Annotated in this window: 54 protein-coding genes; 23 read left to right on the top strand and 31 right to left on the bottom strand. The window is 65.7% G+C overall.

Features of this window, described 5'->3' with window-relative positions:
• Positions 1–906 (bottom strand): M20/M25/M40 family metallo-hydrolase (locus AC1DF4_RS18460; RefSeq protein WP_476914233.1); only part of this gene is annotated, 906 nt, incomplete at its 3' end.
• A gap of 332 nt (positions 907–1238) precedes the next feature.
• On the opposite strand from AC1DF4_RS18460, the gene AC1DF4_RS18455 reads away from it, so the two are divergent.
• Entirely contained in the window at positions 1239–2426 is a 1188-nt protein-coding gene (locus tag AC1DF4_RS18455; RefSeq protein WP_476914232.1) for a TerC family protein, read from the top strand.
• Here the strand turns inward: AC1DF4_RS18455 and AC1DF4_RS18450 are convergent.
• From AC1DF4_RS18450 to AC1DF4_RS18430, 5 genes are all read right to left on the bottom strand, one after another.
• On the bottom strand, positions 2423–3067 hold the full coding sequence (locus AC1DF4_RS18450) for a dTMP kinase (RefSeq protein ID WP_476914231.1): 645 nt from the start codon (positions 3065–3067) through the stop codon (positions 2423–2425). The genes AC1DF4_RS18455 and AC1DF4_RS18450 overlap by 4 nt on opposite strands.
• 73 nt (positions 3068–3140) lie before the next feature.
• The gene (locus AC1DF4_RS18445) at positions 3141–3665 is read right to left on the bottom strand and encodes a hypothetical protein (protein WP_476914230.1); all 525 of its coding nucleotides are present in this window, start codon (positions 3663–3665) and stop codon (positions 3141–3143) included.
• A 29-nt stretch (positions 3666–3694) separates the two neighbouring features.
• Positions 3695–4021, bottom strand: coding sequence for a GYD domain-containing protein (locus AC1DF4_RS18440; protein WP_476914229.1), 327 nt, complete (start codon positions 4019–4021; stop codon positions 3695–3697).
• A gap of 113 nt (positions 4022–4134) precedes the next feature.
• The gene (locus AC1DF4_RS18435) at positions 4135–4614 is read right to left on the bottom strand and encodes an NUDIX hydrolase (protein ID WP_476914228.1); all 480 of its coding nucleotides are present in this window, start codon (positions 4612–4614) and stop codon (positions 4135–4137) included.
• Positions 4611–5246 (bottom strand): hypothetical protein, encoded by a 636-nt coding sequence (locus AC1DF4_RS18430; RefSeq protein ID WP_476914227.1) that lies wholly within the window; start codon positions 5244–5246, stop codon positions 4611–4613. Before AC1DF4_RS18430 ends, AC1DF4_RS18435 begins: the two co-directional genes overlap by 4 nt.
• Before the next feature lie 241 nt (positions 5247–5487).
• Here AC1DF4_RS18430 and AC1DF4_RS18425 point away from each other — a divergent pair, with 241 nt between their 5' ends.
• Complete coding sequence (locus AC1DF4_RS18425) at positions 5488–6708, top strand: alanine racemase (protein ID WP_476914226.1); 1221 nt, start codon at positions 5488–5490, stop codon at positions 6706–6708.
• Here the strand turns inward: AC1DF4_RS18425 and AC1DF4_RS18420 are convergent.
• Both AC1DF4_RS18420 and AC1DF4_RS18415 read right to left on the bottom strand, forming a co-directional pair.
• Positions 6689–7585, bottom strand: coding sequence for an MBL fold metallo-hydrolase (locus AC1DF4_RS18420; protein WP_476914225.1), 897 nt, complete (start codon positions 7583–7585; stop codon positions 6689–6691). The two genes, AC1DF4_RS18425 and AC1DF4_RS18420, sit on opposite strands and share 20 nt — an antisense overlap.
• The gene (locus AC1DF4_RS18415) at positions 7582–7992 is read right to left on the bottom strand and encodes a winged helix-turn-helix transcriptional regulator (protein WP_476914224.1); all 411 of its coding nucleotides are present in this window, start codon (positions 7990–7992) and stop codon (positions 7582–7584) included. The genes AC1DF4_RS18420 and AC1DF4_RS18415 overlap by 4 nt, the downstream gene beginning before the upstream one ends.
• A 103-nt stretch (positions 7993–8095) precedes the next feature.
• On the opposite strand from AC1DF4_RS18415, the gene AC1DF4_RS18410 reads away from it, so the two are divergent.
• The gene (locus AC1DF4_RS18410) at positions 8096–8956 is read left to right on the top strand and encodes an SDR family oxidoreductase (RefSeq protein WP_476914223.1); all 861 of its coding nucleotides are present in this window, start codon (positions 8096–8098) and stop codon (positions 8954–8956) included.
• Here the strand turns inward: AC1DF4_RS18410 and AC1DF4_RS18405 are convergent.
• The 8 genes from AC1DF4_RS18405 to AC1DF4_RS18370 form a co-directional block, all read right to left on the bottom strand.
• Complete coding sequence (locus tag AC1DF4_RS18405; protein ID WP_476914222.1) at positions 8943–10295, bottom strand: MFS transporter; 1353 nt, start codon at positions 10293–10295, stop codon at positions 8943–8945. The two genes, AC1DF4_RS18410 and AC1DF4_RS18405, sit on opposite strands and share 14 nt — an antisense overlap.
• A gap of 11 nt (positions 10296–10306) precedes the next feature.
• Complete coding sequence (locus AC1DF4_RS18400; protein WP_476914221.1) at positions 10307–11020, bottom strand: FadR/GntR family transcriptional regulator; 714 nt, start codon at positions 11018–11020, stop codon at positions 10307–10309.
• Between the two features lie 10 nt (positions 11021–11030).
• Positions 11031–12158 (bottom strand): L-talarate/galactarate dehydratase, encoded by a 1128-nt coding sequence (locus tag AC1DF4_RS18395; RefSeq protein ID WP_476914220.1) that lies wholly within the window; start codon positions 12156–12158, stop codon positions 11031–11033.
• A 100-nt stretch (positions 12159–12258) separates the two neighbouring features.
• Positions 12259–13179 (bottom strand): AEC family transporter, encoded by a 921-nt coding sequence (locus AC1DF4_RS18390; RefSeq protein ID WP_476914219.1) that lies wholly within the window; start codon positions 13177–13179, stop codon positions 12259–12261.
• A 116-nt stretch (positions 13180–13295) separates the two neighbouring features.
• Positions 13296–14624, bottom strand: coding sequence for an enolase C-terminal domain-like protein (locus AC1DF4_RS18385; RefSeq protein ID WP_476914218.1), 1329 nt, complete (start codon positions 14622–14624; stop codon positions 13296–13298).
• Positions 14621–16231, bottom strand: coding sequence for an aldehyde dehydrogenase (NADP(+)) (locus AC1DF4_RS18380; RefSeq protein WP_476914217.1), 1611 nt, complete (start codon positions 16229–16231; stop codon positions 14621–14623). Before AC1DF4_RS18380 ends, AC1DF4_RS18385 begins: the two co-directional genes overlap by 4 nt.
• Before the next feature lie 9 nt (positions 16232–16240).
• On the bottom strand, positions 16241–17155 hold the full coding sequence (kdgD, locus tag AC1DF4_RS18375; RefSeq protein ID WP_476914216.1) for a 5-dehydro-4-deoxyglucarate dehydratase: 915 nt from the start codon (positions 17153–17155) through the stop codon (positions 16241–16243).
• 131 nt (positions 17156–17286) lie between these two features.
• Positions 17287–18171, bottom strand: coding sequence for a LysR family transcriptional regulator (locus tag AC1DF4_RS18370; RefSeq protein ID WP_476914215.1), 885 nt, complete (start codon positions 18169–18171; stop codon positions 17287–17289).
• 142 nt (positions 18172–18313) lie between these two features.
• Here AC1DF4_RS18370 and AC1DF4_RS18365 point away from each other — a divergent pair, with 142 nt between their 5' ends.
• From AC1DF4_RS18365 to AC1DF4_RS18330, 8 genes are all read left to right on the top strand, one after another.
• The gene (locus tag AC1DF4_RS18365) at positions 18314–19315 is read left to right on the top strand and encodes a tripartite tricarboxylate transporter substrate binding protein (protein ID WP_476914214.1); all 1002 of its coding nucleotides are present in this window, start codon (positions 18314–18316) and stop codon (positions 19313–19315) included.
• Positions 19316–19320: 5 nt separating this feature from the next.
• Positions 19321–19935, top strand: coding sequence for a tripartite tricarboxylate transporter TctB family protein (locus AC1DF4_RS18360; RefSeq protein ID WP_476914213.1), 615 nt, complete (start codon positions 19321–19323; stop codon positions 19933–19935).
• 10 nt (positions 19936–19945) lie between these two features.
• Positions 19946–21478, top strand: coding sequence for a tripartite tricarboxylate transporter permease (locus AC1DF4_RS18355; RefSeq protein ID WP_476914212.1), 1533 nt, complete (start codon positions 19946–19948; stop codon positions 21476–21478).
• The gene (locus AC1DF4_RS18350; protein WP_476914211.1) at positions 21475–21879 is read left to right on the top strand and encodes a universal stress protein; all 405 of its coding nucleotides are present in this window, start codon (positions 21475–21477) and stop codon (positions 21877–21879) included. Before AC1DF4_RS18355 ends, AC1DF4_RS18350 begins: the two co-directional genes overlap by 4 nt.
• Positions 21880–22367: 488 nt before the next feature.
• A complete protein-coding gene (locus AC1DF4_RS18345; protein ID WP_476914210.1) occupies positions 22368–23501 on the top strand; it encodes a hypothetical protein in 1134 nt (377 codons plus the stop codon).
• Between the two features lie 23 nt (positions 23502–23524).
• Positions 23525–25246, top strand: a complete 1722-nt coding sequence (locus AC1DF4_RS18340) for a SulP family inorganic anion transporter (RefSeq protein ID WP_476914209.1) — start codon at positions 23525–23527, stop codon at positions 25244–25246.
• Between the two features lie 100 nt (positions 25247–25346).
• The gene (locus tag AC1DF4_RS18335; RefSeq protein WP_476914208.1) at positions 25347–26942 is read left to right on the top strand and encodes an MFS transporter; all 1596 of its coding nucleotides are present in this window, start codon (positions 25347–25349) and stop codon (positions 26940–26942) included.
• Between the two features lie 170 nt (positions 26943–27112).
• Positions 27113–27499, top strand: a complete 387-nt coding sequence (locus tag AC1DF4_RS18330; protein WP_476914207.1) for an SHOCT domain-containing protein — start codon at positions 27113–27115, stop codon at positions 27497–27499.
• A gap of 66 nt (positions 27500–27565) precedes the next feature.
• Here AC1DF4_RS18330 and AC1DF4_RS18325 read toward each other — a convergent pair whose 3' ends face one another.
• The 5 genes from AC1DF4_RS18325 to AC1DF4_RS18305 all read right to left on the bottom strand — a co-directional run bounded on the left by AC1DF4_RS18325 (position 27566) and on the right by AC1DF4_RS18305 (position 30550).
• Complete coding sequence (locus AC1DF4_RS18325) at positions 27566–28231, bottom strand: GAP family protein (RefSeq protein WP_476914206.1); 666 nt, start codon at positions 28229–28231, stop codon at positions 27566–27568.
• Between the two features lie 39 nt (positions 28232–28270).
• Positions 28271–29425: an AI-2E family transporter gene (locus AC1DF4_RS18320; protein WP_476914205.1), complete on the bottom strand. Its 1155-nt coding sequence runs from the start codon at positions 29423–29425 to the stop codon at positions 28271–28273.
• Between the two features lie 51 nt (positions 29426–29476).
• The gene (locus AC1DF4_RS18315) at positions 29477–29599 is read right to left on the bottom strand and encodes a hypothetical protein (protein WP_476914204.1); all 123 of its coding nucleotides are present in this window, start codon (positions 29597–29599) and stop codon (positions 29477–29479) included.
• Between the two features lie 30 nt (positions 29600–29629).
• Entirely contained in the window at positions 29630–30016 is a 387-nt protein-coding gene (locus AC1DF4_RS18310) for an SHOCT domain-containing protein (RefSeq protein WP_476914203.1), read from the bottom strand.
• Positions 30017–30109: 93 nt separating this feature from the next.
• A complete protein-coding gene (locus AC1DF4_RS18305) occupies positions 30110–30550 on the bottom strand; it encodes a hypothetical protein (RefSeq protein ID WP_476914202.1) in 441 nt (146 codons plus the stop codon).
• 318 nt (positions 30551–30868) lie between these two features.
• Here AC1DF4_RS18305 and AC1DF4_RS18300 point away from each other — a divergent pair, with 318 nt between their 5' ends.
• The 3 genes from AC1DF4_RS18300 (at position 30869) to AC1DF4_RS18290 (ending at position 32853) form a co-directional block, all read left to right on the top strand.
• Positions 30869–31246, top strand: a complete 378-nt coding sequence (locus AC1DF4_RS18300) for a PLDc N-terminal domain-containing protein (protein ID WP_476914201.1) — start codon at positions 30869–30871, stop codon at positions 31244–31246.
• A 99-nt stretch (positions 31247–31345) separates the two neighbouring features.
• On the top strand, positions 31346–32176 hold the full coding sequence (locus tag AC1DF4_RS18295) for a class II glutamine amidotransferase (protein WP_441403942.1): 831 nt from the start codon (positions 31346–31348) through the stop codon (positions 32174–32176).
• Positions 32177–32373: 197 nt separating this feature from the next.
• The gene (locus tag AC1DF4_RS18290) at positions 32374–32853 is read left to right on the top strand and encodes a DUF6325 family protein (RefSeq protein WP_476914200.1); all 480 of its coding nucleotides are present in this window, start codon (positions 32374–32376) and stop codon (positions 32851–32853) included.
• 252 nt (positions 32854–33105) lie between these two features.
• Here the strand turns inward: AC1DF4_RS18290 and AC1DF4_RS18285 are convergent, their stop codons facing one another.
• From AC1DF4_RS18285 to AC1DF4_RS18270, 4 genes are all read right to left on the bottom strand, one after another.
• Positions 33106–34533 carry a hypothetical protein gene (locus AC1DF4_RS18285; RefSeq protein ID WP_476914199.1) on the bottom strand — a complete coding sequence of 476 codons (1428 nt, stop codon included), beginning with the start codon at positions 34531–34533 and terminating at the stop codon, positions 33106–33108.
• A gap of 111 nt (positions 34534–34644) precedes the next feature.
• Positions 34645–34866 (bottom strand): SHOCT domain-containing protein, encoded by a 222-nt coding sequence (locus tag AC1DF4_RS18280; protein ID WP_476914198.1) that lies wholly within the window; start codon positions 34864–34866, stop codon positions 34645–34647.
• Between the two features lie 29 nt (positions 34867–34895).
• Positions 34896–35324 (bottom strand): DUF6325 family protein, encoded by a 429-nt coding sequence (locus AC1DF4_RS18275; protein ID WP_441403946.1) that lies wholly within the window; start codon positions 35322–35324, stop codon positions 34896–34898.
• Between the two features lie 344 nt (positions 35325–35668).
• Complete coding sequence (locus AC1DF4_RS18270; RefSeq protein WP_476914197.1) at positions 35669–36154, bottom strand: potassium channel family protein; 486 nt, start codon at positions 36152–36154, stop codon at positions 35669–35671.
• 325 nt (positions 36155–36479) lie between these two features.
• Here AC1DF4_RS18270 and AC1DF4_RS18265 point away from each other — a divergent pair, with 325 nt between their 5' ends.
• The 4 genes from AC1DF4_RS18265 to ribA all read left to right on the top strand — a co-directional run bounded on the left by AC1DF4_RS18265 (position 36480) and on the right by ribA (position 43131).
• On the top strand, positions 36480–39008 hold the full coding sequence (locus tag AC1DF4_RS18265; RefSeq protein WP_476914196.1) for a helix-turn-helix transcriptional regulator: 2529 nt from the start codon (positions 36480–36482) through the stop codon (positions 39006–39008).
• A 136-nt stretch (positions 39009–39144) separates the two neighbouring features.
• On the top strand, positions 39145–39531 hold the full coding sequence (locus AC1DF4_RS18260) for an SHOCT domain-containing protein (RefSeq protein WP_476914195.1): 387 nt from the start codon (positions 39145–39147) through the stop codon (positions 39529–39531).
• A 31-nt stretch (positions 39532–39562) separates the two neighbouring features.
• Positions 39563–41029 (top strand): cardiolipin synthase, encoded by a 1467-nt coding sequence (cls, locus tag AC1DF4_RS18255; protein WP_441403950.1) that lies wholly within the window; start codon positions 39563–39565, stop codon positions 41027–41029.
• Positions 41030–41214: 185 nt separating this feature from the next.
• On the top strand, positions 41215–43131 hold the full coding sequence (gene ribA / locus AC1DF4_RS18250; protein WP_476914194.1) for a GTP cyclohydrolase II RibA: 1917 nt from the start codon (positions 41215–41217) through the stop codon (positions 43129–43131).
• 6 nt (positions 43132–43137) lie between these two features.
• Here ribA and AC1DF4_RS18245 read toward each other — a convergent pair whose 3' ends face one another.
• Genes AC1DF4_RS18245 through AC1DF4_RS18230 form a run of 4 tightly spaced genes read right to left on the bottom strand, consistent with a single transcriptional unit; the run spans position 43138 to position 45302 of the window.
• On the bottom strand, positions 43138–43833 hold the full coding sequence (locus AC1DF4_RS18245) for a DsbA family protein (protein ID WP_476914193.1): 696 nt from the start codon (positions 43831–43833) through the stop codon (positions 43138–43140).
• Positions 43833–44585: a cation diffusion facilitator family transporter gene (locus AC1DF4_RS18240; protein ID WP_476914192.1), complete on the bottom strand. Its 753-nt coding sequence runs from the start codon at positions 44583–44585 to the stop codon at positions 43833–43835. Before AC1DF4_RS18240 ends, AC1DF4_RS18245 begins: the two co-directional genes overlap by 1 nt.
• Entirely contained in the window at positions 44582–44908 is a 327-nt protein-coding gene (locus tag AC1DF4_RS18235) for an ArsR/SmtB family transcription factor (protein ID WP_476914191.1), read from the bottom strand. The genes AC1DF4_RS18240 and AC1DF4_RS18235 overlap by 4 nt, the downstream gene beginning before the upstream one ends.
• Positions 44909–44963: 55 nt before the next feature.
• A complete protein-coding gene (locus AC1DF4_RS18230; protein WP_476914190.1) occupies positions 44964–45302 on the bottom strand; it encodes a YnfA family protein in 339 nt (112 codons plus the stop codon).
• 418 nt (positions 45303–45720) lie between these two features.
• Here AC1DF4_RS18230 and AC1DF4_RS18225 point away from each other — a divergent pair, with 418 nt between their 5' ends.
• Entirely contained in the window at positions 45721–46023 is a 303-nt protein-coding gene (locus AC1DF4_RS18225; RefSeq protein ID WP_476914189.1) for a DUF4193 domain-containing protein, read from the top strand.
• A 56-nt stretch (positions 46024–46079) separates the two neighbouring features.
• Positions 46080–47096, top strand: coding sequence for a hypothetical protein (locus AC1DF4_RS18220; RefSeq protein WP_476914188.1), 1017 nt, complete (start codon positions 46080–46082; stop codon positions 47094–47096).
• 85 nt (positions 47097–47181) lie between these two features.
• Here AC1DF4_RS18220 and AC1DF4_RS18215 read toward each other — a convergent pair whose 3' ends face one another.
• Positions 47182–48159 carry a dienelactone hydrolase family protein gene (locus AC1DF4_RS18215; RefSeq protein WP_476914187.1) on the bottom strand — a complete coding sequence of 326 codons (978 nt, stop codon included), beginning with the start codon at positions 48157–48159 and terminating at the stop codon, positions 47182–47184.
• A 42-nt stretch (positions 48160–48201) separates the two neighbouring features.
• On the bottom strand, positions 48202–48969 hold the full coding sequence (locus AC1DF4_RS18210; protein WP_476914186.1) for a TetR/AcrR family transcriptional regulator: 768 nt from the start codon (positions 48967–48969) through the stop codon (positions 48202–48204).
• Between the two features lie 106 nt (positions 48970–49075).
• On the opposite strand from AC1DF4_RS18210, the gene AC1DF4_RS18205 reads away from it, so the two are divergent.
• The 3 genes from AC1DF4_RS18205 to AC1DF4_RS18195 all read left to right on the top strand — a co-directional run.
• Positions 49076–49786 carry a DUF2306 domain-containing protein gene (locus tag AC1DF4_RS18205; protein WP_476914185.1) on the top strand — a complete coding sequence of 237 codons (711 nt, stop codon included), beginning with the start codon at positions 49076–49078 and terminating at the stop codon, positions 49784–49786.
• 117 nt (positions 49787–49903) lie between these two features.
• A complete protein-coding gene (locus AC1DF4_RS18200) occupies positions 49904–50917 on the top strand; it encodes an isopenicillin N synthase family dioxygenase (RefSeq protein WP_476914184.1) in 1014 nt (337 codons plus the stop codon).
• Positions 50918–51227: 310 nt separating this feature from the next.
• Positions 51228–52014 (top strand): DUF222 domain-containing protein (locus tag AC1DF4_RS18195; RefSeq protein WP_476914183.1); only part of this gene is annotated, 787 nt, incomplete at its 3' end.

Raw genomic sequence — 52014 nt, 5'->3', positions numbered from 1 at the left:
CCCGCCGCCGGGAATGCCTGCCCTGAGGAACGGGTCGTAATCGGAGTCGCCGTCCTCAAAGGGCGTTGTTTCCGCCGGCAGCGAGTTCTCCTTGAAGTAGCGCTCGAAGACGGCTTCAATCCCGTCGGAGCCCTTCGGCCCGGCATGCCTGAAGTCGGACCCGTCGCCGTCGTGGAAGGACCGTACACCGTTCGGCGAGGCCGCCATATCCACGTTCAGGTAGGCCGCGGTCTGCTCCTTCCCGGCCTTGCTCAACTCGTTGACGTAGTGCCGTGAACCGTCGAGGTCATTCTCCTCGGCGCCCCAGAACGCGAACACCACCCGGTTCACCGGAGTGATCCCTTTCTCCTTCATCCATTTTGCCGTCTCGAGGATGGCCGCGACGCCGCTGCCATTGTCGTTGATCCCGGGGCCATCTTCCACGGAGTCCAAGTGCCCGCCCACCACGACGGTGTGATCGGCACTGCCGCCGGTCTCGGCCAGGATGTTGAAAGTCTCCACCTGCTTCTTGCGGTCACCGCGGTACGTGAACGTCTGCCGGACCGGGGTGTACCCGGCGGCGCGTAGCTGCTCCTCAACGTACCGGCCGGATGCCTCATACCCGGACGTGCCCGACGCGCGGTTCCCGCCGTTGTCATCGGCGATCCGCTGCAGCGCCTCAAGATGGCCCATCATGCCCCGGCCCTTGAATTCCTCGAGTATCGTCCGGGCATCCACCCCGGCCACAGGCTCCAGCCGCGGAGCCTGGGCGCTGGGGCTCGTGGATCGGGGGGCCGCGGAACTCCCCGGCGCGGTGGTCACTACGTCGGGCGGAGAGCCGACTGCGTTCTCGGAAGTGCAGGCCGTCGCCGACAGCAGCAACACGGCCAGGATCGAAGGAAGTACATGCCTGCGCAGAGTCAACATGCTGGGAAACCCGTCGTTGGTCGGTTTCAGGCCGAAAGGTCAGTACGCTCGCCACTGATGCTGAGCAAGTCCGCGGCCGCCATTGAGTCCGCGGATTGCACTATCAGTTCCGTCCATTCTCGCCGACCCGGCTGTATCTTCAATAGCGCTTGGCTGTGAAAGTGCTGTGCGAATCGGGTGCCGCCCAACACGCGGCGGACTGTTCGCCGGCAGCGGACGGGTTCCCGGCGGCATCCCGTGCGCCTCCACCAGCACTTAGATTCCAACTACCATCTGTAGTACCGGACAGCGCTGGACCCAGGGGCCAGTCCCTTTACGGAAGTTGAGCAGACATGACAGTTTCACCCCTCATCTGGGCAATCACCATTGTAGTCATCCTGGCCCTGTTGGCCTTCGACTACTTCTTCCACATCCGCAAAGCCCACGTGCCCACGCTGAAGGAGGCGGCCGTGTGGTCCAGCCTCTACGTGGGCCTGGCCGTGGTCTTCGGCATCGTGGTGTGGAGTTTCGGCGGTGCCGCGATGGGGTCGGAGTACTTCGCGGGCTACATCACGGAGAAGGCGCTCTCCGTGGACAACCTCTTTGTCTTCCTGATAATCATCGCGAGCTTCCGTGTACCCCGGGAAGACCAGCAAAAGGTACTGCTGTTCGGCATCGTCTTCTCGCTGATCGCCCGCACCGGTTTCATCTTCCTGGGGGCCGCGCTGATCAACTCCTTCGCCTGGGTGTTCTACATTTTCGGCTTGATCCTGCTGATCACCGCGGGCAACCTGCTCCGGCCGGATGCCCACGGCGACGAACATGCCGACAACTTCATCATCAGAATTGCCAGGAAGCTCTTCCACACCACGGAGCACTACGACGGGGACAAGCTCTTCACCATCCACGACGGCAAGCGGGCGCTCACGCCGATGCTGCTGGTGATGGTGGCGATCGGCGGGACCGACATTCTCTTCGCCCTCGACTCCATCCCGGCCATTTTCGGACTGACCCAGAACGTGTACATCGTCTTCACCGCCACCGCGTTCTCGCTCATGGGCCTGCGGCAGCTCTACTTCCTGATCGACGGGCTCCTGGACCGACTCATCTACCTTGCGTACGGCCTGGCGGCCATCCTTGCCTTCATCGGCGTCAAGCTGGTGCTCCACGCCCTGCACGAGAACAACCTGCCGTTCATTAACGACGGCGAGCCGGTTCCCGTCGTCGAGATCAGCACCGGCCTGTCCCTCAGCGTCATCATCGGAGTGCTTGTGATCACCGTCGTGGCGTCGCTGTTGAGCAAGGCCGGCAAGGCGCAGACGTCGATCAACAACGCGCGGCGGCACGCCGTCAACTACCTCGACCTCGAATACACCGCTGACACAGCCGAACGCGAACGCATCTACCGGATGCTGACCGCGGAGGAAGCCCAGATCATGACCATGGACCTGAAGTACCGGGACAAGGCCAAGGACATCGACAAAATCCGGGAGCTGGTCGCGGAAGCGCACCGCCAGCACGAGGAGTATCTGGCCCGCTAAGCACCGGGCCCAGCGCCGGAGGACGCGGGCCCGGCCGGCGCGGGGCCGGCCGGGCAGCATTCCTGCCGCTGTCCGCCAGCGTCGGAGATGGCGGCCTGCACCCGGGAGAGGACCTCGCCGGGCGACCCGCCCGCAGGGATGTGGGTGAACCCGGAAAATTCGGGCAGGGATCGATACGCTTCGCGCAGCGTTACCAGGTCCTCAAGCCGTTCCGAATCGGTGCCCCGCACGAGGATCCTCGCGTGTGCCTCGCGGGGTTCAACGTCCAGGTAGATGACCAGGTCTGGCGCAGGGAGCGCCCGGATGAGCCAGGGAAGGAAGCGTCCCCGCGGAAGTCGGTGCATCCCGCGGAGCGCAAGCTGGCAGTGAAGATGCCGGTCCATGACCACCAGACCGTGGAATTTCCGGGCGCGGCGGTGGGAATTCAGGACATTGAAGGTGCGTACGGCAGTTTCAATGACATCCGCGCCCCGTGCGGGCAGTTGCACGCCGAGCCTGGCGCCGAGCAGGGACATCCTGCGGCGGCCGGCGTAGTTGCGGAGGAGCCGGGCGTCGGTCCCCGCCCGGCGGGCGGCCGCGACGGTGGCCTCGGCCGCCGTCGTCTTTCCCGAGCCGTCAATTCCCGTGAGTACGATCAGCAAAAAAGCTGGCTCCTTTAGGTGTTGTGTGGTGGGGGCTACCTGACCCAACGAATGAAGGCGCCGGTTGATCCCCTCAGAGGTTGTGGGCCAGCAGCTCGAGACCGATGACCAAAAGGCTCAACACTACTTCGGCGCACACAATTACGGCTTTGTGGCGGAACGGCAGCTCAAGCCGGCGGATCGCCAGGTAACCGATGACAAAGAGCGTGACAACGAGAACCACGATGGCCCATTGAAGGGCTACGGCCGTGGACCAAAGGCCGAGGCCGGCCGCCGTGAGGAGCAGGAGCGGAGTCACCAGGACGGTGAGTGACTCCGTGCAGACGGCGACCATGTGCCGCATCTCCGGGCCGCTGGGAAGCTTCGCGTGGACCGTCAGGTGGCTCAGCAGGTCGGCGACGAAGATGCCCAGCAGGGAACCGACGACGACGATCGTCAGGGTAGCGGCCGCCGCGGCGGGTGTCGTCTCGTCTGCGTGGCTCCGCAGAGCCAGCACCACGGCCAGGCTGGTGAAGGTGATGTAGACGCGCTCCTTGAGGCTTGCCGCGCGTTGGCTGGCGGTGGGCTCCGGGCGCCCGGTCGGTTCGATCGTATCCATCGGAGGCCTCCTTGTGGCGGGGCGGGCCGTCAGGCGCCGGGAGCCCTGTACCCGACGTCCCCGGCCATGCGCAGGGCTTCGAGGGTTTCGTCGACGCTCAACAGCACCGTTGTCTCCAGCGAGCTCAGAGCGCCGCCACCGGTGATTGCCAGCGCCACCGCGGCCATGGAGACGTTGTTGGGGGCCTCCCAGAGGTTGTAGCCGTCGTGGCTGCCGAAGGCGTACCAGAAGCCGTGGAGTTTTCCTCCCACTGATTCGATGTAGGCCCGGGCGGCCTTCCCGCGGTCCTCCGGGTTGCTGATCATCCTGGCCCAGGTCTCAGGGGTGTAGCTGAACTTCGACAGGTAGAGCGGCATCGTCTTTCCCTTCGTTCGCTTCCGGGAGTGCGGATTACCCAAGGATGGCAGTCAGCCGCCGGGCCAGCAATGCCCGGACGGCCCACCCGGGAGCCCGGCGGGAACAGCGCCGGTCACTGGGCGGCGCCGGCCAAGTAGTCCATGAGGGCGTCGAGGATCGGCAGTTGGCCCCTGACCAGCTTGGTGCGGGCCTCGGGCTCTCCGGCCCACTTGGCGCCGTCCACCTCGGGGTAGTTCCGGACAACGCCGGATCCCTTCGGCCATTCCAGGGCAAAGGTATTGCTCACGATTTGCGCGGGAGCATAGAAGCCGGCCTCTGCAGTGAAGACCGTGATGACCTTCCCCGAGGGTTGCCGGAAGGCGCCCAGCGCGAAATAGTCGACCGGCGGGGCGGGGGTCCCCATTTCTTCGGCGAACTCGCGCTGCGCGGCGGACAGCGGGTCCTCGTCGTCGAGGTATTCGCCCTTCGGAATCGACCACGCGCGGGCATCCTTGTGCGCCCAAAACGGCCCGCCCATATGGGCTATCCACACCTCCACGTCCGTTCCCGTGCCCCGGCGGTAGAGCAGGATGCCTGCGCTCCGGATCGTCATGGCGGGCCACCTGCCCCGGGCGTCCCGGGGGCCTGGTCCGGTCCTTCTCCGGCGCCGGCGGCCGGGAGGAACTGGCGGTTCCTGATCCGTGACGCACCGAACTGGAGAGCCAGCGGCTCAATCTCCCACGGCCCGTGTTCCCGTGTCTTGGGCCGGCCCACGGCAACGTGCGGTGTCCAGCGCGGATACCGGAAACCGAGGGCCCGCGAGCCGAGGATGAAGTCGTCCACATTGTCCACCAGCAGCTCGTCCAACAGCTCGTGCAGCGCCGTCACCAGGGAGACCTGGTAGTCCCGCACATGCTGCGGCACATCCACTTCCAGGCCGCTCACGCGCCCGCCGCCGAGCAGGACCAGCCTCACGGAGCTCGCGGTGAAACCCCCCAGCGCCGGCAGCCCCTCCAGCCAGGCAACCGTCGCGTTGGCCGCCTCAGCGGCAGTCGTGATGCCCTTGGTCCAGTCTGCGATGTCCTGGGCGAAGTCTGCCAGGACGCCGACGTGCAGCAGGGTCAGGTGGAGGCCCTGTCGCCTGCGCAGCGCATCGACGCGGCTGCCCAGTTCCTCGTAGTCGGAGGGTCCGGAGCCGATCGCGAGCACCGGCACCTCCACCGTGATCCGCGGAGCAGACTGCATCAGGTCTCCCTCCCGTCCATGCCGGACGTTGATTCGCGTGCCACTTTCCGACGGTGCCACTAACCGACGGTGCCATTATCCACCCGGGCCACTATTCACCCGCCGCGGAATCCGGCCTCCGGGCGGTGTGCCCGCCGGTTCGACGCGGAAAGGCGCATGACACAATCAACGCAACACCCGCATCGGACTCCCGCTGCCGCAACCCTGGCCGGCGGACCTGTCCCGTCACCAAAGGAGCCTCGTGAGCAGCCCGATCCAGCACCAGAACGGACCTGACAGGGACGCGGCGGCAGGGAGCCTCACGGCCCCGGCATACCCGCAGCTGAGGCTCAATATCGATGCCCTCACCAACAACATCCGGGTGATGGCGTCCTGGTGCCGGCAGCGGGGCGTGGACCTTGCCCCGCACGTCAAGACAACGATGTCCGCACCGATCATCGCGCGCCAGGTGGCGTCCGGCGCCGTCGGCGTCACCGTGGCCACCGTGGACCAGGCCGGTTCTGCACTGGACTGGGGACACCGGCACGTCCTTATCGCCAATGAGGTGGTCGATCGGCACGGCCTGATGCGCCTCCGCTTATGGCTGGAACAAGATTCCGGACGGGATATCCGCTGCTTCGTCGATTCGGCTGCCGGCGTTGACGCGGCGGCCCGGGTTTTCGCTGGAGCTGCCGTCAGCCTTGAGGTGCTGGTCGACGTCGGAACACCGGGCGGCCGCACCGGAGCCCGGAGCCTGGCCGACGCCCTTCGCCTGGCCGAGCTGGTCCATGGCACGCCCGGCCTCCGGCTCGCCGGCGTTGCCGGGTACGAGGGCGTGGTGCCCAACACCAGGGCGGAGTCCACGATCGAAGGGGTCGACCGGCACTGCCGGCTGGTGCGGGACGTGTTCGTGGCAGCCGCACGATACTTTGAGACAGCCGCCCCGATCTACTCCATGGGCGGGTCCGCGTTCCCGGACCGCGTGGTGGAACACCTTCCCGATGACCGCCTGGTGCCCGGGACCCGGAGGATCCTCCGGTCCGGCTGCTACGTCACCCACGATCACGGCACCTATGCGGCGGTCAGTCCGGTACCGGGCCTGGTTCCCGCGCTGTCGGTCCGGGCCGTCATCCTGTCCGTCCCGGAGGAGGGAATGGCCGTCGTCGGTGCCGGTAAGCGGGACCTGCCCTACGACGCCGGACTGCCGCTCTTCCTGTCAGCCCGCACCGCGGACGGCGCCCCCAAGGCTGGGGCAGCCGCCGTCGTGCGCAATCTTTTCGACCATCACGCAGTCCTCACCGGGGTGAGCGGGCTGGACGTCACGGATGTGGTCGACTTCGGGATCTCCCACCCCTGCTCGGCCTTCGACCGCTGGCCCGAATACGTCGTCACCGACGGCAACGGGCGAACCATCGATGTGTGGCACACAGACTTCCACCGTTCGTCCCTGGCCCCGGGGGGCGCTACCGGCCAAAGGCCCTGAACAGGAGGAGCCTGACGGCATGGACCGCGGACTCCCGCCGGCAGGGCCCGTTCCAGATGATGAAGTTGGCGAACCGGTGCGCCCCGGGGCGGCCGGCGACCCTGGCGGCCGCATCCCGAACCGACTCCAGGTCCCCGGCCGTCAGCGGGAGCGGCGCTTCACCGGGGTGCCAGGTCGATCCCAGCGGAAAGTCCCTGAACGGCCGGGCCGGCATTTCGATGTGGGCGCCGAGCACCACACGGACCGGGTGCGAGGCGCTGAAATCGCAGAGCCTGCGCAACGAATCCTGGAACGCCGGAAAGTCCTGCACATAGAGCCGGCCAGGGTACACCGTGTCGCCGGTGAGCAGCATGCCTGTGGCCTCGTCGTAGATGGCGACGGCGGAAGGATGGTGCCCCGGCGTCGCGATCACGTCAATAGCCCGGCCGCCAAGGTCCATTCGGGCCGTGCCCTGGGGCCAGTTGTCGATTCCGAAGAACGCCGCTACCTCGCCGGCTGAGTGTCCCACGACCCGGGTGCGGGGCCGGCCGGTGAACTGCCCGTCCGCGGCGACGTGGTCCCCGTGGGCGTGCGAGTGGGCGACGACGAGTTCGTAACTGTCCTTGGGGTGGCCGCGCAGCCAGTCCTCAATGAGCGTGTCGACTGTGGCCCGGAGCGGAAATTCGGTGGCGTCCGCCGTCGCGCCGGTATCCAGGAGGAATGCGCGGTCCTCGCCGAAGAGCAGGTAGAGAAAAGGTGCCTCGAAATTGCTCGCGAAGCTCTGCCGGAGCAGCACCGTGTGGGGCGCGGCCATGTGCACCTGGATCGGCGGCGCCGCACTGCTTCCGCGGGACCGCGTCCCCGCGTACCAGCGCGCGTCGAGATCGAGGCCGGTCACGGCGCTGGTTTTCCGTTCACGGCGCCCGCGGAGCCGTGGCCGTTGACGATTTCGCCCGCGTGATCGGCGATCCAGGTGACCAGCGGGAGCAGTACGGCAACAAGCCCGCGGCCCCGGTCGGTGAGGCTGTAGTCGACCCTGGGCGGGATGACAGCCTGGGCCTCGCGGCGGACGAAGCCGTCCCCCTCCAGCGTCTTGAGCGTTTGGGCGAGCATCTTCTCGCTGATGCCCTCGGCCCGGCGGCGCAATTCACTCCAGCGCTGCGGGCCGTTCCACAGCGCGACCAGGATCAGCACGCCCCATTTGCTGGAGACGTGATCGAGGACCGTCCGGCTGGGACAGCCGGCGGGAAAGATCCCGTCCGCGCCCTCGATGGCGGATAGGCCCGGCTCAATACTTACTTCCATACCAGTACCTTACTTTAAGGTGCGTACTCTCTTCCGGGAAGCTTTGCCGATCCGGTGCCGTTGCTATGGATGTCAGCCATTCCCCCTGGTGAAAAGGACCATCATGACCATTGTTATCACCGGCGCCACCGGACAGCTCGGACGCCTTGTTGTTGAAGCCCTCCTCGATCAGAACGTTCCGGCGGGGCACATCGTTGCCGCAGGCCGGGATATTTCCAAAGTCGCGGACCTCGCCGACCGGGGCGTCCAGGTCCGGAAGGTCGACTACAGCGACCCGGAGTCGCTGCGCCAGGCATTTGCGGGCGCCGAAAAGGTGCTGCTGATCTCCGGCAGCGAGGTCGGCCGGCGGCTGGAGCAGCACCGGAACGCCATCGCGGCCGCCAAGGATTCCGGCGTTGGGCTGATCGCCTACACCAGCATCGCCAATGCCGGCAGCACCGGCCTGCAGCTGGCGGCCGAGCATGAGGCCACCGAGTTGGCCCTGGAAGAGTCCGGCCTGCCGTACACATTGCTCCGCAACGGCTGGTACCTGGAGAACTACACCGATCAGCTGGGCAGCTACGTCCAGCACGGAGCCGTGCTCGGCAGCGCCGGTGAGGGACGCGTCAGTGCCGCCACCCGCGCCGACTACGCCCGCGCCGCCGCGTCGGTTCTGCTCCTCGAAGGCCAGGCCGGAACGGTGTACGAGCTCGGCGGCGACGTGCCGTTCACCCTGCGCGAGCTGGCTGAGGAAGTCAGCTCCGCCGCCGGGCAACCGGTGACATACCAGGACCTGCCGGTAGAGCAATACACGGAGGTGCTGGTTGAGGTAGGGCTGCCGGAGGCGTACGCGGCCATCCTCGCGGACAGCGACCGTGGCATCGCCCGCGGCGAGCTGCTGGTGACCAGCGGTGACCTGAGCCGGCTCATCGGCCGGCCCACAACGTCCCTGCGGGAGGCCGTGCGGGCTGCTACGGGACGGTGACGGCTTCCTGAGGAATTCGCCCGGCCCCGCGCCGGGCCCTCGGGCCCCGTTCGGTCCGGCGTTCCTTTACGAAACAGACGAGTCCGGCGGCAAGGGTGGACGCCGCGGCGAGGGCGAAGAGCCCGGGCACCACGCTTCCCGTCTGTTCCTTGATGATGCCGAAACCGAAGGGGGCCACGAAGCCGCCCAGGTTTCCCAGCGAGTTGATGATGGCGATGGCCGGCGCGAGGACCAGCGGATGCAGGCCCGACTGGGGGATGGTCCAAAACAGGGGAGTCGCACTCTTGAAGCCCATCGCTGCGACGGACAGGAAGACCAGCGCGAGGGCCGGGGAGGCGACTGCGGCAGCGAGCGTTCCGGCCGCGGCGACCAGCAGGGCAGCCGCCAGCAGGGGCCGCCGGGATTTCGCACTGTCCTGCCACCTGGCCGCAAAATACATGGCAACTATGGCGCAGACCCATGGAATGGCGGACAGGAATCCCACACTGAGGTCCGTGGTTCCCGGGATCCGCCTGATGATGCTGGGGAGCCAGAAGGTGTTGGCGTAGACAGAGAGCTGGATGGCGAAGTAGATGCCGCACAGCAGCAGGATTTGCGGATTCAGGAGCATCTTCCAGCGGTTCAGCCGTCCTTCCCCCACGCTGGTGTGCCGGGCGTCCTCCTCCGCGATGGCAGCGCCCAGGGCGGACTTTTCACCGTCACTGAGCCACTTGGCGTCCTGGACTTTTGCGTCGAGCAGGAAGAACACAACGGCCCCGACCACCACGGAGAGTAAACCCTCGAACCCGAACAGCCACTGCCAGCCACGCAGGCCCAAGACGTTGTGGAGACTGAGCAGCAGCCCGGCGATCGGCCCCGAGATGGCCGCGGCGACGGAGGACCCGGCGATGAAGATTGCCGTGGCCTTGCCGCGCTGGCCGGCCGGGACCCAGCGGGCGAAATAGAAGATGACTGCGGGGAAGAAGCCCGCCTCGGCGGCGCCGAGGAGGAACCGGAGTGCATAGAACATCGCCTCGTCCTGCACGAATGCCATCAGGAACGCGACGATGCCCCAGCTGACCATGATCCGGGACAGCCAGATCTTCGCACCGTACTTTTCCATCATGACGTTGCTGGGCAGCTCAAAGATGGCATAGGCGATGAAAAACAGTCCGGCGCCCAGGCCGTAGGCTGCGGCGCCGATGCCGACGTCGGCTTCCAGCTGTGCCTGGGCGTAACCGATGTTGGACCGGTTGAGCTGGTTGCAGACGAGCATGACCAGCAGAATGGGCAGCACGCGCTTAAAGAACTTCTTCGTGGCGGTTGCCACGTCCGTGACGGCGGTGTCGACAGACTGCATGCGGAATGTCCTTAGCTTTCGTCCCGGTGCCCGGAAGCGGGCGTGCGGAGCCGGCGTCGGGAGTTTGCCAGGTGGGTCCGCATGGCGGCCGACGACGACGGTCCGTCGCCTTCCGCGATGGCGGCGTAGATGGACCCGTGTTCCAGCACCACCTGCTCGAAGTGCTCCCGGACATGGTGTTCCCCGCCGGTGATGAGGCGGGTCCGGGGCATCGCGATCATCGTCTGACCCAGCGAGGCCAGGCAGTCGGAAAAGAACGGGTTGCCGGTGGCCGCCGCGATGGCGCGGTGGAATTCGTAGTCCGATTTCATGGCGTGCGCCGGGTGGGCGCCGCTGGCGGTGAACTCTTCCAGCGCCCCCCGGACCGCCTGAAGCTGCCGTTCCGAGCGGTTCCGGGCCGCCAGGGCGGCGGCCTCGGACTCGACGCCGATGCGGAATTCAAGCAGCTTTTCGCGGTCTTCCAGGCTGGCCACCGGCCGGCTCCCGGGTACCGGCCGCGCGTCCGACGGGGGAGGGGTCAGCGCGAAACTGCCCCGCCCCCGTTCGGTTTCGACGAGTCCTTCCGCCTGCAGGCGGGTGAGCGCGGAACGGACCACCGTCCGGCTGACGCCGAACTCGCCGATCAGGGTGTTTTCGCTGGGCAGCTTGTCGCCCGGCTGGATCACGCCGTCGACAATGCGCATGCGAAGATCGGCGGCGAGGTCCGCGGTCAGGTTCCGGCTCATGGGTTCAAGGTTACTTGCCGAATTCCACTGACTCGGTCGTCCAGGCCCGCGCCTGGTCGCTGAGCGTAATGCCCAGGCCGGGGCGGTCCGGGACCAGCATGCGGCCGTTCTTGGTTTCCAGGCGTTCGTTGAAGAGCGGGTCCAGCCAGTCGAAGTGCTCCACCCACGGTTCGCGCGGGTAGGCCGCGGCGAGGTGGAGGTGGATTTCCATCGCAAAGTGCGGGGCCAGGCCGAGTCCGCGTTCGTCCGCCAGTGCGGCGAGGCGGAGGAACTGCGTGATGCCGCCGACGCGCGGCGCGTCGGGCTGGATGATGTCGCAGCCGTTGGCAGTGATGAGGCCCTTGTGTTCGGCGACAGAGGCCAGCATTTCACCGGTGGCGATGGGGGTGTCGAGGATCTGGGCGAGGTGCGCGTGGCCTTCAAAGTCGTAGGCGTCGAGGGGCTCTTCGATCCAGACGAGGTTGAATTCCTCCAGCTGGCGGCCCATCCGCAAGGCGGTGGCGCGGTCCCACTGCTGGTTGGCGTCCACCATGAGCGGGACGTCCCAGCCGATGTGTTCACGGATGCCGGCAACCCGGCGGAGGTCCTCGGCCGTGTCCGGCAGGCCCACCTTGATCTTGATGCCGCCGATTCCCTCGTCCAGGAGGACGCTGGCGCGGGCCCTGACCTCATCGAGGGAGGCGTTCAGGAAGCCGCCCGATGTGTTGTAGGTCTGCACGGAGTCCCGGTAGGAGCCGAGGAACTTGGCCAGCGGCAGTCCGGCGCGCTTGGACTTGAGGTCGTAGAGGGCAATGTCAATGGCGGCGAGTGCCTGGGTGGCGACGCCGGAGCGGCCCACGGAGGCGCCCGCCCAGAGGAGTTTGGTGTACAGCTTGCCGATGTCGTTCGGGTCCTCCCCGATGATGCCTTCGGCGACTTCCCGGGCGTGGGCATACTGGGCCGGGCCGCCGGCGCGCTTGGAGTAGCTGAAGCCGATGCCGCTGTGGCCCTGCTCGGTGGTGATTTCGGCGAAGAGGAAGACCACTTCGGTCATGGGCTTCTGGCGCCCGGTGAACACCTTCGCGTCGCTGATGGGAACGGCGAGCGGCAGCCTCGCGGTGGACAGCTTTACGTGGCGGATCAGATCAACGCTGGTCATGGATTCTCCCTGGAAAATGATTGCCGGGCTACGACGCCCGGGCACCTACTGAGGATACAAGTTACCGGCTTGTATAACAAGTAGTTTCTTGGCGGGGCAGTCAGCCCAGCAGCCACGCGACGGCCAGCAGTGCGCCGGCGCTCAGGACGGTGGTGCAAAGGATCACGTCCCGGGCCATCGTGACGCCCCGGCCGTAGGGGGAGGCGAAGAGGAACACGTTCTGGGCGGTCGGCAAGGCCGCCATGATGACGCTGGCGAGCAGGTGCTGGCCCTCCAGACCAAACACGAAGCGGCCCAGCGCCCACACGATGAGCGGCATCCCGGCAATCTTCAGGGCGGTGGCGACCAGCGTCTCAGTCCGGTCGTCCCCTTTCTGCAGCGGCGCCCTGCCGGCAAGGGAGAGGCCAAAGGCGAGCAAGACCATGGGGACAGCCCCGCCGGCCAGCATGTCGATGGGTTTCTGAAGGAGCTCTGGAGCGCTCCAGCCGGTCAGGGCCACGGCGGCGCCCAGCCCGGAGGCGATGATCATCGGATTCGCGACCGGCTGGATCAGCAGCTTTTTCCACGAGATGCTGGCTCCTCCGGCCAGTCCCAGGACGGTGAGGTAGAACGGGGCCATAACCAGGATCTGCACCAGCAGCACCGGGGCCACGTGCTGCGCCGTCCCCACGGCGTAGAGCGACACGGGGATGCCGATGTTGTTGGCGTTTGCGTAGCTGCTGGCCATGGCGCCGACGGCGGTTTCGGCGACGGGCCGCCGGAAGAACAGGAAACTGAGCAGGCAATAGAGAAGCCCCACTGCCGCTGCGGAAAGCAGCGCCAGCGGGGCGTCCGTACCGAGCGCGGCGCGGATGTCGCTGCCGGCCACCACGGTGAACAGCAGCGCCGGGTTGGTGACGTAGAAGGCCGTGCGGGTGAGGGCGCCCTGGACCTCGGGTCCCAGGACCCGCAGCCGGGCGGCGAAATAGCCGACGGCGATGACGGCGGAGACGATCAGGATTCCGGAGACAACGCCGCCCAAAATAGGCCCTTCAAAGGTAGCTGTGGCCGGGACCCGGCCCGGGTGGGATTCCGCACGGCCCTCTCCCATGAATGAAGGAGGGCGGGCCGTGCGGAAGGATGGGGAATGGACGCTGCTTACCGGACGAGGCAGGGCCGCTTCGGGTCGAAGGCCCAGCCGTCGACGTAGTACTGCATGCCGATGCTGTCGTCCCGGGCATCGAGCCCATGTTCGAGGTACAGCTGGTGTGCCTTGGCAAGGGCGTCGCGGTCCAGTTCGATGCCAAGCCCCGGGGCAACCGGAACGTCGATGGCGCCGTCGCGGATCTGCAGCGGCTGCTTGGTCAGCCCCTGGCCGTCCTGCCAGATCCAGTGCGTGTCCAGCGCCGTGATTTCGCCCGGAGCGGCAGCTCCGGTGTGCGTGAACATGGCGAGGGAGATATCGAAGTGGTTGTTCGAGTGCGAGCCCCAGGTCAGGCCGAATTCGTGGCACATCTGCGCCACGCGGACGGAGCCGTGCATGGTCCAGAAATGCGGGTCTGCCAACGGAATGTCGACGGCGTTGCTCCGGATCGCATGGGACATTTCCCGCCAGTCGGTCGCGATCATGTTGGTCGCGGTCCTGAGCCCGGTGGCGCGGCGGAACTCCGCCATCACCTCGCGGCCGGAGAACCGGCCCTCGGCGCCGCAGGGGTCCTCGGCGTAGGCCACAACACCCTGCATCCGCTTGCCCAGCCGGATGGCCTCCTCCAGGAGCCAGCCGCCGTTGGGGTCGAGGGTGATCCGGGCCTCCGGGAAGCGCTTCGCCAGGGCCGTGACGACGTCCACTTCGGCGTCGCCGGAGAGTACGCCGCCCTTGAGCTTGAAGTCGCTGAAGCCATAACGCGCCTGCGCGGCTTCGGCCAGGGCCACAACGGCGTCGGGGGTCATGGCCTCCTGGCGGCGCAGCGTTTCCCACCGGTCCGACGGCGCCGCCTCCACGAGGTACGGAAGGTCCGTCCGCTGGTGGTCGCCGACGAAGAAGAGGTATCCGAGCATCGGCACCGAACTCCGCTGCTGCCCGTCGCCCAGAAGTTCCGCCACGGGGACGCCGAGGAACTGGCCGTGAAGGTCCAGCAGCGCTGATTCGACGGCGGTGACGGCGTGGACGGTGGTGCGCAGGTCGAAGGTCTGAAGGCCCCGGCCGCCGGCGTCGCGGTCCGCGAACCCGGCCGAAATCCCGCGCAGCAGCGAACGGTACCGTGCCACGGGCTGCCCGTTGATCAGCTTGCCGGCTTCCTCGATGGTGCTGCGGATCTTTTCCCCGCCCGGTACCTCGCCGAGGCCGGTGCGGCCGTCCGAGTCCGTCACGATCACGATGTTGCGGGTAAAGAACGGGCCGTGCGCGCCGCTGAGGTTCATCAGCATGCTGTCGTGGCCCGCGACCGGGACCACCTCGACATGGGCAATGGTGGGCTGCGTGGTCACGCGTTGACCTCTGCTTTCTCTGTTGCTGCGGCATCTTCGACGACGCCGTCGATCCTGCGGTTCAGCTGCCACGGATTGTCGTCCTGGAGCGCCACCGGGAGCAGTTCCTGCGGCAGGTTCTGGTACGCGACGGGCCGCAGGAAGCGGTTGATGGCCAGGGTGCCGACGGAGGTGGTGCGGGTGTCCGACGTGGCGGGGAACGGGCCGCCGTGGACCATGGCATGCCCGACCTCGACGCCGGTGGGCCAGCCGTTGACGATGATGCGCCCGACCTTTTGTTCCAGTGCCGGGATGAGCGGTGCCGCCGCCCGGTAGTCCTCTTCGGTCAGCTGCAGGGACGCGGTGAGCTGGCCCTCCATGCTGCGGACCGCGTCGATCAGCTCGTCGGCGGTGGAATACCGGATGATGAGGCTCGCTGCACCGAAGATTTCCGCATGGAGCACGTGGTTGCTGGTGAAGTCGGCGATTCCGGTGCCGAAAATCGTGGGTGCCGGCGCGTTGTCGCTGGCACCGGCGGAACCCTGCCCGACGACGCTGACGTTCTCGGCAGAGCCGAGTGCCTCGGTGCCCGCGTTCCAGGATCCGGCGATGCCCGCGGTCAGCATGGTCTGGCCCTCGCAGGCCGAAACGGCATGCTCGACGGCGGTGACGAACCGGTCTCCCGCACCGCCGGCGGGGGCGAAGAGGAGGCCGGGGGAGGTGCAGAGCTGCCCGGAGCTTCCGGTGACGGCGGTGACGTACTGGGAAGCCAGCGCATCGGCGTCGCCCGTGAGCGCCCCGGGGAACACGAACACCGGGTTGAGCGAGGACATCTCTGCGTAAACGGGAATCGGTTCCGGGCGTGCGGCGGCGGTGCGCATCAGGGCGATGCCGGCGGACTGCGAGCCGGTGAAACCCACTGCTTTGATCGCAGGATCCGCCACGAGCGCCTGGCCAATGCTGCTGCCGGGGCCGTAGACCAGCGAGAACACGCCGGGGTGGAGGCCGAAGTCCCGTACTGCCTTGGCGATGGCCTGCCCGACGAGCTCTCCGGTGCCCGGATGGGCGTTGTGCGCCTTGAACACCACGGGGCAGCCGGCGGCAAGCGCGGAGGCGGTGTCTCCGCCCGCCGTCGAGAAGGCGAGCGGGAAGTTGCTGGCGCCGAAGACAGCGACGGGTCCCAGCGGGATCTGGCGCTGGCGGATATCGGCACGGGGCAAGGGAGCGCGGTCCGGCAGCGCCGGGTCGATCCGGACGCCGCGGAAATCTCCGTGCCGCACGACGTTCGCGAAAAGCCGCAACTGGCCGGTGGTGCGCGCACGCTCGCCCTGTAGCCGGGCGGCGGGCAGGCCGGTCTCCTGGCCTGCCCGGATGATCAGCTCGTCGCCGATTGCCTCGATGTTGTTGGCGATGGCTTCCAGGAACCCGGCGTGGGTCTCGGGATCGAGTGTGCTGAAGGATTCAAAGGCGGCCGCGGCGGCGGAGGTCGCCGTCGTGAGTTGCTCCTCCGTAAGCAGCGTGTACTCCGGTTCGAGGCGCTCGTTGCTCGCGGGGTTGACGCCGAAGGTGGTCTTGCCGTCGCCGGGGACGGGACGGCCGGCGATCAGGGAGTGTCCGGTAAGGGTCACGGGTTCCTCCTAGGAGATTTTTGCGATGAGGGCAGTGAGGTCCGCAAGATCCTGCGGGGCGAGGTTCTGCAGCGGGGGCCGGACGTCGCCGGCGGAGCGGCCAATCGCGTCGAGCCCACCCTTGACGATGGAGACGGAGTAGCCCTTGACCCGGTCCCGGATGTCCAGGTACGGGATGACGAAGTCGTTGAGCTTCTTGTTCACCGCGACCCGGTCGTTGTTGCGGACGTCCTGGTAGAAGTCCAGGGCGAACTGCGGGACGAAGTTGTACATCGCGCTGGAGTACGTGCTCATGCCCAGCTGCAGGAGCGGGAGGGCGAACGTTTCCGCCGTGGGGAGGCCGCCGAGGTAGAAGAGGCGGTCGCCGAGCTTGGCGTAGACGCGGGCGTCGTGTTCCAGGTCGCCCACGCCGTCTTTGAACCCGATGAGGTTCTCGTGCCGGTCCGCCAGGGTGGCCACAGTGGTGTCCTTGTAGATGGCGTTGGCCCGGTTGTAGATGATGACACCCAGCGACGTGGCGCTGCAGATGGCGCTGACGTGCTCGATCAGGCCGCCCTGGTCCGCTTCGGTCAGGTAGGGCGGCAGGAGCAGGATGCCTTCCGCGCCTGCTGCCTCGGCGGCCCGGGCATTTTCGATGGCCTGGGCCGTGGATCCTCCGGCGGAGGCGAGGACGGGTACCCGCGCGCCGACCTCGTCGACGGCGGCGCGGACCACGCGCTCGGATTCGGCCGGCGTCAGGGAGAAGCCCTCGCCGGTACCGCCCGCTGCGAACAATCCCGCCACGGGGAAACTCGCCTGCCAGGCCAGGTGCTTGCGGTAGTTCTCCTCGTCGAACTGCAACTGCGCATCGAACGACGTGACGGGGAAAGAGAGCAGGCCCTCCTTGAGAGCGTTGGCCAGTTCCTGGGGTGTGTATTTTGCCACGATATGGTCCTCCGGGTGGGCGCCGTGATTGGCGTAAGGGGTGTGATTCCCCTTCAGCGTAGGCCCGGCTTTCATGCCTGTCTAAGTTCATTTTTGTATGCGGTGATACCCTGAGTGCATCATGGCGGGCATCACTCCATGGCGTACTCAAGCTCGGCCAAGAGCCGGCCCAGCGCAGGGTTCTCCACCTTGCGGTTCCAGATGGCATGCAGTTCCACGGGTTCGCCCCTGCTGCCCGTCAGTGGCAGGAACTCGACACCCTGGATTCCCAGTGCCGTTGCCGAGTGCGGCACGAAGGCGACACCGCGCTTGGCGGCGACCAGTGAAACCATGGTCAGGATCTGGCTTACGGTATGGACCACATTGCCGTGCTGGATAGGAAAAGTCCGGATCACGAGGTCGTAGAAGTAGCGCGCCTGCTGCGGCGAGTGCATGATGAGCGGCTCGTTCATCAGTTCGTCGTTCTCGATCGACCGGCCCAGGGCTGCCAGCCGGTGGCCGGCCGGGACGGCGAGCACCATTGACTCGCGGTACAGGAGGTGTGAATCAAACACCTCGCTGTTGAAGGGTGGCCGCGCCAGGCCGAGATCCAGCTCTCCGGTCTGCAGGGCCTGGACCTGCTCGCCGGACACCAGTTCCTGGAGGTCGATGTCTACGTCGGGCAGCCTCGTTGAAATTTCCTCCAACAGCGGGCCCAGGATGCTGAGGCCGCTGGCGGCAGTGAAGCCGATCCGCAGCAGGCCCGAACGTCCCGAGGCGATCCGGCGGGCGGTGACCGGGGCGCGTTCGGCGAGCGCCACGAGGCGCCTGGCCTCATCGAGGAAGGCCACGCCGGCATGTGTCAGCTGAACCTTCCGGTTGTCGCGTTCGAGGAGTTCCGCGCCGACGCTCCGCTCCAGCTTCTGGATCTGGCGGCTCAGGGGAGGCTGGGTCATGTTCAGGCGCTCCGCCGCGCGGCCGAAGTGGAGTTCTTCCGCGACGGCAATGAAACCGGCCAGCTGGTCAAAGGTAAACATGATGCCTTCCTGGTATCACCCGATGCATATTTGGGCTTAGACATGCATCATAGTGCCTCCCTACACTCGATTCAGCGAACCGGCAGTGATCCGGTTCACATGCTTCCGGGGCCGTCGCCCCGCATGTCAACGAGGAGTTCCAATGATGCACTTCCCCACGCGCCGCACCGTTATCGGTGCGGCATCCGCCGTCGCGCTGCTGGCCCTGACCGCCTGCGGCAACGTCGCCGCCGGCAGCACCAGTTCCGCCAAGTTTCCCAGCGGCCCGGTCAACCTCACCGTGGGCCAGGCAGCCGGCGGGAGCACGGACCTGATTGCCCGCGCCATCTCCGAAGGGGCCGGCAAGACGCTCGGCGCCCCGATGCCCGTGGTCAACAAGCCAGGCGCCAACGGCGCCCTTGCCACCAAGGAAGTGGCGGGCAAGCCGGCCGACGGCCAGAACCTGGTGCTGGTCACGGCCTCCCTCATCACCATCACTCCGCTGGCAGTCACGCCGGACGAGGCCGTCAACATCGATGACCTGGACATCATCGCCGGCCTGTCCCAGGACGACTACGTGCTCGTGGCCAGCAAGGCATCGGGACTCAACACCATCAAGGACCTGACCGGCGCCGGCCGCAACATCACGTTCGGCACCACCGGCGTCGGCACCGGCAGCCAGCTCGCGCAGAAGGTGCTCTTCAAGCAGGCCAACGTACAGGGAACGGACGTCCCTTTCGACAGTGGAAAGCCCGCCCTGACGGCGGTCCTCGGTAACCAGGTCGAAGTGTCCACCATCCAGCTCGGTGAAGCCATGCCGCAGATCCAGGCCGGCAAGGTGACCCCGCTGCTCGTCTTCTCCGAAGAGCGGAACTCCTTCCTCCCGGACGTCCCCACCGCCAAGGAATCAGGCTACGACGTTCCCGTGGCGCAGTACCGCGCCGTCGCTGCCCCGAAGGGCACACCCCAGGACGTGAAGGACAAACTGCTCGCAGCAATCCAGGAGACCCTCAAGACGGAGTCCTACAAGGAATTCAACAAGAAGAACATGCTGACGCCGAAGGAAATCTCCGGCGCGGAGGTCGTAACCCAGTGGAAGGACTACGCAGCGAAATACAAGTCCCTGGTTGAGAAGTACGACATCAGCCTCAGCGGAACCAAGTGATTCGAGTGAAGACGACCACTCCTGTTCCCGGCGGAGCGGGCAGCGCCCCCTCCGCCGGGAACGGCCCGGACCAACTTCCGGGCAACCTGCCGGCCGGCTCCCCGGGAGGCATTCCCAACGGGGGACTGGATGAGCTGACCCCCGAACAGCTGGCCGCCCAGTGGGAGGATGAAAAGCCTCCCGCGGCCGGGCCGCTGGCCAATGCGGCCTCCTCGCTGGTGGTCATTGCCGTTGGCCTGGGCGCCCTGGTGCTGTCCATCGCGATGGGCCTCGGGACCCTGGCCGCGCCACAGCCCGGCCTCTGGCCCTTCATCATCAGCTGCGTGATGGCGGGCCTGGGGCTGGTCCAGCTCATCGCCGGCCGGCACAACCGCGATGCGGAAAAATTCACCCGCATGTCCATGGCCCCGCTCACCGGCCTGGTCACGCTTGCGCTCATGGTGGCGCTGATGCCGGTCATCGGCTTTGAGCTGCCTGCCCTCGTCCTGTGCATCATCTGGATGCGGTTCCTCGGCGGCGAAACCTGGCGCTCGACGCTGCTGGTCAGCGCCGTTGTTGTGGCGGCGTTCTACGGCATCTTCGTCCTGGCGCTCAACACCTCCATTCCCCACCTCTTCTAGGAGAACCCCCGTGGATTTTCTGAATCCCGTGATCAACGGATTCGCCGTTGTCCTGGAGCCGACCAACCTCCTGTACTGCCTGATCGGCGTCGTCATCGGCATGCTCATCGGTGTGTTGCCCGGTCTGGGGCCCGCGGCAACCATCGCCATCCTGCTTCCGCTTACCTACAACGTGGAGCCGGTGACCGCCATCATCATGCTGGCGGGCATCTTCTACGGTGCCCAGTACGGCGGCACCATTACGTCCGTGCTGCTGCGGCTGCCCGGCGAAGCCTCGTCCGTCGTCACCGTTTTCGACGGCTACCAGATGGCCAAACAAGGTAAGGCCGGCACCGCCCTCGGCCTGGCGTCCATCGGATCGTTCATCGGCGGCACGGCAGCCATCATCGGGCTGACGTTCCTTGCGCCCATCGTGGCGAGCTTCGCGCTGGACTTCGGTCCGGCCGAGTACTCGGCCCTGGCGCTGCTCGGGATCCTGCTCGTGGCCACCATCAGCAACGGGGCCAAAACCAAGGCTTTGATCGCGGCGGCCCTCGGCCTGTTGCTGGCGACCGTCGGCCGGGACATCTTCACCGGCGAAAGCCGGTTCACCTTCGGCAGTCTCGAACTGGCCGATGGCATCGACTTCGTGCCGATCGCCATGGGAATCTTTGGCCTGGGCGAAATCCTCTACAACCTCGAGGAACGCCACCGGGCCGCGAAGGCCCCCTCCAAGGTGACCAACGTCTGGCCCTCGCGCAAGGACCTGAAGCAGGCGTCCGGTGCGATCGGCCGGGGCTCCGTCCTTGGCTTCTTCCTCGGAATCCTGCCCGGTGGCGGGGCGACGATTGCCTCCATGGCCTCCTACGCCATGGAGAAGAAGCGGGCCAAGCAGCCGGAACGCTTCGGAAAGGGTGCGCCCGAGGGCGTGGCCGGTCCTGAGACCGCCAACAATGCCGCCGCGACGTCGTCGTTCATTCCGCTGCTGACCCTCGGCATCCCCGCCAACGCGACCATGGCCCTGATGTTTGGTGCACTCCTGATCCAGGGCGTGACGCCGGGCCCGCAGCTCGTGGAGCAGGACCCGGAGCTGTTCTGGGGCGTGGTGAATTCCATGTACATCGGCAACATCCTGCTGCTGATCATGAGCCTGCCGCTGGTCGGACTGTTCGTGAAGATCCTCCGCGTCCGCGCCGCGATCCTCGCGCCCGTCACCGCCCTGATCACCCTGCTCGGCGCGTACACCATCAACAACAGCATGTTCGACGTCACCCTCGTCGTGGTCTTTGGCATCGTCGGGTACCTGATGAAGAAGTTCGGCTTCGAACCGGGACCGCTGGTCCTGGCCTTCGTCCTCGGCTCCCTGCTGGAAAGCTCGCTTCGCCGTTCGCTGCTGGTCTTCGGCGGGGACGCGACAGGATTCTTCAGCCGCCCGATCTCGGCGACGCTTCTCATCGTCTTCGTGCTGGTGGCCGTCCTTCCGGGCATCCGCACGATGCTGGCCAAGCGCAAGCCCTCCACCTCCGGAGCGCCCGCACCTGAAAACATCAAGGAGAAGGTATGAGCATCATCGTCGGTTTCGTCCCCACCCCTGCGGGCGAGGCAGCCCTCACGGCCGGCATTGCGGAGGCTGCCCTCCGGAACCAGGATCTCGTCATCGTCAATTCGGCACGGGAAGGGGCCCTGGTGGACAAGGCGGTAGCCACGGCCGGACTGCTTGAGGAGGCAGCGAAGCGCGCCACGGACGCGGGCGTCAGAACGTCCGTGCTGCAACCCTCTTATCAGCACGATCTGGCGGACGAGTTTCTGGACCTCGCGCGGGAGGTCAACGCATCGTTGATTGTCATCGGCCTGCGCCACCGCTCCCAGGTGGGCAAATTCATCATGGGCAGCCATGCCCAACGCATCCTGATCCAGGCCGACCGTCCGGTCCTCGCCGTCAAGGCGGACGGCGCCGGGCGCTAGGACCGCCACAACGCACGGCCCGAAACGGGGCGGGTCCGGACTCAACAGTCCGGACCCGCCCCGTTTGCGCTTTTCTGAATCGATGACACGACAATCCCGCCGTTGAGACGTCCAAAGGGGCCGACGACGGCTGGGGGAGAGAACCCCGGTCTCAGAGGGCTCTCAAGCGTCGCCGGCCCCGTCTCACACCGGACCAGAGGCCCGGTAAGCAGACGTGTTCGGCCCACCACCTCACAGCGTTCGGCAGAGGCGCGGACCTACTACTATTCAACACCTTGCAGGCACCAACGGGGAGAGATATCTGATGGTTTGATCCAGAGGGTTCATCCTTTCCGGGTGACGGCACAGGGACAGGGAAGTCATAGCGTGGGGTTACGCCGGAACCGGAAAAAAGTCCTCGGCTGTTGTGCCGCTGGCTGGCTGACAGGCGGGTTGCCGGTGCCGGCGGCAATCCATGGCCGGGACGGCCCCGGGGAAGCGAGTGAGCGATGTTGGCCCTAAAGAAGCACGCTGCAGTCACCTCCGAATCGCGGGCGCTCGTCATCGGCAGTGCAGGCTTTCTCATCCTCAGCGCGGTCGCGTTCCTGCTGGTGGGGCGCGAGCCTGTTGCGTTGTCCGGACGGGGTTCGGTGGGGGACATCGCTGCGCTCGGCACCGCGGTCCTGGGGGCTGCCGCGGTGGTGATCGGTTCCCGGCAAAGCCGGGGGCTGGAACCGCCGCACACCATCGGCGGCGGACAGACACGCGACATCATCGACGTCGCCGCACTTGCACTGGCGCATGCCTGCATCTTCCTGCTCGGCTGGCTGGCGCTGTTCTCGATCTTCCAGCGGGCGTTCGTGGGTGCAGTGCTGTACCCCCTGGCCGCGGCAATTCTCGCCGGGGTCACCGGAGCGGTCAGCGCCTACATCGCGTACCTCTCGGCAGTCACTATGAACGCCTACCGGCTCGCCGCGCTCCTCGCCGTCTTCCTCGTCACCGGGGTTCTGACCAGCATGCTCACCGCGGAAGACCCGCAGTGGTGGCAGGAAAACCTTAGTGCCCTTGGCATGAGCTCGGACGCCTCCGGGGTGGCGTTCAACGTCACGCTGATCGTCGCCGGCGTCGTGGTCACAACCCTGGCCGGATATGCCACGAGGACCCTCGACGCGACGGCGGGCACCGCGTCCGCGCGACGCCGGGTGCGCCAGCTGGAAGGCGGCATCATCCTCATCGGAGTTCTCCTCGCCTGCGTGGGGCTGTTCCCGGTCGACGAGCAGTTCTGGCTGCACACGGCGGCAGCGTCCGGCATGGTGGTGGTATTCGGAACCCTGATTGTCCGCATGCGCACGCTGGTTCCCTCGATCCCGGCAACTTTCAACGTGCTGGGGCTGGTGTTCCTGGCGGTCATCGCCTTCGCCGTCCTGATGTACTTCCCGTTCGCCTATTACAACCTCACCGCGGTGGAGCTCATTGCCGCCTCGCTGGTTTTTGCCTGGCTGATCGTCCTGATCCGCAACCTGGCCGCCGTCGACGCCGACCAGCTCGCCGGGAGCCCGCCGGGCCGTCCGCCTGTCCATCGCACCGACAGCGCAAGCCAGCCGGCTGTCACCGGAGTGGACGGGCCGGCTAGCGAAGCCTGATGAACCGACGAGTAGGACTGGGCATGAAGAAATCGCAGCGGAGCCGCCGCACAGTGGTGCCTATCGTGGGCCAGCTCCGTTCCTACGACCGTGCCTGGTTGCGGGGCGACCTGATCGCCGGGGTGACCGTCGCGGCCCTGATCGTTCCGAAGAACCTGGGCTATGCCGGTATCGCGGGGATCCCGCTGCAGAACGGCCTCTACGCGGCCGCGGCGGGCGCGATCGTGTACGGAGTCCTCGGTTCCTGCCGGCAGATCTCGATGGGACCCAGCTCCGGCCTGGCGGCGGTGGCCGCGAGCGCCGTGCTCGCCGCCGGCATTACCAGCGAGCAGGACGTGGCCTCGTTCGTTGCGGGGATCACCCTCGCCTCCGGCATCCTGTTCCTGCTACTGGCCGTCGCGAAGATGGGCTGGATCGCCCAGTTCCTCTCGCGGGCCGTGGTCACCGGGTTCCTCTTCGGCGCGGCGATCGACGTCGTCATCGGCGAGCTCCCAAAACTGACCGGGACCGAGGTCACCGGCTCCAACCCGATCCAAGAACTCCGGTCGTGGCTCGGGACGCTGGGCGAGGCACACCAGACCACCGTGCTGGTGGGTGTCATCGCGCTGGCCGTCGTCTTCGGGCTGAAGGCGGTCGCTCCCAGAGTCCCCGGCGCCCTGGTCCTGGTGGTGGGCGGGCTGCTGGCGGCGGCCGTGTTCGATCTTGGAGCCAAGGGCGTGGCGTTGGTGGGTGACGTGCCCAGCGGGTTGCCTTCGCCAGAGATCCCGGACGGGCAGCTGATGTGGGACAACGCAGGAACCGTTGCGGTCGCGGCGGTGGCGCTGGTCCTGATCGGCTTTTCCCAGACTGCGGGCGACGCGCGGGCGTTCGCCGCCAAGCACCGCTACCAGATCGACATCAACCAGGAGTCCGTTGCCCAGTCGTTCGCCAACATGGCCGCGGGATTGTTCAAGGGGATGCCGGTCTCTACGAGCCTCTCGGCGAGCTCGCTCAACGACCACTCCGGGGCGAAGACGGGCCTGGCCTCCCTCACATCCGGCGCCACTGTCCTGCTGACACTGCTGTTCCTGGCGCCGCTGTTCTCGATCCTTCCCAAACCGGTGCTGGCGGCGCTGATCATCGAAGCCGTTGTGATGGGCATGATGAACTTGCCGGAGATGCGGCGGCTGGCCCGCGTCCAAAGGTTTGATTTCTGGATTGCTGTCGCGGCCATTGTTGGCACCCTGATTTTCGGTGTCCTCGCGGGCGTCATCATCGGGATCGGGCTCTCGCTCATCTGGCTCGTCGGTGTAGCCACCCACCCGGAGATGCCGTCCCTGGGACGGGAACGGGGCACGCAGGTCTTCCGCGAGGTGGATGAGAACGCCGGCGACGAAGTGATCCCCGGAGTGGCCGTGATCCGGTTCGACGGCGGCCTCTTCTTCGCCACCGCGGACGCGCTGGAGGATCGTCTTCGCGAGACGATCCACTCGACACCGGACCTGACAGGCATTGTGCTGGACTGCGCGGGAATCAATTTTGTCGACTCCCAGGGCGCCGCGAAGATGGCGGATGTCGCTGACCTCGCCCACGAGGCAGGCGTCAACCTGCGCCTCGCCCGGCTGAAGCCCACGGTCCGGGCCACTCTGGCCAGGGACGGCGTGATCGAGCGCATCGGGGAAGACAACATCCACGGAAACATCTTCCGGGCCGTTCAGGCCGAACAAGCCGCCGCCGGGAAGGGCCTTGGCGATGAGCCGGGTTAGCGGCCTGACCGGAAGCTCACCCGCGGGGAATGATTGCCCCGCCCCGACGGACGGCTAGCTTGGGGCTAGCACGTCCTACGAAACCCGGAGGCGATCACGCATGAACCCGCCCAAGGGCGGCGGCACCCAGGCGGAGCCATTCAACGGCAGGCTCGCACTGCTGCTGGCGATGGCAATGTTCGTGCTCGTCGTCGACACATCGATTATGAACGTCTCCATCTCCGCTGTGGTGAGGGACATCGGGTCGACCGTCAGCGGCCTCCAGTCAGCGATCGCCCTTGAGGCACTGGTCTCTGCCGCCTTCATCCTGATCGGCGGCAAAATTGGGGATCTGATCGGGCGCAAACGCGCGTACGTGATTGGCCTTGTCTGCTACGCCATTGGTGCCATCGCCATGACGTTAGCTCAGAGCCTCCTCCCCATCATCATCTTCTGGGCGGTGATCGGCGGTCTCGGTGCCTCGCTCCTGCTGCCCGCCATGCAGTCCCTTATCCACGGAAATTTCGAGGGGGCGGCGCAGAAACGGGTCTATGCCCTGGTGGGCGCCTCGGCTGCGATTGCTGCGGCCGTGGGGCCCCTGCTCGGCGGGTTCATCACCACGTTCCTGTCGTGGCGCGTCGCCTTTATGCTTGAGGCCGTCATCATTGCGGTGGTGCTGTCCGGCATCAAACTGGTTCACGATGTTCCGTTTGTGGGATCACGGTCCTTGGACCTGGTCGGTTCGGTCCTCTCCATTGTGGGGATGGGCGGCATTGTGCTTGGCATCCTGGTGTGGCAGGAAGGCGGCGAAGCGGTGGGCGCCCTTCTGGCGGTGGGTGCGGTCGGACTGGGGGGCCTGATCTACTGGCTCCTCAGGCGCAAGCGCCTCGACAAAGCCACCCTGGTGGACCCGGACCTGTTCCAGTCGAAAGCCTTCCGCTTCGGCGCCACAGGACAGATGCTTCAGCAGATCGCCCTCGGCGGAACCATGATCGTGCTTCCCATCTACCTGCAGATGGTGCTCGGATACAACGCCATGCAGGCAGGGTTGTCGATCGCGCCCCTCTCGCTGACCATGTTCGCCGTCGCAATGATCGCCGGAAAGCGGGCAGGGGCGCGCAGGCCGGCAAATCTGATCCTTTGGGGCTTCCTGCTCTTGATTGTGGGCCTGCTCGTTCTGGTTCCGATCGTGCCGCGTGCGGACTCCGGTTGGTGGCTTCTGGTGCCGCTCGTTATTGCAGGATGCGGCCTGGGGCTGCTGGTGTCCCAGCTCAACAACTACACCTTGTCTCCGATCTCGGATGAGCGGGTCAGCGAGGCTGCCAGCGTGAACTCGGCCGCAGGATCGTTCGGCCTGTCCTTCGGGCTCGCGTTCGCCGGCGGGATCATGCTCGCATCGCTCTCGACCATCTTCATCGGCATGTCCAATTCCAGCACGGTCCTCGCACCCGACCAACAGCAGCAGGTCGCGACGGTACTGGAAGAAGACGCCCAGGTGATGAGCGACGCACAACTTCAGGAACAGCTCGCCGGCCAGCCGGAGGACATCCAGAACGAAATCATCCGCATCAACACGGACGCACGGCCCCTGGCCCTCCAGATCGCCTTGGCGGTTCCGCTTCTGGCCGGCCTGGCCGGGCTGTTCACGTCCTTCCGGATGAAGAGGCTTCCCGACCCCAAACCCTCCGGTGCCGGCGAAGGGGCGATCCTGGGTTGAACGGTGCAGCGGTCATTTCCCATCCGGGATTTCACCCGCAGCGGATGAGGAAATGACCCGGTCCCGAAGCCGAAGATGTTCTTACCTGCCACTGGTCAGGCAGCCAGGCGATTATCCGGACCTGCACTTAGTTTCAATTCGAGCCGCATCAACTGAAAGCAGGGAGCCACATGAGTTTCTGGGAAAACTTTTGGAACATATTCTGGTGGTTCCTTTGTGTGTACGCATTCATTGCCTTCCTCTACGCACTATTCGTCATCATCGGTGACATTTTTCGGGACCACGAGCTGAACGGATGGTTGAAAGCCATCTGGATCGTATTTCTGGCGTTTGTGCCCTTCTTGAGCGTGCTGGTGTACCTGATTGCCCGCGGCAAGGGCATGGTAGAACGGGCCGGGGAACGGGCCCGGAAAGACCAGGAGGCCTCGGACGCGTACATCCGCCAAGTCGCCACCGCTAGCCCGACCGAGGAGATTGCCAAAGCCAAGGCCCTCCTGGACTCCGGCACCATCAGCCCCGACGAGTTCGAGAAGATCAAGAGCAGCGCACTCGTCTGACAGTGCACGAACCGCTAAGTACTAGGAGCGCCCCGGAGATGTCATCGCCGGGGCGCTCTGATGCGTTCAAAGTTGGGAAAATGCGTAGCCGACGATCAGCAGCCCAATCGTCAGGGTTGCGACCGCCGCAATCGTGCGTCCGTTCCGCTGCATCCACGCGTAGACCGCGGTCAGCGGCACTTCGGCCCGTTCCGGGGAGTGCAGCCATACGGCGATCGGCACGACGACAGCTGACTGGGTGACGACGGCGTAGGCGAGGACCAGTACGGCTCCCACGAACAACGTCGGTTCCCGCACGCTGATCACCGCACCGGCCGCGACGGCCAGCAGGATCGCCTTGGGGCGCAGGTTCAGGCCAAGGCCCAGGACCACGAATTCCCACGGGCGCGCGGATTGGAACTTCGTTTGGAGTTTTCCGACGACGGCACTGTCCGTCTGGCTTCTGTGCCAGAAAAGGTAGATGGCGTAGCCGATGAGCAAGACGCCGACCACCAGGCCAATCTGTGCCAGCAATTCGTCCTGTCTCAGTGTCGGCCGGCCGGGCAGGAATTGCAGCCCGACAGCCGACAGGCCGACAACCACGATCGATCCGGCAACACTGCCGATGAGGAAGGGCAGAGCACCACGCCGCGGAGCGGGGGAGAGCAGGATCATGATGGTGATGCTCACGGGCACGGTGCTGATCGCCCCCGCGAGGGCAAACAGTGCCAGGCTGGTGACCACGCTCAGCACTTGGAAGTCACCTGGCCAGTGCAAGAACCCGAGGGCATGTCACGCCTTCGGGGTGCTGCCGGGGTCTGGGCGGCCTGGTCGCTGACGTCCGCGGCGGGCGCGGATCGCGGCGTCTTCTTCCTTGAGGAGCTGTTCGAGGTCCTTCTTGTCGCCCGTCAACGGCCGCCACCATGAGATGGACGGGTCTGAATCGAGCAGTAGGGCGCGGACAAAGAGCGTCAGGGGGACGGCGAGGACGGCGCCAACAGGTCCAAGGACTACGGCCCAGAAGAGGACGGATACAAATGTCAGAGTCTCGCTGAGCGACACCGCGTTGCCCACATACTTGGGTTGGATGATGGACTGAACGACGCTGTTGATCCCGCCGTAGATGATGATGATCGCCCAGACGGTCGGCCAGCCACCGGTGAGGAATCCAAGGAACAGTGGCGGGATAATCGCAATGAAGTATCCAATGTTGGGGATAAAGCTGCAGATGAAGGACAACAACCCCCAGAGCAGGGCGCCGGGAACCTGCAGGATGACCAGGACCAGCCAGTTGAACATCCCCTGGGCGATTCCGAGGATAGTAGTGGCGACCATATAACGGCGCACGCCGGTTCCGAAACCATTGAACGCGGAGACCAGCGCCGGCCGGTGGAAGTTCAGCTGCGTCAGGAGCGCCGGTATGCGCGAGCCATCCACGGCCATGAGGATGAGCATCGTCAGGATGATCACGAGGCTGCCCACCAAGCCCGCGACGTTGCCCAGGAGGCCGCCGAGGAAGCCGAGGATGCGGCCGGGAGTGAACCCGTCCAAAACCGCCTGGGCTTGCTCGGGGCCGAAACCTAAAGATTCCAGCATTCCCGCGATGGAAGCGCCGAGCTGGGCCATCTGGGGAGCATATTGCGGCAGCAGCGCGGAAAACTGGGCGAGTGAGGCAACCAGCACTCCAGCGAATGCGGCCAGCAAACCGAAGACCGCTGCAATGGTCGTTCCTGTGGCTATGCCCCGGGAAATTCCTCTTGCCTGCATCCAGCGCCGCAGGGGATGCACGCAGAGGGTAAGAACGAATGCAAAGAACACTGGGGTGAAAATCCCTCGCGTGGCTGCCAGTCCGAAAGCCACGACAGCCGCACATGCCAAAGTGAGCAGGATGATCGCTGAGCGGGGGAGGACAGGGCGTGGAGATGAATCCGCTGGATCCGGACCCATGGAGCCCTCCTTCGTTCGCCTTGAAAACAGTCTAGGGACGCGGCGGCCTTCCTAGTAGGGACCGCGCGGCACCCTCCTGTCCCGGCCGCCCTTGCCGGCCGCATCGTCCAGGCGGTCATTCAATTGGCGGTCACCGATCAGGCCATGATCGGCGATCAACGCGTAGTCATTCATCGGGACGACCTCTTGGGGCGCTTTCCGGAGTTAGCTTGTGACACTTGCCTTGATCCGTTGGAACTCGTCGGGAGTGATGGTTCCCGCATCGAGAAGGGCCTTCGCTTTGGCGATTTCCTCGGTGGGGCTCGCGCTTGCGACGCTTCGGATATAGGAATCGGCTTCAGCTTGGTCCCGCCGGGCCCGTTCCATGGACCGCTGGGCCATGCCCTTGCCACGCGCCACCATGTACACCAACAGCGTCAGGAAGGGCACGAACGCCAGGAAAATGATCCAGACGGCCTTCCACCAGCCGTTCAGGTCTTTGTCGCGGAAGACGTCGGAAATGACGATGAACAACGCGTACAGGAAGGCGAAGAATGCGTACACGATGAAAAACCACCAGAAGATGTCCCAGAAGCTTTCCCAGAAACTCATTTTGGTTTCCCTACTTTCGATTGATGTGGCATTGTCCGCGAACGCTGCGGCAAGTTGGATTGAGGCCACCTGCCGGTCAGAGAAACATGCAACCTAGCACTGAGCCTCAGAGGTGAGGTCTCCCAATGCGGCCTGGACGTTTGCCGCTTCGTCCCGCAGGGAGTCGACTGCTGCGGTCAGGGTGGTGTCGTCGGGAATGGCGTTGACGGCGGCAGCGAATTTGTCTTTAGCCGACTTGACGGCGTCCACCCGTGCTTGGGCCGCGGACCCTGTCGTGCTGAGGAGATCGTTATAGGTCTTCACAACCTGGTCCCGTGCGGAGCGGACCTGCTCCAACGTGGTACCTGGTTTGAGGGTGTCCTTGAAACCTGTCAACGCATCCGCAAAGGCGTCGGCGGCTGCGCAGACCGCCGAGACGGTCGGCGTCGGGCTGGACGTGCTTGCTGGAGGGCTGGATGGGCTGCAGCCAGCCAGCAGCATGAGCGCCGCGCCGAGTGGTAGCAGCCGTGCCAGAACACGTCGTGACTTCGACATGGGAGGCCCCCTTTCGGGTGGGCAGTCCACTGGCAGCCCAAATACTGCCAGGTAAGACCATCGTTGGCCTCGGGCCGAAGGTTCACCTCACCCGCCGGGGGTGATACGGGTTATGCGACGGCCGCAGCGCAGGCCGCAAGGACCGGCCTGAGCGCCTCGCAGGGGGCTGTCCGGAGCACGGCCATTTGTGGGAAGATGCGGGCATGCGCGCCAAGGAGCTGCTGAAATCGCTGGCATTCCGGAAACTTCAAGCGTGTCCACGTCCGCTCGATAACGATGCGGGTCGGCCGTGAACCACTCCGGCTGAAAGGAACTGGCATGACATTCTGGGAATTCTTTTGGCTGATGATTTCGTTTCTGCTTTATGTTTCGTACCTGGTGGTGCTATTTCTCATCGTCAAAGACATTTTCTCTGACTCCACGCGCCCCGGGTGGAGCAAGGCAGTCTGGGTGCTTGTCCTCTTAATCCTCCCGGTCCTCGGCGGCCTTGCGTATTTGATTGCCTTCGGGCAGTCCATGTCGCTACGGCAGGCCGCGCGGAACGATGTGGCGAAGGAGGATTTTGACGATTATGTCCGTCGCACGGCCGGAACCAACCCGGCCGAGCAGATCGCCCAGGCCAAGACCTTGATGGACGACGGCGCCTTGACGGCCCAGGAGTTCGCCGCGCTGAAACAACGCGTGCTTGGCCAGTAGGAGCTGCCGCGGACGATTCACCCGCGGGAGGTGATGCGCCAGCTTCGTGCCGGTGGTGGAATCGTGCTGGAAATCCGCCCCCGATCTGAAGGAGACGACATGTGCCGTTGGCTAGCGTATTCAGGGTCGCCCGTGCGATTGGATGACCTCCTCTACAAACCCGCCAACTCCCTCGTCATGCAGAGCAAACACGCAAAGATGGGAGTCGAGACCACCAATGGTGACGGGTTCGGCGTCGGCTGGTACGGTGCCGCGCCGGTTCCCGGGGTGTTCCACAGCACGGAGCCTGCCTGGCACGACCGCAACCTGCGCGAGCTCGCAGGGCATGCCTCGTCCGGCCGCGTGTTCGCACATATCCGTGCCACGACCGGCACAGCCGTTCAGCAGACGAACTGCCACCCGTTCCGCCACGGGCAGTGGCTCTGGATGCACAACGGGGTCCTCGCGGAATTTCCTAAAGTGAAGCGTGATTTGGCCATGGCCGTCGAGCCCAGCCTCTACCCGGAGATCGAAGGATCAACCGACTCGGAAATGTTCTTCTACCTCGCCCTGACCTTCGGCCTGGAACGGGACCCCCGCGCGGCAGTCGCTGAGGCGGTGGGATTCATCGAAGACGCCGGTCGGCGCCACGGCATCGAGCATCCGATCCAGATGACCGTAGCAACTACCGACGGCGACACCACCTGGGCGTTCCGCTACTCCAGCGAGCGCAACTCCCGGTCACTTTTCCACAGCGCCGACATCGCAACGCTCCGCGCCCAGTACCCGGACAACCCCATACTCCACGAGCTCGCGGACGATGCGCGGTTGGTGGTGTCCGAACCGCTGGGGGATCTCCGCGGGGCATGGCAGGAGATACCGGAAGCCACGTGCGTCGTTGTGCACGGCGGAGGTCAGGAACTGTACCCGTTTGCGCCCACAGCTCCCTAGCGCAGCGGCAGCAAAAGACATCACCTGAGGGCGGCCCGCCGCAGTACGCCGTCCGTTGCCGGAGAAGTGGAGCACCAGACCCGTGCATGAGGTCACTCGGCGCGGATGAGGCGCCACGCCGCACCGGGAGCACAGGATGGGAATGCGGCGGTCCGTCGGGCCGCACTGAACCCAATCAGAAAACGGAGGTTATCAGCATGGCTGATTCATTGGATGAACTGGGGCCGGTTGACTGGCTCGTCGTGGAGTTTCCCGGGCCCAACTTCGGTGAAGGCCAGATCGCCCCGTTCCTGGACGACTTGGTCAAGCGTGAGCTCATCAGGGTCCTCGACATGGTTTTCCTGAGGAAGACCGAGGACGGCACACTCGAAACGGCGGAGATCTCCGACCTCGACGAGAGCCAGCTCGGCGAGGTGCGCATGGCCGAGGCCGAACTGGCCATGGTGCTCTCTGAACAGGACGTCATGGATCTGGCCGAGACGATCGCGCCCGGCCACTCCGCCGCCGTCCTCGTCTGGGAGAACCAGTGGGCTGCCCCGTTCGGCGCGGCCGTCCGCAAGGCCGGCGGCCAACTCGTGGCCAGCGGCCGGATCCCCACCCAGGCCGTCATCGCCGCCTTCCAGGCCGACGCCGACGCCGAAGCCCAAACGCCCGAAGGAATAAAGGAAGGAGCCTGACATGCCACTGGCAGCACGACGCAGGCGCAGGACCGCCGCCGCCGTAGGCGGGGCCATTGTGGTCGCCCACGGGATTAACCGTCGCGGCGACCGCCGTGAAGACCGAAGGGACGACCGCGGTGACCGCCGCGACGACCGCCGCGATCGCCGCGACTGACGCATCCGATTGAAACCAACCGAGCCGGCTAACGGCACGCACAGGTGCGCATGACCTGATGGGGTCATGCGCACCTCTGCGTTGTGATTTCCGGCTTAGGGCAGAGGGAGCGTCGGATTCGATACCTCAGGGGGCTCGGCCGTCACAGGCACACTGGACGGGCTGCCCGGCACAGGCGCTCCGGCATGTTCAGCGGCGACGGCAGGCCGGCACAGCAACTCGATCACGAGGATCGCCAGTCCGGCTAGGACGGCCGTCCAGATGGCGACGGCCGCCGTCGGATACTGCCAGAGGATGAGAACGAGAATGGCGACGCCGATGACGGCGGCCTCCAGGATCCGGCGGTAACGGGCCAACCAGTGCTGCCAAGGCCTGGGCTGCCCGGCGCCCACCTTGCCGGTCACGTAGTCGCCGGCCCGTGCCAGTCCTTGCCGGACGGACTCGGCCGGGCGCGAATGGCCGGTCAGGAAAGCGGCGATGGCCATCAGCAAACCCACAACGAAGACAAACCGCACGCCGGTCCGGAGCGGCACCAGGAGGGTATCCACGAGGCTTTGGGCCGCCGCGGGGGAGACGGTGGCAGACGGGATTGAGCCGAGGAAGATGTCCAGGCCGATGGTGAGCGCGAGGGCCAGGAGAGCCATGGCTATCGCTATCCCCAACCCGACACGGCTCGTCGTACGCCGCCTCCAGCCCCGTGGCGCCACCGCGATGGCTCCGATGGCGCTCAGCACCGTCATCCACGCCAGGATGGGGGCGGTCCGGTCCAGGGTTCTGATGGCATCCGTTGCCCTGACGAGTTCGGGGGACTGGAGCAGCGTGATCTGTGCGTTGACTTCCGGAATTCTGGCCGCGATGTCCACGCCTTGCTCGACAAGGAGTGTCTTCACCCGGGCGATGATTTCCTTCGTGGAGATTGAGACTGTGCCGCTCTCGTCGATCGTCACGGTTCCGCCCGTGTTTCCGGTAGCCAAGTTAACGATTCCCTGATGCGCTACCCGGTTGACCTGGGTCCAGAGATCCTGGAACTGCGGACTGGCGACGAATCTGGACACGGCAGTGTGGATCAGCGACTTGGTCTGCTCAGCAATGGCTGGTGCCAGCCCGGAGATTACGGCGGCGACGCGGGGTGCGACTTTGCTCAGTTCGGTCATCGCGTCGCGGGTGATGCCTTCGATGTCGACTGCTTCGGTGATCTGGGTGGTGACCTTGTTGGAGATCTCCGCCTGAATGGCAGGGTCCGAGGCCAATGGCGCGACGGTGGCCACGTAACGGTCAGTGTCGAGCACTTCGCTGCGCAGGTACAGGGCCGGCACGGTGGCGAAGGCCAGAATGGCGGTCAGGACCACCAGGACGACGGCGATAATCCGGCGGGCTAACCCCGATCCGCGGCCCGGCGGCTTCAGGGCAGCCTCGCTTGCACGGTCCTTTTCGAGCTGAAGGCGGGCAACTTCGGCGCGCAGCCTGAGGATTTCTGCCTGCTCCGGGCTGCCGGCGCTGTTGGCGCCATCGTGGAGTGTCATGGCAGTCCGGCCTTCAGTGTGTGAACAGCGACTGGATTGCTCGATCGCTTCACGGTAACCACCTCCAACGTCTGGGTTCGGTTTAGGGTGCCTGGCGCCGCAGGGCTGGCGTCACATCAGTAGCCGGGATTTCGCCGCGGTGAATTCGGCCTCGGTGAGCATTCCGGCGCTGCGCAACTCGGCGAGGCGCGACAGCTGGTCCGCGAGTTCTCTTCCACTTCCCGGTGTGGGAGCAGCCGGTGGTGGAGCATCCCTGGCCGGAGTGCCTTGGCGCGCGGCCGGCCGGGCAACGGTTCCGAGCAGCCCTGGCCTCCCGGCTCTGGCAAATGGCATGAGAGGTTCCTTCTGTGGGTGGGGCCCGGTCAAATTGTTGTCACACCGTCGGCTTCAAGCGCCAGGACTGCTTCTTCGTCGGGGATCCTGGCCTGCAGGGCCGTTACACCGCCCGAGCGCCGCACTTCCTCTGACAATCGGTGCGCCCAGCGGTGTTCCACGACGGCGACCAGCGCCATCTGGCTGTTTCCGATTGTCTCCGCCGCGATTGAGATGTCGGCGTCGCTAAGAAGCGTCATGGGCCGTGAATCAAGGATCATTCCGGACCAGGCTGCGGGCAGACCGTCGTGCAGGTCGCGGACGTGCACAACGCCTGCCCGATCTCTGCTGACCAGGACCAGATCCGCGAGTGCAATAGCTCCCGATTTGACCGTTTCGCTGAACGCCTTGACCACGCTTGCGTCGATGGCCGGTTTCGGAAACGCACAGATGATCACTTCCAAGGGGCCGATTTTCATCTGGAACTCCTGTCCGCGCGTCGTGCAGTCCTTCAGTCGTGACAATCCCTATTGTTCTCTGGCCCCACCCGCCCGGCCCCACCCGCCCGGGGTGATCTGTTGTCCGGCGGAGGAACTACAGGTGGTCGGCGCATTGATCTGCGCGCCTGCCCGCAGGCACGTTTTTGGAGGGAGCGGCGGGCGCCTGCACGTCCATCCCCGGGCCTTTCCACGGAAGTTGTCCGCGCCGAGGGTTCCGGCGAAGCATAATCACCCCTTTCGGGTGAGCGTCCGCGCGTGGCTAAAGTGCAGGACCGCGCAGACGGGGGAGCGTGCATTGTGGGCCGCGCGGCCAAGGCCACGGTTCAGGGATGGCTCAGCCGCCGGCCCGCCGCGAAGAAGGCAACCTTGGCGACCAGGACGAGTGCACCCAGGCCGGCAATCATCTGTACTGTGACGACTGCCCGCGCGAGCTGGCTCACGGGGGTGATGTCTCCAAATCCGACGGTGGCGAACGTGACGGTGGTGAAGTAGAGGGCATCCATCCTGCTCAGGGGCTCGGTAAACGCCAAAGGGTCCGTGGTGGACATCGAGGTGTAAAGGAATGCAAAGAGAAACAGGAACATCAGGACCGTCTCGACGACGGCTTCGGCCGCACGGACCTGGGGTACCTCTGCCGCAATGATCATTCGCAATTGCAGCGCCAAAGCGCTTAAGAATACGAGCAGAATTGCCAGCAGGCGGATCCATGCCGCCGAAGGATTGTCCTCGTCGAAACCACCGATGGGGACAGTGGTGTAGAGGAGGACGAGCAGTGCGAGGAACGCAGCGAGCCGGAGTGCTGCGACCAAAAAGACGTGCCACCTGGTGGTTCGGTCCAGTTGACGGACAAAAACCGGAGGCTTGCGGCTGCCCTTCCTAGTGGCCATGACTGATGTTACCCCGCGCAGAAACTCCCGGGCGGGGGCTGCGGGAACGGTATTTAATGGCCGAAGCGTTTTGCGCAGGAGTGCAAGGACAAGGACCATAGGACCCTATTGCACGCCCTTGCACTTGCCTACCATCAATTACGTGGGAGAGCCGCAAAATTCCGAGTGGGCTTCTGGTCCCCAATTCAAATTCCGGCCTCCTCTGCGCGGCTTGGGTCCACTAGAGCGCCCGCGTCTTGAAAACGCTTTGACGGCGGCAGCTGATGCTCACCGGCTGACGCTGGTCGCAGCCCCGGCCGGCTACGGCAAATCGACCCTCTTGGGCGATTGGGTCCGGAAAAGCGATCTCCAGTGCGCCTGGCTGTCTCTGGACCGTTTCGATACCCAGCCGGCACGGCTCTTCCACGGTGTGGTCGGGGCGGTTCAGGCTGCTGCCGGACAGGTTTCCCTGCCCGGCAATGATGTCCTGATGGCGCTTGACCAGGGCCTCGCCCCGGACCGCGCTGCTTCCTATGACCTGCTGCTGACGGCTCTGGAGCAACTCACGGAGCCGATTGTCCTGGTCATTGACGACCTCCATCTGGCCGGGCCGGAACTGGCCAACGGAGTGGTCGGTGTGCTCGCTTCCTCGGCCCCGCCCGCCCTGCGGCTTGTCCTAGCCGGGCGGGGGCATCCCTCGATCCAGTTGGAGCGGCTACGGTACGGCGAAGGCCTTGGCGAGATAGGTGCCGCCGAACTCGCGTTCACACGGGGCGAAATCGCCGATCTCGCCACCCTGCTCGGACACGAGGCGGACTTCGACGCCGGGCCGCTCTGGCAACTGACTGGCGGATGGCCGGTTGCTGTCCACGCCGGTCTCAGCACGCCCTCTCAAGGGGGCAATGTGCCCGGCGTGATGGCGGATATCGTGCCCGTGCACGTACCACTCTCTGATTACATCGCGGAGGAAGTCCTTGACCAGCTGGATTCGCCACTGGCGGACTTCGTCCTTCGCGCCACCACCTGCGACTGGCTTGGCCGCCGGCTCGCCGTCGAGCTTCATGGCCTGCCCGACGGCGGCATGTTGCTCGAGGCATGCCTGCGCGATGGGCTTTTTATTGAAGAGTACGAACTCCACGCCGGGGAATCCACATACCGTTGGCACCCCCTGTTCGCAGCTCAGTGCCGTCGAATATTGGAGCGGAGGGACCCGCTTCTGGCCGAACGCCTCCACCGGACAGCGGCGCGCTATTTCCAGGACAGCGACGTGTGTGAGTGCGTGACCCATGCCCTGCAAGGCAATGCGCCAAAGCAGGCTGTCGCTTCTCTCGGAGAGCACTGGCTCCAGTTCTTGCTGTGCAGCGGCGCCTACGCCCTCGAGCAAGTGTGCCGGGACATGCCGGCCCCGTGGAACGAAGATCCCGAGATCCTCATGGTCCTTTCCGTCTGCCGGGCCCTTGACGGTGATGGCGGTGCTGCCACTGAACTCGCCCAGCGTGCGCTGTCGCGCACCTCGGTCCTGGATGATGTGCGCAGACGGAAGTTCGACAAGTGCCGGGCCCTCTTGCAGCCGTTTCCTGCCAGCGCAAGGCCTGATGTGCACACCCCGGCCGCCGACGGCCGGTCGCGTGCCGACGAGGCCGTGGAGGTGCGTCCCGCCACCTCGTCAGGCCTGTTCCTTCTTGCCCAAGCCGAGTTCAGGATGCACCGCATCGGGGACCAAGCGGCAGTACTTCTCCAGCTGGCCGAAGGCGCGGCCAACCAGTGGGGGGTGTTGGAAGTTGGCTCCACAGCAGACCTCGCGCTGGCATTCGCGGTAGGCGGCGACCTTGAGACGGCGGTCGCCTTGGCGACGCAGGCGTTTGAGCGGGCTGACGGGTTGGGACCGGGTGCGCAGGATCAAATGGCGGCAGCCTGGCTGGCATGGGGAATCGCCTGCTATTGGAGAGACGAGTTGAACGGTGCCAGGGCCCATCTCGCAAAGGCCCAGCGCCTTGGCAGCAAGTTATTCCCCATCGGCCCGCTCAGCATCGTCTACAAGGTCCTGGTCGACTGCGCCACTGGCGATCAAACCCATCTCGCCGAATCCAGCGCGGCCTTGGAGGCGGTCCACGACCAAGGACTCTATGGAATGTCCTGGGCGGATTTCCACACCATCGCCAGGGCAAAGATTGCTGAAGCCAACGGGGACCTGGATGGCGCGTTGACGATGGTCGCCCCTTTGGGGGCTGGCGGGCATGCCCCCTTGGTGGACGTGCTCCTGGCAGAACTCCTGCGTCGTGGAGGGGAAGCCGGCGTCGCCGAGCTCTGCGCTAAGGCGCTGACTGATCGGCACCGAAACCGTTACCTGGACACCAGTATGAGTCTGACCGAGGCCCTGCTTGCGCAAGAGGCCGGGGATGAGGCCCAAGTCCACGAGCGGATAGAACACGCGGTTTTTCGGGCCGAACCTCAGTCAGTCCTGCGCCCCTTCACCGAGAGGAGGGACGAACTGGCGGACCTGCTGATTAGGCACGCGGTATGGGGTACCAGCCATGAATCGTTCATCGCGGCCCGGATGGCACGCCACGCTGAAGGTCAGCCGCACCTCCGCACCCGCTCCTATTGGACCCTTACAGACCGCGAGCGTGAAGTCCTGGCCTACATGCGCTCAGTGATGACCGCGGCCGAGATCGCCGATGCCTTGTACATTTCCGTCAATACGGTCAAGACGCATGAGCGGTCCATCTACCGCAAACTCGGCGCAGCCGGTCGGCGCGATGCCCTCAAGACGGCCGCCGAACGCGGAATCGTCTGAACTTGACCGGTCGGGGAGTACCGTAAGGATTTCACCCGCAGCGGATGAGGACCAGGCCTGGTTTGACGCCAACAATGGTCGTACCCGCAGCCGCGTCCGCTAGCGGCGCCGCAATAGTGGAAAGCAGGGCAGCCAGATGAGTTTCTGGGAGAACTTTTGGGACATCTTCTGGTGGTTCTTCACCGCGAGTGTCTTCGTTGCCTACCTGTTTGGGATATTCGCGATCATCGGCGACCTCTTTCGCGATCACGGCCTGAGCGGCTGGTGGAAGGCCGTCTGGATCTTGTTCCTCTGCTTCCTGCCCTTCGTGACGCTGTTGGTGTACCTGGCCGCCCGCGGTGATGGAATGGCCGAGCGCTCAATGGCACGCGCCCGGCGGGACCAGGACGACGCCGATTCCTACATCCGCACCGTGGCCGCCGCGAGCCCCAGCGAGGAGATTTCCCGGGCCAAGGCGCTCTTGGACGCAGGAACCATCAACGCAGACGAGTTTGAAAGAATCAAGAGCCGGGTGCTGGTCTGACGTGTGCAGCGTCGAAGGGCCTTAGGTAACCGTGCGCGGATTCTTCCAGGATCCCGAGGCTGTCGCTGCACTCCTGCTGGCGGTCCATATCTTCCTCGTGGCCGTCGCGGCTGTCCTTGTGTCGGTGAATCGACGCCCTTCCTCGGCAATCGCCTGGGTGCTCGCCATTATTTTCATACCGTTACTCGGTGCCATCGCATTTTTCTTTGTGGGGTACGCGAAACTGCCCAAAGTCCGCCGGGACAAGCAACGTGAGGTCAATGAACTGGTCCTGGCGCGGACGAAGGGGAGCCCGCTCATCAGCAACGGACATGACTGGCCGGCGTGGTTGCATTCGGCAGTGACGTTGAACAGCAACCTGGGGGCGCTGCCCATGGTTTCGGGCAACAGCGCCGAGCTCCTGCCCGACTACAACGGCACCTTCGATGCCATGATCGCGGAGATCGACGAGGCGGTCAGCTATGTACACGTTGAGTTCTACATTCTTGCCCTCGATCCGACCACGGAACCGTTTTTACAGGCGCTGGCCCGGGCCCGGGAACGCGGCGTTGACGTGCGGGTGCTCTCTGATCACTTGGCGGGCCTCATGTTCCCGGCCCGGAAGGAAACCATCAAGTACCTTCAGGACGTGGGGGCGGAATACCACCCGATGCTGCCCGTGCGGCCGTGGCGGGGCGAGTGGCAGCGGCCGGACCTGCGCAATCACCGGAAGATCGTCGTCGTCGATGGCCGCGTTGGATTCACCGGATCCCAGAACCTGATCGACGCCAGCTACAACAAGAAGAGCAACCTGAAACGCGGGCTCAGGTGGCACGAGCTGATGATGCGCCTCGAAGGGCCAGCTGTCCGCGAGCTGGATGCGGTGTTCGCGACGGACTGGTACAGCGAAACGGACATCATCCTGCCGTTGGAGTACGGTTCGATCGTCCACAGCCAGGGTTCTGTGCTCGTAGATGCGCAGGTCCTGCCCAGCGGTCCCAGCTTTGACAACGACAACAACCTGAAGCTTTACACCACGCTCATCCACAAAGCCGAACGCCGTGTCAGCATCACGAGTCCCTACTTTGTGCCGGACGAATCCATCCTGATGGCTATTGTCACGGCCGCAGCGCGGGGCCTCCGCGTCGATCTCTTTGTGTCCGAGGTCGGTGACCAGAGCTTGGTGTACCACGCGCAGCGTTCCTACTACGAGGCGCTGCTCCGCGCCGGCGTCAGGATCTACTTGTACCGGGCCCCGCAGGTACTGCACTCGAAGCACTTCACCATCGATGAGGAGGTGGCGGTGATTGGGTCCAGCAACATGGATGTCCGGTCCTTCAGCCTCAACATGGAAGTCTCCGTACTGGTGCATGGGCGCGGTTTTGTGGACTCGATTCGTGAGGTCGAAGACCAGTACCGGGCCAACAGCCTGGAGCTGCAACTCGAGGACTGGCTCCGCCGGCCAGTGTCCCAAAAAGTGTTCGACAACCTGGCACGCCTGACTGCATCCCTGCAATAGGGCATTGGCAAGCCCGACGGCGAGGCCATGCAAGCCGCCTGCCATGCCGCCAACCCGCCGCGCGGCACCCGCTTTAACCGCGTCACATCACTTGCATCGGACACATCCCGCCACTACCCTGAACTTGAATCTTCAAGTAATTTTGCGATTGGACGAAACATGCCCTTGCCCCTGCTGGACCTGTCGTGACCGTGTGGTCCGGGACCGTCGCGCCGGCGCTTGGCGCCGCCCCGGCGACAGTACGCAGCCAGGTGACTGTCCCGTTGCGCTTTCCGGACGGCTATGCCGCCACCGCCGAGGTGCTGACCTTCCGCGGCCTGGCCGACGGCAAGGAACACCTATTGCTCGCATTGGGCGAATGGGAGCAAACGCTGTTGCATCACGACGCGGAGGGGCAGGCGCCGCTTGTCCGCCTCCACAGTGAATGCCTTACCGGCGACGTGTTCGGCAGCGAGCGCTGCGATTGCGGGCCACAGTTGCGGGAGGCCGTTGAGCAGATATCCGCCGCCGGAGGGTTCCTGCTCTACCTCCGCCAAGAAGGCCGCGGCATCGGCCTCTACGCAAAACTCGACGCCTATGCCCTCCAGGACGCCGGCCTGGACACCTACGAGGCGAACCTTGCCCTCGGCCATGGCGAGGACGAGCGGGAATACGCCGCCGCAGCACAAATGCTTGGCGCCCTCGGCGTCACGCGAGTCCGCCTGCTCAGCAACAATCCGGACAAGGCGGCCCAGCTCACCGCCCTCGGCATCGACGTCACCGAACAGCTCCCCACCGGAGTGCACTTGTCCCAGGCCAACCACCGGTACCTGACTGCGAAACGCGACCATACCGGCCACACCCTCGACCTCCCGGACGCCGTCGGGCCCAGGCCCGAAGCCCGCACCGGCGAGCTCCGGGCCTTCGGCGCAACGGCCATGGGCAGTGCGGCGCCGGCCGCCGACCTCCCCACCCACGACGACATGCTGGGCCGGATTGACGCGCTCACTGCCCGGCTGAGGGAGCGGGCAGAGGAAACGGAGCGCATTCGCCGAATTCCCGAATCCACCCTGGCGGAGCTGAAGGATGCCGGGGCCTTCCACCTGCTTTCTCCGAAGGCTGTCGGCGGATATGGCATGGGCGTGGAGACGTACGCGCAGGTCGTCCGCCGGCTTGCCCGGGGCTGCGCCTCCACCGCCTGGACCGTTGGGCACCTGATCGAGCACGTCTGGATGCTGGCACGGTGGCCACAGGAGGTCCAGGATGAAGTCTTCGCGGACGGGCCAATTCCTCTGGCGGCTGCCACCGGGGCACCGGTGGGGGTGGCGGAGAAAGTCCCGGGCGGTTACGTCATTTCGGGTATGTGGAGCTTCGCCTCAGGCGTGATGCATTCCGGGTGGGCCCTCCTGGCTGCGCAGCACGACAAAACGAGATTGCAGTGCCTTGTCCCGATTTCCGACGTCGAAGTGCTGGACGTCTGGCACACCGCCGGCCTGAGGGGGACGGGCAGCAACGACATCCGGGCGGAGAAGTTGTTTGTCCCGGAGCGCCGAACGCTGGACTGGGCCCTTCTCGGCGCGGCGGACAACCCCGGCAGCCGTATCCATCGGGATCCCATCATCCATACCCCCATGGCCGCGCTGCTGAACCTGGTGGCACCCTCCGCCACCCTGGGTGCTGCCGAGCACGCCGTCGAATTGTTCCGCGAGCAGATGCGGGTGCGCAAGGTAAAGAACACCTTGGAGGGCCGCCAGGCGGATTCGCCGCTCGCGCAGGCCCGCTTCGCGCAGGCTTACGGGCTGGTGGTCACCGCGAGGCTGCACTGGGAAGAAGCCGTCCGGGTTGTCTCTGCCTCGCACCAACGTCGGCCTTCAATGCTGACGGACGAGGAGCGCGCCCAGCATCGGCTCTCCCTCGCGCTCAGCGGGGAGGCGTCGGCGGAGGCGGTCCGGCTTGTGATGACGGGATCGGGAGGGAGTGCCCAGCGGCTTTCGCATCCCCTTCAGCGGATCCAGCGCGACGTCAACGTTTTGCTCAACCACCCCACCCTGAGTAGGGATCCGATCCTGGAACAGGCGGGCCGCGGCCTGCTCGGTGTCGGGTTCACGGTTCCCGCGTTCTAACAGCGCCTACCTGGCGGCGTCGGTGAGCATCTGGCGGAACTCCGCCTCCGTGTTCAGCACCAGCTTCTTGCCATTCAGGAAGAACGTGGGCGTGCCCTTGACACCCAGCGCTGTGCCGTCCACGACGTCCTTCCGGATCCGTTCCCTGGTCTTTTCATCTGCCACGGCGGCGTCATACCTGGCCAGGTCCAGTCCCAGTTCCTGCGCGTAGCTGCGGAACACGGGTGCCTGGGAATCCTGCTTTCCGCCCCACTCGGTCTGGGTTTCGAACAGCTTCGCCGTCATCTCTTGGTACTTGCCCTGCTGCGCGGAAGCTTCAACGGCCAAAGCGGCAGTCCCCGAGTTCCGGTGGCCGGGGAGGGGGAAGTAGCGGTTCACGAAGGTGATGCGGTCGCCGTACTCCTCCTCCAATTCCTCGACGAGCGGATGGGCGGCGCGGCAGGATTCGCATTCGAAGTCCAGGAACTCGACCAGCTGAGCCTTCTCGACGGCGGGGGAGGTCAGCCGGTGGCTGTCCTCACGGACCAGTTGCGCATTGGCCGCCGGCTGCGGGGCCGCCGGGGCGGGCTTGTTCAAGGAGAAGACCGCGTACCAGACGAGGCCGGCCGCGACGATAACCCCCATCAGGATCCAGAGAACAAGGCGCACCTTTTTCGCTGGGTCACTCGGGGCCGGGGTGGGTTCTAACGTGGTCTGTGTCATCAGTGCGGACTGCTTTCCTGGTCGCTGTGGGTGTCGGGTTCGTTCGGAAGTGAGAGTGCGGCAGGGGAAGCGCAGTCGCCGCAACAGTCGCCGTCGTCGTCCGGCTCCGCTGCATCCAGCGGATGGGGCACGGCACAGCAGACATCTCCCTTCCAGGCGTTGATGCCTTCGCGGACTGCGATCACGGCAATGACCAGCGCCGCGCCGGCGTCCGCCCACCACCAGCCCAGCGTGCTGTTCAGCACGAGGCCGATCAGCAGCACCCCGGAGAGGTAAGTGCAGAGCAGGGTCTGTTTGGAGTCGGCCACGGCCGTCCGTGAGCCGAGCTCCCGCCCGGCCCGGCGCTGCACCCAGGACAGCACGGGCATGATGGCCAGGCTGAGCGCCGCAATGATGATGCCCGGCGTCGAGTGACTGGCCTCACCTCCGCCGGCGAGTGATGTAACAGAGTCTATGGTGACAAAGACGGCGAGGGCGAAGAAGGAGATCGCGATGATCCGAAGGGTGAGGTGTTCGCGCCGTTCCGGATCCTTGGCAGAGAACTGCCACGACAGTGCAACGGCGGACGCCACCTCGATCACCGAATCCAAGCCGAAGCCGATGAGCGCGGAGGAGTCGGCGACGCCGCCGGCCCAGAGGGCGGCGACGGCTTCAATGACGTTGTAGCTGATGGTCGCGGCGGCGAGCAGCCGGATGCGCCGGCTCAGGACGGCGTGCCGGGCCGGCTTCGTCTCCAGCCGAAGCGCCGTCATGCCAGGCACGTCCCGTCGGGTGCGCAGCAGGCGGGGTCAACGGCGAGGACGACGCCGAGCAGGTCACCGATGGCGTGGCCCAGCCGCGCGTCGGCCAGCTCGTACCGGTTCCGCCGGCCATCCGGAACCGCAACCACCAGGCCGCAGCCCCGCAGGCAGGTCAGATGGTTGGACATGCTCTGCCGGGAGACTTCGAGGGAATCGGCGAGGTCTGAGGGATAGGCCGGTCCCTGGGCAAGGGCCAGCAGAATCCGTGCCCGGGTCGGGTCGGACACGGCGTAGCCAAACCGCGCCAGCACCGGCGCGTGCGTGAGGGGCTCCATGCAACAAAAGTACAGCCGTGGATGTATTCAGGCAATTGTGCGCCGAGGGTGGAGCTCAACTTCCGGGGCGGGGGGCGAACATGATCACGGCAACGCCGAGCAGGCAGATGACCGCGCCAACGATGTCCCAACGGTCGGGCCGGAACCCGTCGAAGATCATTCCCCACGCGAGCGAGCCGGCCACGAACACACCGCCGTAGGCGGCCAGGATGCGCCCGAAGTGTGCATCCGGCTGGAGGGTCGCAACAAAGCCGTATGCCCCCAGTGCAAGGACGCCCAGTCCGGCCCACCACCAGTCTTTGCCTTCACGGACCGATTGCCAGACCAGCCAGGCCCCGCCGATCTCGGCTGCGGCGGCGAGGGCGAACAGCACGACCGATTTTGCGATAGTCACGGACCCATCATTGCAGGGCTGTTGCCCGACGGCGGCACGTCAGGATTCGGGCCAGCTCCCGGAATTGTTGAAGCCACACGTCTCGCGGCTGCATTGCCGGGCACTCACACGCCAGTCGGGCTGGCTGGAAGTAATGGGGCGTTCGTCCTTCCAGATCGGAATGACCCTCGAGCCGCACTCCCGGCAAGGCGGCTCCACATGCGCGCGCCTTTGCGCTTTGTTCATAATTTCCCCCAAGAAACTTTGCCAATCGAAGCTTAACTCTATCGATTGTACAAATGAAAGGGATGTCAACGTCGACCGGGCGGCGTTCCCACACAGGGTCTTGACCCGAAGTTCATCGCGGGGAGGGAATACTGGAGCAGTCCTGTCTGTTGAATACCTATCCGAGCAATCCGAAGAAGAGAGAATCACCCCCGTGGCAACCGATTACGATGAAGTTCGTTCCGACGTCAAGGAATCGCAGGACAGGTCCCTGGAGGCCCTGCAGTCTGCGAACGCCCCCGACGCCCGCAGCGTGGTGCGTGAGTTGGATGAGGCGGATTCGCTGGACGGTGCGATGGTCCCGGGCGGGGAAATCGTTGCCGAGGAGCTGACCGTCCAGGTTATCCCGCAAGCGAACGACGAATTTACCTGTTACTCCTGTTTCCTGGTCCGGCACCGCTCCCAGATAGCGCGCGAGAAGAACGGTCACGCCTACTGCGTTGATTGCGAAGGCTAGGGCTCATGCCGGCCAGGACCCTGTGACCGGAACCCCGCGGGCACTACAATCGGCGGATGACGGTACTGGACTGGCTGCTGGACTCTGATCCCTCCATCCGATGGCAAGCGCTCCGGGATCTAGCCGGCGCACCGGCCGACGTCGTCGCCGCAGAGCGTGCAAGGGTGTCCGTCGAGGGGTGGGGCGCCCGGCTGCTGGCGTTGCGCGGCGAGGACGGCCAATGGGCCGGCGGCGCGTACTTCCCGGCGCGCGACGGGGGTCCCCCCGGGGACATTGCGGATCCGGACAGCCAGACAGAATCCGGCGGGCATGACGCGCCCGACGACGCGCCCGACGACGGGAGCCAGCCTTGGACCGCCACCACGTACAGCCTCCTGCAGCTGCGTGACTTCGGCGTCGACCCGGCGAGCGACCAGATGCGCCGGACCGTGGCGCTGGTGCGTGACAACTGCCGTTGGGAGGAGGGCGGGCAGCCCTATTTCAGCGGCGAGGTCGAGCCTTGCATCAACGGCATGACCGTCGGGCTGGGAGCCTACTTCGGCCAGGATGTCGACGGCGTGGTTGCCCGGCTTGTCAGCGAGCAGCTCGACGACGGCGGGTGGAACTGCTGGGCAGAGCACGGCGCAGTGGTTTCATCGCTCGCGACGACGATCAACGTGCTGGAGGGGCTGCTGGCGCACGAGCAGGCAACCGGCGGCTCCGCGGAATCCATCGCTGCCCGGCGGCGGGGCGAGGAGTATCTGCTCGAACGGAGGCTGTTCCGGCGCAAGAGCACGGGCGAAGTTATCGACCCGGCCTGGCTGGAGTTCACCTTTCCCACCCGCTGGCACTACGACGTGCTCCGTGCCCTGGATTACTTCCGGTCCGCAGGTGGTCCGCCCGACCCGCGGTTGGCCGAGGCAATCGAGCTGCTCCGATCCAAGCAACAGCCGAACGGCGTTTGGCCGCTGGAAAACACGCATCCCGGGCAAATCCACTTCGAGCTGGAAGACGGTGACGGCCAGCCGAGCCGCTGGAACACACTGAGGGCGCTGCGGGTCCTGCAGTGGTACGGAAACGGAGCGCACCCTTAGCCGGTACGCCCGTTCCGTCCGGTGCCTTGAGCCGGAACCGCCGCTTTGACTCCCCGTCAACGAGCAACGTGCCGTCAGAGCACGCTCAGACGTACCGGGAAAACCAGGCCAGCGTGTCGTTCCAGGCGGCGGTGGCCTGGGCCTCGACGTAACGCGGTCCGGTGTCGTTGTGGAACGCGTGGTCGACGCCGGGATAGACCGTGAGCTGGTGGCGGACGTCCGTGGCGGCCAGGGCATCCCGCAGCGCGGGCAGGGCACCGGTGATCCGTTGATCCAGTTCGGCGTAGACGCCGAAGACCGCCGGTTTGATCGCTGGAACCTTTTCCAGGTCGGGGGAGGGCCCGTAGAACGCCGCGGTCGCCTTCAGGCCGGCAAGTTCCGTCGCGGCCTGCCAGGTGATCCCCCCGCCGAAGCAGTATCCGGTCATGGCGATCCGGCCGCTGTCGACGTAGTCCCTGGACTGCAGGTAGTCGAAAGCCGCGGAGAAGTCCGCGACATGGCGTTGGGCGCCGGCCGCCGTCAGCGCTCCGGGTACGGCGTCGCGGTCCATCGCGGCCGTGCCACCTTCCCTGCTCAGCAGATCCAGCGCCAGGGCCGCGTAGCCGGCCTTGGCAAAGCGGCGTGCCACATCCTCGATGTGCGGGGTCAGGCCGCGGTTCTCGTGGCAGATCAGGACGGCCGGGCCGGGGGCGCCCGACTCCGGCCGGGCGAGGTAGGCGCTGATGTCTGTTCCGCCGGCCGGGAATGTCACCGTTTCCGTCGCGAGGCCTGGAGCGCCCTCGGGAACAGAGAGGGGGCTCTTGGCCCCCGCCACCGGGCCGGCGGAAGCGGTGCCGTTTCCCGCGGCCGACGACGAGGTGCCAGGGGTGGGCATGGGATCGGTGCTCCGCGGGACTTCCTCCGGCGTGCAGCCCACCAGCAACATCGCGGTCGACGCCGCGGCCATGCTGCCGGTGATAAAAGCTACCCGGCGCGTGAATGTGCGCTGGCTCATGGCACCGGCGCGGTAATCGTCGAAGAATTCCTCGATCAGGTACTTCTCGAATTTGCCAAGCGTGGTCATGAAAGGCCTCCTGGAGTGTGCGCACATCCTCCTCCGAAGTCCCTATTCAGGCAAGGGCTCGCCTTGCTGGTCTGCGGCCTCGACGCGGTCATGCTTCGCCCGCAGCGATGACCAGCCCTGCTCGTGCAGCCGCTCAAAGCCGTCCAGGAGCAGATCAAGGGCAAACTCGAACTCGAACTGGTCGTCGCAGCCGTGCCCGACGGCCGAACCTTTATCGTGGGGCGTCGAGGTGGCGATCGCCACGATGTTCGGGTACCGAGCGGCCATCTGCTGGAGCATCGCGGCCTGGGCTTCCGGCGACACGTCTGGAGGGGACTCCGCCGTCGTTCCCGCCGGGTCGTCGAACAGCTCCTGGGTGAAGCCCCACATGCGGCCGCCGATGGCATGCATCACGTGGTGCGTAAGGTCGGCCGAGAAGCCGCCGGCCAGGAACATGCCCGTGAATGATTCCATGTAGTCGAGGACGGGAGGCGTCTTGTTGGTGCGGGATTCAACTGCCTGACGGGCCCACGGGTGCCGCTGCAGCGCCCGCCTCGCAGAGAGTACCCGCAAGCGGACGGCGCTCCTCCAGTCGGCATCGGTCGCCGGGGGGTCGATCTCGCCGATGAGGGTGGCGACCATCCCGTCAAGAAGTTCTTCCTTGTTTGCTACGTGCTTGTAGAGCGCCATTGGCACCACGCCCAGCTCTTCGGCGAGCCTGCGCATGCTGAGCGACTCAAAGCCCACTTCATCAGCGAGTGCAACGGCGGCCCGCAGCACCCGGTCCCGGTTCAAGGGCGTGCGGCGGGTGGCCTCCAGCTGCTGAGTCATCCCGACAACCTTTCCCTAGCGGTCTCCTATTGACAAGTGTACCCCGTACACCTACGGTGATTCTCACCGGTGTACGCCGTACACCCAAAGAATTGAGGACTGGCTTATGAGTACAAAACCCAGTGTCGCCCTCCATGCCGTTAGGCGTCCCAGGCCGCAGTGGCCCGTGCCGGCCGCCTTGATTCTCCTGAGCCTCATTCCTGTGATTGCCGGGGCGGCGCGGCTGACGGAGTTGACCGGGGGTGCTGCCATCACGCCGCAGAACGCGCGGTTCTTTGCCTCGCCGGTCCCCATAGTGGTCCACATTGTCAGCGTCACCATCTACAGCCTGCTCGGCGCATTGCAGTTCCTGCCCGGCTTGCGGGGCAGGAGCGGCTGGCACCGCATCGCCGGAAGTGTCCTCATTCCCTCCGGTCTGCTCGCAGCGCTCTCCGGTCTGTGGATGTCGGCGTTCTACGCGCTCCCGGATGGAACCACCGACGTCCCCATCCGGCTGTTCTTCGGCTCGGCAATGCTCGTCAGCCTCATCCTCGGGATCGTCGCGATCCGGCGCCGGGATTTCGTCCGGCACGGCGAGTGGATGACGCGCGGCTATGCCATCGGCGTCGGCGCCGGAACCCAGGCCCTTGTCATCTCCGGCTGGCTGCTCCTCGTGGGCACGCCCGGCGAGGTGGCCCGGGCCCTGCTTATGGCGGCGGCTTGGGTGATCAACCTCGCGGTGGCCGAGTATGTCATTCGTCGACGTGCCCGGCGCTCCGGCCAAACGCACCGTTCGGTCGGCAGGTCGGTCCGGACGACTGCAGGGATCGCGCGGTGAACGCGTCGGTCGAATGTCTTAATTCGACATATGAATGCCGCCCCGCGCGACTGGCTCCGTAACATTGAAGCAAATACGGTCCCCGGCTTGCCAAGTTCATTGAAAAGGACTATTAGATTGCCACTCGAATCATTGCCCGTCCTGGACTTCTCCCGCCTGAGTGCCGGCCCGGAGGAAGCCACCCGGTTCCGGAACGACCTACGCGACGCCATGCACGAGGTGGGTTTCCTCTACCTGTCCGGTCACGGGATCCCACAGGAGCTGACGGATTCCATGCTCGATGTGTCCCGACGCTTCTTCGAGCTGCCCGAAGAGCAAAAGCTCGCGGTCGAGAACGTCCACAGCCCGCAGTTCCGTGGCTACACCAGGGTCGGCGGTGAGCTCACGGACGGTGCGGTTGACTGGCGGGAACAGATCGACATTGGCGTCGAGCGTTCGGCCGTGGAGCCGGGTCCCGGCGTCGCTGACTACTGGCGTCTGGAAGGACCCAATCTGTGGCCGGACGCCCTGCCCGAAATGCGGGAGATTGTCTCCGAATGGACCGAACGGCTGAGTACCATCTCGCTGACGCTCCTGCGGGCACTGGCGGTCTCCCTGGGCGCGCCGGAAGACACCTTCGATGCGGCCTTTGCCGCACGGGCCTTCCCACTGCTCAAGATTGTTCGGTATCCGGGGGAGTCCAACCCGGAGCCCAAACAGGGCGTGGGCTCGCACCGCGACGGCGGGGTCCTGACACTGCTGCTCGTGGAGCCAGGGAAGGGCGGACTCCAGGTTGAGTACCAGGGGCAATGGATCGACGCCCCCCAGGTGCCCGGAACGTTCGTCGTCAATATCGGCGAAATGCTCGAACTGGCTACGAACGGCTACCTCAAAGCGACGCTGCACCGGGTGATCTCGCCTTTGCGCGGCACTGACCGGGTTTCCCTTCCGTTCTTCTTCAACCCGGCGCTGGATGCGACCATGCCGCAGCTTGCCGTGAGCCCGGAGTTCCGGGCCAAGGCCCGCGGCCTGTCCGTCGATCCGACAAACAGCCCGATCCTCGAAACCTATGGAGACAATGCACTCCGCTACCGGCTCCGGGCCCACCCCAACGTGGTCGCAGAACACCACTCGGACCTGCAGAACAGTTGATTCGCCCGGCCGCGGCTCCGCTGCGCAAGTTATCGCCGGCGAAGCCTAGACTCCGGGTCTAGAAGCCATTCGGTGTCTTCTGAGGAAGTGCGTTCAACCGCCCCAGCTGGGAAATCGTCCTGGCCTTGTCCCGGTTGGCTTGGTCCTGCTGATTGTTGCTTGGCGGTTTCGCTCGCGGCCTGCCGGATAGTCCCGTTGGAATGGCGCGATTCAAGAAACAAGAAGCGTCGACGCGGAGTCCCGACAGTCAGAGACCAGCGGGGCATGAGGACAGCCGAAAATTGTCGCAGGTGACCGATAGCCTGATTCCATGGACGGCAATCTTGGGCCCGACGCATTTCAGCCGGCAGGCGTGACGGCCACGGAGGTGGCCCGGTCGCACGCGGCTGCACGGCCTGCGGGCGGGAGTGCAGGGCTGATTGCAGAAATCCGGGCCCTCGAAGACCGAAAGTCTGCCCTGGCTGCCCGTCAGGCACGTCTGTCCGTCGCCTTTGACCTGCTGCAGCGCCGTGAACAGGCCGACGCCGGGATGCCTGCCGAGCAGCTCGGCGCCGGCGTGGGCGCGCAGGTCGCCCTGGCACGGCGGGAATCACCGGCCAAGGGCAGCAGGCTCCTGGGCCTGGCCAAGGCGCTTGTTACGGAGATGCCTCGCACCCTGGCCGCGCTGGAAAAAGGAAAGCTCAACGAATGGCGCGCGACGCTTCTGGTCCGCGAGACTGCCTGCCTGTCCGCCGCCGACCGTGCCGCGGTGGACGAGGAGCTGGCCGCTGACGCCGGGACCTTCGACGGCGCCGGGGACCGGGCCATCATCGCCGCAGCTAGGGCGGCAGCCTACCGGCGCGACCCGCGGTCGGTCACCCAGCGTGCCGCCCACGCCGCCACCGAACGGAACGTCAGCCTCCGCCCGGCCCCGGACACCATGTGCTACCTGACGGCCTTGCTCCCCGCCGCCGCCGGTGTGGCGATGCACGCGGCCCTCACCCGGCACGCCGACTCCCTGCGTTCCGCCGGGGACCCCCGGACCCGCGGCCAGCTCATGGCCGACGCCCTCGTCGAACGCACCACCGGCACCCCCGGCGGCATCACCGGGATCGAGA

Source organism: Arthrobacter sp. 05N429 (assembly GCF_056397045.1).
This window is presented reverse-complemented; position numbering and strand designations above follow the sequence as displayed.

Coding starts and splice junctions, on each gene's coding strand:
- AC1DF4_RS18455 (WP_476914232.1), top strand. CDS start 1,239: ATGACAGTTTCACCCCTCATCTGGGCAATCACCATTGTAGTCATCCTG.
- AC1DF4_RS18445 (WP_476914230.1), bottom strand. CDS start 3,665: ATGGATACGATCGAACCGACCGGGCGCCCGGAGCCCACCGCCAGCCAA.
- AC1DF4_RS18440 (WP_476914229.1), bottom strand. CDS start 4,021: ATGCCGCTCTACCTGTCGAAGTTCAGCTACACCCCTGAGACCTGGGCC.
- AC1DF4_RS18435 (WP_476914228.1), bottom strand. CDS start 4,614: ATGACGATCCGGAGCGCAGGCATCCTGCTCTACCGCCGGGGCACGGGA.
- AC1DF4_RS18430 (WP_476914227.1), bottom strand. CDS start 5,246: ATGCAGTCTGCTCCGCGGATCACGGTGGAGGTGCCGGTGCTCGCGATC.
- AC1DF4_RS18415 (WP_476914224.1), bottom strand. CDS start 7,992: ATGGAAGTAAGTATTGAGCCGGGCCTATCCGCCATCGAGGGCGCGGAC.
- AC1DF4_RS18410 (WP_476914223.1), top strand. CDS start 8,096: ATGACCATTGTTATCACCGGCGCCACCGGACAGCTCGGACGCCTTGTT.
- AC1DF4_RS18405 (WP_476914222.1), bottom strand. CDS start 10,295: ATGCAGTCTGTCGACACCGCCGTCACGGACGTGGCAACCGCCACGAAG.
- AC1DF4_RS18400 (WP_476914221.1), bottom strand. CDS start 11,020: ATGAGCCGGAACCTGACCGCGGACCTCGCCGCCGATCTTCGCATGCGC.
- AC1DF4_RS18395 (WP_476914220.1), bottom strand. CDS start 12,158: ATGACCAGCGTTGATCTGATCCGCCACGTAAAGCTGTCCACCGCGAGG.
- AC1DF4_RS18370 (WP_476914215.1), bottom strand. CDS start 18,171: ATGTTTACCTTTGACCAGCTGGCCGGTTTCATTGCCGTCGCGGAAGAA.
- AC1DF4_RS18365 (WP_476914214.1), top strand. CDS start 18,314: ATGATGCACTTCCCCACGCGCCGCACCGTTATCGGTGCGGCATCCGCC.
- AC1DF4_RS18350 (WP_476914211.1), top strand. CDS start 21,475: ATGAGCATCATCGTCGGTTTCGTCCCCACCCCTGCGGGCGAGGCAGCC.
- AC1DF4_RS18345 (WP_476914210.1), top strand. CDS start 22,368: ATGTTGGCCCTAAAGAAGCACGCTGCAGTCACCTCCGAATCGCGGGCG.
- AC1DF4_RS18340 (WP_476914209.1), top strand. CDS start 23,525: ATGAAGAAATCGCAGCGGAGCCGCCGCACAGTGGTGCCTATCGTGGGC.
- AC1DF4_RS18335 (WP_476914208.1), top strand. CDS start 25,347: ATGAACCCGCCCAAGGGCGGCGGCACCCAGGCGGAGCCATTCAACGGC.
- AC1DF4_RS18330 (WP_476914207.1), top strand. CDS start 27,113: ATGAGTTTCTGGGAAAACTTTTGGAACATATTCTGGTGGTTCCTTTGT.
- AC1DF4_RS18320 (WP_476914205.1), bottom strand. CDS start 29,425: ATGGGTCCGGATCCAGCGGATTCATCTCCACGCCCTGTCCTCCCCCGC.
- AC1DF4_RS18315 (WP_476914204.1), bottom strand. CDS start 29,599: ATGAATGACTACGCGTTGATCGCCGATCATGGCCTGATCGGTGACCGC.
- AC1DF4_RS18310 (WP_476914203.1), bottom strand. CDS start 30,016: ATGAGTTTCTGGGAAAGCTTCTGGGACATCTTCTGGTGGTTTTTCATC.
- AC1DF4_RS18305 (WP_476914202.1), bottom strand. CDS start 30,550: ATGTCGAAGTCACGACGTGTTCTGGCACGGCTGCTACCACTCGGCGCG.
- AC1DF4_RS18300 (WP_476914201.1), top strand. CDS start 30,869: ATGACATTCTGGGAATTCTTTTGGCTGATGATTTCGTTTCTGCTTTAT.
- AC1DF4_RS18295 (WP_441403942.1), top strand. CDS start 31,346: ATGTGCCGTTGGCTAGCGTATTCAGGGTCGCCCGTGCGATTGGATGAC.
- AC1DF4_RS18290 (WP_476914200.1), top strand. CDS start 32,374: ATGGCTGATTCATTGGATGAACTGGGGCCGGTTGACTGGCTCGTCGTG.
- AC1DF4_RS18285 (WP_476914199.1), bottom strand. CDS start 34,533: ATGACACTCCACGATGGCGCCAACAGCGCCGGCAGCCCGGAGCAGGCA.
- AC1DF4_RS18280 (WP_476914198.1), bottom strand. CDS start 34,866: ATGCCATTTGCCAGAGCCGGGAGGCCAGGGCTGCTCGGAACCGTTGCC.
- AC1DF4_RS18275 (WP_441403946.1), bottom strand. CDS start 35,324: ATGAAAATCGGCCCCTTGGAAGTGATCATCTGTGCGTTTCCGAAACCG.
- AC1DF4_RS18260 (WP_476914195.1), top strand. CDS start 39,145: ATGAGTTTCTGGGAGAACTTTTGGGACATCTTCTGGTGGTTCTTCACC.
- AC1DF4_RS18245 (WP_476914193.1), bottom strand. CDS start 43,833: ATGACACAGACCACGTTAGAACCCACCCCGGCCCCGAGTGACCCAGCG.
- AC1DF4_RS18240 (WP_476914192.1), bottom strand. CDS start 44,585: ATGACGGCGCTTCGGCTGGAGACGAAGCCGGCCCGGCACGCCGTCCTG.
- AC1DF4_RS18235 (WP_476914191.1), bottom strand. CDS start 44,908: ATGGAGCCCCTCACGCACGCGCCGGTGCTGGCGCGGTTTGGCTACGCC.
- AC1DF4_RS18220 (WP_476914188.1), top strand. CDS start 46,080: ATGACGGTACTGGACTGGCTGCTGGACTCTGATCCCTCCATCCGATGG.
- AC1DF4_RS18215 (WP_476914187.1), bottom strand. CDS start 48,159: ATGACCACGCTTGGCAAATTCGAGAAGTACCTGATCGAGGAATTCTTC.
- AC1DF4_RS18210 (WP_476914186.1), bottom strand. CDS start 48,969: ATGACTCAGCAGCTGGAGGCCACCCGCCGCACGCCCTTGAACCGGGAC.
- AC1DF4_RS18205 (WP_476914185.1), top strand. CDS start 49,076: ATGAGTACAAAACCCAGTGTCGCCCTCCATGCCGTTAGGCGTCCCAGG.